The following is a 56921-nucleotide window of genomic DNA, read 5'->3' on the forward strand; positions in this document are numbered from 1 at the left end:
ATGGCTCACCATTCTTTCTCTGCTTTGTCTTGCCGGATGTTATACGATTGCGGCAACGGCCGGGATGATTGATATCGTCTTTCGGGTGTTTCCGATTTTGATTCTTGTGCTGGTCGGGACCTATTTCTTTTTTACGCAAAGCAGTGTGGCGATTTTTCGCGGACTGTATAAGCATAAAACAAGCTTTTACAATGGAACAAACATCATCACCCGCTCCAATATTATGTTTCGCTTGAAGGATTATGCGCGGATGCTGTTTTTGACATCGATCATTACGGCCGTGATTTTAACGGCGACGGGTGTCATTTATATGTTCTACGCCGACCTGAAAAGTCAGGGGGAAACCGGAATTCCGCAGGCCGTGTCATGGGCCGAACAAGATGCTACGGGTTACCATGTCATCAAGCCTGATGAGGTTGAAGCGGCTCTTCAAGATGCGGGAGCTTCCATTCAGTACCGGATCGAGGTGACGGGGATTCCCGTTTCGCTCAAAACAGACAATATGAGATGGAAGCAGCTCAATAATCAAGCGCTGATGATCTCTGAGAATGATTTTAATAAGGCTGCTGAAAAAAAACACCTTCCGCCGGCACAGTTGAAAAAAGGGGAGGCGTTTATCAACCTTTCCTACAGCTACAACAATGAGCCGTTTTTTCATCCCGGTGAGAGCGCGGAGGTCAAAACATCAACTGGGAAACACCTTACGTTAAAAATGGGGAAAGAGCGGGACAAAGGGGTCCTTTTCAGCATGGGCCGGATCAGCAAATTAGTTGTCGTCGATCAGGACACATATGAGAAAACGGCGGAAGCGGTGCCGCTGAACAAACAGACAAAAGTCATCGGCTATGAGCTTGCTGATTGGGAGAATCAAGTCGCTGTTGCTGAAAAGCTGGAACAAATGGTGCCGAAGGAGCAAAAAGACTTTTTTCAAGTCCGGGCGCCGGGCTATCAAGTGATGAAGCAGGCGACGGCGCTTACGCTGTTTATCGGTCTGTTTATCAGCATCGTGTTTTTCGTGGTCCAGGGGAGCATGATGTATTTGCGCCTTTTCACGGAAATCGAAGATACGCGGATTCAAGTATTCGCTTTAAGAAGAATCGGCGTGACAAAAAAGGAAATCAGGGCGATTCTCGGAAAACAAATGGGCTTTCTGTTTTTTATTCCGTTTGTCGTGGGATCGATACATGCGGCTTTTGCCTATAAAGCCCTCAGCAATATGCTCAAGTCCAACCTGTTTTTCAGCGCGGCAATCGTCATCGGCATCTATTTTATCTTCCAGGCCGTGTACTACTTGGTTACGCGAAAGGTTTATGAACGGGCCGTTTTAAAGAATATGAATCTATGAAAAAAGAACTGATTCGATTCTGAATCAGTTCTTTTCTATGGAAATATGGAACACTCGTTCAAGCTCTTTTTCACCTTTTGGTGTGATGGTGACAGCTCTTGAGAGCGGACGGCGCTCAATCCAGCCCATGCGGATAAAGCCGTCCAGCAACGCGGCGCCTAAAGCGCCGGCGAGATGGTAGCGTCTTTCGCTCCAGTCCAGACATCTATGGCAAAAGGAGCGGCGCTTTCTTTTGACTTCCTCCAGGTCGATGCCAAGCTGCTTAAAACATGATGCGCCTTTGTCAGTAACAGTGAATGCTTCTTCATTCTCTTGCAAAAAGTCAAGGTGCACCAGCTGTTCGGCAAGTTTTACGCCAAGCGCACCTGCCAGATGATCATAGCATGTCCGCGCTTTCCTGATGGCTTTAGCCTCCGCGGATTGCCGGAAAGACCTGATGTCAGCAGGGGGCGCTACCAGAAGAAGGCTTTCCAGCGCCCGGGCGGTTTCCGCATCTTTAAGACGGTAATAATGGTGCCTTCCTTGCTTCTGACAGATGACCATGTCCGCATCCGCCAGTTTCGCAAGATGAAAGCTTGCGGTTTGCTGTTTGACGCCTGCAAAGCCGGCGAGCTCTGAGGCTGTATAAAACCGGTCATCGAGCAATGCTGTTAAAATGGCCGCTCGCGACGGCTCGCTGACAAGCTTGGCAACCTCTGCTATATTCGGGCTGACGTTCATAGCGATACCTCCAGTCTGTAATCCATATTTCGATCATAATCGATATATGGATAGATTACAATGAAAGGAGCAAGGAGGAAAAAGGATGAACCAACAAATCAAAGAAATTCACCCAAGCATTTTGTACTACGGAACACCCGTTATTTTGCTGAGCACGCAAAATGAAGACGGCTCCACGAACCTCAGCCCCCTTTCCTCTTCTTGGGCGCTCGGGGATTGCATCGTGATCGGAGCCGCAACAGAAGGAAAAGCTTTTGAAAACATGAGGAGGCAGCAGCAGTGCGTGATCAATCTGCCTGATCCGTCATTGTGGAACCATGTAGAAAAACTGGCTGCTTATACGGGGAAGAATCCCGTTCCAGCGGCAAAAAAACAGCTCGGCTTCACATATAACAAAGAGAAGTTCGCAGCGAGCGGATTAACGCCGGCACGTTCCCAATCGGTCAAGCCGGACAGAATCGCAGAATGCCCCATCCAAATTGAAGCCGAGGTCAAACACATTCGTATTCCCGATGATTCGCCGTTCTTCGCCGTTATTGAAACGAAGGCGGTGCATGTGCATGTTCATGAGTCCATCATGAAAGGGACGAACCATATCGATCCCCAAAAATGGAGCCCTTTGATTTATAATTTCAGGCACTATTTCGGATTGGGGAAGGAACTCGGCAAAACATTTCGAGCCTGAGCCTTCCTCAGGCTTCTTGTTTTAATTCCTTCACGACATCCCGCGGCTGTTTGCCTTGAAGACCGTCAATCAGGTTTTTGGCGGCGCATTTCAGCATGTTGGTGTGGGTGACGCTGGTGGATGAACCAATATGGGGAACGATTGTCACATTGGGGAGGCTTAAGAGCGGATTGTCTTTTTCAATCGGCTCTTTTTCAAATACATCTAGCCCCGCCCCTTTAATCCACCCTTCTGTCAGCGCTTTGATCAACGCTTTTTCGTCGACCGTTTTGCCGCGGGATATATTGATGAAGATGGCGGAATGCTTCATTTGTTTCAATTCGCGTTCTCCAATGAGGTGGAACGTTTCCTTTGTAAGCGGCGTGATCATGACGATGAAGTCTGAGCGCTCTAAAAGTTCGTTGAATTCGGCGTATACGGCGCCGGTTTTTTTCTCGGCTTCCGGTTTACGGCTCCGGCTGTAATAGAGGACATTCATGTCAAAGCCCAATGCGGCCCGTTTGGCTACCTGTTCGCCGATCCGGCCCATTCCGATGATGCCAAGCGTCTGATGATGGACATCGCTTCCAAACAGGCTTTCCTCATCCTCAGATTTTGTCCATTTCCCATCGCGTACATAGCGGTCAAGCTCTGCGATCCGGCGCGCTGAAGACAAAATCAGCCCAAAGGCGAGATCCGCCACCGTATCGTCGAGGACATACGGCGTATGGGTGCCGATCACAGATTTTTCTTTCATGGCTTCAAGATCAAAATTATCGTAGCCTACTGAAAAATTGCTGACGATTTTTAATTTCGGCGCACTGTATAATAATTCCCGGTCGATTTTCGTTCCGGAGGTCAGAAGGCCATCTGCCTCCTTGATTTTTTCCAACAAAACTTGTCTCGGAATGCGTTCGCGGGACGTCCAAACTTCATATGTACAATGCTCGGCAAGCAGTTCTTCCACTTCTTCCGGAATCGGCTTTGTGACGTATACAAACGGCTTCATCTGCATTCTCCTTTGTAAATATGATCTACTGCCATTATAGAGGAAAAATCAATTTTACAAAAACCAAGGCTGGCGAAGAAATGCGGGACTATCAGATCATTTGTGCAACATCCCCATTTTGGAAATCATTAATAAAATTTTTTAATTAATTTTAATGCATTATTTTGACTATAAATTCACTTGTGCGTCTTGTGAGTTGATTTCCAATAATGTTTTTATAGGTGAACAAAAGTGTAGTTTTTATTATTTTAGAAAGATATAAACATCGTTCATTTTTATTTTCAGTACATTTTGATCGAATTTTTTGAATCAAATCAAAATTCAAAAATCATGTGCTATAATTCGTTCATGCAACAAGTTGAGTTCATATGACTATGAAAAGGAGTGAGAGAAAAATGGCTAACTTATCTTCCATTTTGAAGCACAATCAGTCTTTTGTAGAGGAAAAGAAATACGAGTTTTACGAAACGACCAAATTTCCCGAAAAAAAACTTGTGATTTTGACATGTATGGATACCCGGTTATTAGAACTGCTCCATCATGCCATGGGTTTAAAAAATGGAGATGCAAAAATTATTAAGAATGCAGGAGCCGTTGTTTCTCATCCTTTTGGCAGCGTGATGCGGAGCATCCTTGTAGCCGTCTATGAGCTGCAGGCGGAAGAAGTCTGTATCATCGGACATCACGAATGCGGCATGGCGAGTCTGGAGGTTTCATCTATTCTTGAAAAAGCCAAACAGCGCGGAGTAAAACATGATTGTCTGGAGCTGTTGACGAACGCCGGCATTGATTTGGATTCGTGGATGACAGGCTTTGAAAGTGTTGAAGACAGTGTCACCCATAGTGTGAAAATGGTGCGAAGCCATCCGCTTATGCCGGAAGACGTTCCGGTCCATGGATTGGTCATCGATTCCAAGACCGGGCGTCTGGATGTAGTGGCAGATGGTTATTCCGGGATGAATGTTTCGCTTTCGGAAAATAAGGGATGATCATAATGGGGAGGATTGAATGAATGCTACGTTTTTCCGGCAGATTTGAAGGGTACAACTTAAAGCGGTTTCAAAAAGACATTGTAGCTGGAATGGTGGTGGGGGTCGTCGCGATTCCGCTCGGAATGGCTTTTGCCATCGCCTCGGGTGTAAAACCTGAGCACGGTCTTTACACTGTGATCGTGGCCGGTATATTGATTTCGCTGCTTGGCGGGTCAAAATACCAGATTGGCGGGCCTACGGGCGCATTTGTGCCAATTTTGTTCGCGATCGTTTTGCAGTATGGCTTTGAAAATTTGTTGATCGCCGGCTTTATGGCCGGAGCGATATTGGTCATATTGGGGCTGCTGAAGCTCGGAAAGATTATGAAGTTTATTCCCCGGCCGGTAATTATCGGTTTTACCGCCGGAATCGCGATGATTATTTTCACCGGGGAAATCGCAAAATTTTTAGGTTTGAGAAATGTTGAAAAGCATGAAAGCTTCTATATGAATATGAGAGAGATTGTCATCAATTTGGATACACTCAGCTTTTACAGTGTGTTGACGGCTGTCGTATCGCTCTTCTTTGTGCTGTTCACGCCGAAGGTATTGCCCAAAGTTCCCGGTGCGCTGGCCGGTCTATTGGTATCGACGCTGATGGCGACAACGTTTTTTCCGGAGCACATCGTCACGATCGGCTCAGCATACGGAGAAATACCGCGCAATTTGCCGAGCTTTCAATTTCCGGAGCTTTCTTTGGAAAAGATCGTATACTTGCTGCCTCCGGCTTTGATGATCGCGATGTTAGGGGGAATCGAGTCTCTGCTTTCCGCGATGGTTGCGGATAACATGAAAGGGACAAGGCATGACAGCAATAAAGAGCTTGTCGGTCAGGGAATCGCCAACATGGCGGCTCCGCTTTTAGGCGGTATTCCGGCGACAGGAGCGATCGCCCGGACGGCGACAAATATTAGGACAGGCGCCGCTTCGCCGTTATCAGGAGTGGTTCACGGCGTATTCGTTCTGCTCGTCCTCCTGTTGTTTGCTCCATATGCATCCCTGATTCCGCTTGCAAGCATGGCGCCGATTTTGATGGTTGTCGCATGGAATATGAGTGAGCGGAAAGAGTTTGCCAACATTTTAAGGATTAAAAATTCGGATTCGGTTGTTCTCGTCGTCACGTTTTTACTGACAGTATGGCAAGATCTTGTTTTCGGGGTGGCCGCCGGCATTTTATTGGCGATTATCACCTTTATCGCAAGAATGAGCAAATCGTTTCGCATTCAGAATGATGCCTCAGAGGCGATCATTCAGGCTGCGGCTTCAGGGGAGGAAAAGAAGTTTCACAGATCAGTCAGCATCTATTCGGTTGAAGGGCCGCTGTTCTTCGGTTCGTCAAATTCGTTAGAGGATTCGATCCTGAATAAAAAGCACATGCCAAAACTGTTGATCCTTCTGATGAATAAAGTGGACTATATGGATTCTTCAGCAGAAGGAAGCCTGATGACGATCGTCAACAGAGTGCATCAGCAAAACGGAAAGGTGATGATTGTCGGACTTCAGCAGCAGCCGCGGGAGCTGCTTCATAAAACAGGGCTGTTTCATAAAATCGGCAAGCAGCACTTTGTAGACCGGCCTGAGCAAATATTTGATGTCACATAAACACAGCAAAGAAGCCTGTTCCGAAAAAGCGGAACAGGCTGTTGTTATTCCGTCACTTTGACAAAGGCTCCTTTTTTCATCTTATCGGCGGCTCTTTCCTTCATTCGGCGGACGTTTTCCGAAAGGGCGGAGGCCGGCGTTTTGTCTCCCTGGTGGATGACGCTTGGATCAATGTTCCTTGTTTTTAATGTTTTATGAAATGTGAAATCATCCGGATTCCCTTGTTTGACGTGCTGTTTTGCCGTGGTCAGCCTGTCCAATTGGCTATGCAGGCGGGAGTCTTGCTTTAACACAGCAAGCAGTTCATCATCTGTTTTGAGGACATCCTGTACGCTGATCAATTCCATCTCCAGCGCTTGCTTTAATACACTGCTTACGGTATCCAGCCCGTACAGATTTAATGGATTCATAAAAAAACCGATCACTTCTTTATAATAAAGGTCGGTAAACCATTCCGCAGCTTCAATGGATGTGCAGCATATTTCCCCTGCAAAAACCGTCAGCCCCGTCTGCAAAAATGTTGCGATTTCGTCTTTGTTTGCAAAGCCGTAGGCAAAGGAATCGCGCAGTGTATAATCGATGCGGTCCGCACACAAGGCGGGAGCGGGCCGCTCAAGAAGCGTCCATTTTCGATCGTCGTCAAGCAGCTCCTCATGATTGAATCCATATGTATGCAGAATCTCCGGTATAGCGGAATGACTGACCCATGTTGCAAAGATTTGCTCGTGGTAATCTTCATTCTCTATGTTGAATACATCGTCAACTACATGGGAAAAGGCAGTATGTGAGACATCATGAAGCAGGCCGGCTATTTGTTCCTCAAGGCTTCCGCCAAGCTGTCGAATCAATAGCATGACACCCAGGCTGTGTTCGAAGCGAGTGATATTCCATCCGGGATGTACGAGAAAGCTCGCCCCTCCCTGATGAACCCCCTTTAGCCGCTGAACGGCTTCTGAGCGGATCAAATCGCTTAGCACAGGCTCCACATCAGCTTCACCGTAGAGACGGTCATCAATCAGCATACCGTTTTTCCTCAAATCGTTCCGTCAGCTTTTTTCGGTGCGCTTCCATCATTTCTTCAAGAGAGACATCATATAGTCCCGCAAGCATGATCAGGTTTCCCATCACATCACCCATTTCCTCGATGAGTTCCCGTTTTAATTCAGCAGCGGGACGCTTGATTTCATCAGGGCGGTCTCTGCCGATTTCATAGGCTCTGACGGCTCTGGACAGCTCGCCTGCTTCCTCCACTAAAAATCCGATTCTGATGAAAGGGCCGTACTCGCTCCAGCCCCTTTTCTGATAAAATTCTTTTGTCCATCGTTCAGCTTCTGTGATCATATGAAGTCACTCCCATTCTAAACATTCCATTATATTATCGCACACGAAACAAACAATATATAGTACAATGTTAGTTGTTTCGATCAATATATTGAGTTGGAGTGAACAGGATGAAAACGGTATGCGTATATTCGGGATCAAATATGGGAGAAAATCCGGAATACAAAAGAAAAGCGGCAGAGCTAGGCGCTTTTATGGCTGAAAAAGGGCTCCGTCTCGTATACGGCGGTTCCAGGATGGGCCTGATGGGGGTGATTGCAGATACCGTGCTGGAAAACGGCGGTGAAGTGATCGGCGTGATGCCGAAAGGCCTTTTTAAAGGGGAGGTGGTCCATCAACAGTTGACAGAACTAATTGAAGTCAGCGGTATGCATGAACGCAAAGCGAAAATGATGGAACTCTCCGACGGGTTTATCGCCATGCCTGGCGGGTTCGGCACTTTTGAAGAGTTGTTTGAAGTGCTTTGCTGGGCGCAAATCGGCATTCATCAGAAGCCGATCGGACTCTATAATATAAGCGGGTATTTTGAACCGCTGCTTGAGATGCTCAAACACAGCGTGCAAGAAGGCTTTTCAAACGAGTCCCACCTGCAGCTGATTTACGCTTCATCAAAAGCGGAGGAACTGATTGGAAAGATGAGTGATTATCATTATCCGGTATTGGAGAAAAAGTGGAAGGATTTATAATAGAAAGAAGAAAAGGGAGATGGTGCGGATGAAAAAGAGATGGAAGGCCGGCTTGCTGCTGTTTGATGAAGTAGAGGTGCTGGATTTTGCGGGGCCGTTTGAAGTGTTTTCAGTGACGGCGGCTGAAGATGGAGGGGAAGAGCGGCCGTTCGAGGTCAAAACGATCTCTGAAACAGGTGAAGCTGTGACGGCAAGAAACGGCTTGACGGTCGTGCCTGATTTTTCAATCGAGAATGCGCCGCGTTTTGATATATTGATCATTCCGGGCGGACCGGGCGCCAGAAACCGAGAAGTACATAATGACCGGCTCATCGGCTGGATCAAAAAAGAAGCCGAACATACAGAGCTTTTGCTGTCCGTATGCACAGGAGCGCTCCTTTTGGCAAAAGCGGGATTATTACACGGAAAAAGCGCGACAACGCATTGGGCGAGCTATGACAGGCTCGAGCAGGAGTTTCCGGAAGTGAACGTGGTTCGGGGCGTGAAATTCGTTGATGAAGGAAATATCGTCACATCAGGCGGCATATCGGCAGGGATCAACATGTCTTTTCATATCGTCAAACGGCTTCTCGGTGAAGAAACGGCAAGGCAAACGGCAAAACGGATGGAGTATGACAGTCCGTTTGGTCCGTAAAAAAGAAAGAGCCGCCGGATCGCTCCGGCAGCTCTTGTTGCTGCTTACTTTTGCGCATCGATGTTGCGCGTCAGCACTTTATCGATTAAGCCATATTCTTTGGCTTCTTCAGCTGTTTTGAAGTTGTCGCGGTCCGTATCGCGCTCGATGATTTCGAGCGGCTGGCCGGTGCGTTCAGAAAGGATTTTGTTCAGTTTGTCGCGCAATGAAAGAATACGTTTTGCCGCGATTTCGATTTCAGTCGCCTGGCCTTGCGCTCCGCCCAGCGGCTGGTGAATCATCACTTCACTGTTTGGAAGGGCATAGCGTTTTCCTTTCTCACCGGCAGCAAGAAGGAATGCACCCATGGACGCCGCCATTCCCGTGCAAATTGTGGAAACTTGCGGTTTAATAAATTGCATCGTGTCATAGATCGCCATACCGGCAGTAATAGAACCGCCCGGGCTGTTAATGTAAATGCTGATATCTTTTTCAGGATCTTCAGCTTCAAGGAATAAAAGCTGTGATACAATGGAGTTCGCAACATTGTCATCGATAGCTGACCCCAGCATGATGATACGGTCTTTCAGCAGGCGTGAGTAGATGTCATAAGCTCTTTCCCCGCGATTCGTCTGTTCAATGACTGTAGGTATTAAATTCATAATGCTCCTCCTTCACCTTAAAAGGTAAGTATGTAGTTTAATCATACATTTTTGGTCAATAAAGGTCAAACAAAAAGCAGCCTTCATGAAAAAGACATACTGAGCATTATGTTTCCCACTTTTGAAGAAATTCAAACAGGCAGGGCAGACCGGTACTGTCATAAATATAAAGGCGATTTTAAATGATATTGTGATTGACTTCTTGTAGATAAGCCCTTATAATATAAATTGCTGACGTTAAAGAATATTATGCGCTCGTAGCTCAGCTGGATAGAGCGGTGGTTTCCGGTACCACGTCTGCCGGGGGTTCGAATCCCTCCGAGCGCGTCATATACAATCGAAAAAAGACAAGGATTAGGCGAAGTGCCGTCCTTGTCTTTTTTTTTAGCAATGAAGGCATCTCATATGTCAAACCAGTCATTGTCGATCGCGTTTTCAATTTCTTCCAGGATAAATTCGTAAAAATGATCGGCTGTATGGTAGATTCCTTCTTCATACGCGCTCCAATTGACAACGGGACACTCGCCATCCTTCATCTTTTCGGTATCAAGACAATAACAGTATTCGTCAACATCCTGGATGACGACGTACCCTTTTGGAATGTGAAAAGACTTAAAGGATTGGTGATCTGCCAATATGTCACTGCACCCGTTCAAGTCAATTCCATCGCCCCCGCCGCCGAATTCTTTTAAAAACCATTTGAAGCTCTGGGGAAATGTCACCTGAAGCTTTTTTTCCGTTTCTTGAATCACTTCTTCGCTTTGCTTCTCAAACGTGTGCTCACGCTGATGTTCTTTTAACAGCTGTTTGATTTTACTTTTGTACGTTTCCAATTGAATTCCCCTCCCAGGACCATTTTAACAGCTTTAATCATTCACACCCAATTCAAGCGCATACACTGAATCGGACCCAACGAAGACAAAGTTGGTGCAATACATAAAAAACACACCGCACTCGGATTCTAATTCATATATTTGCACATCATCGCTTAGAAATTGAAACAGGTGCTGAACGAATGCTTGAGTTTGATCGTCTTCGTCAATGGATTTTTCGCCTTTTGTTTCATTTTCTTTTTCAAAAAACCAGTAATTGATTGCTTTTATTAATGTTTCTTTTGAACAGGGTTTATACCCTAATACATCTGTCACACCTTGAAAGGTGAAAGCGTCTATAATGGAAGCGTGCAAATCGTGTTTGTCTTCCATTTTTCTCATTTCAAACGTGTACCCATGGTTTGTTCTATGATTTACTTCTTCCATTGCCTTCAAATATCCGTTTAAAAAATCAATTGTCATGTTTTAGGGCCCTTTCTAAACATATCATTTACTATTTACATCTCACGAGGTGCAAATTTGCATATTTCATCATATCATAGCCGGGCCCCTCTTTTTACTTGAATTGCCTGTGAAATCAAAACCGCTCTGGTCACCGGCGCCTCTTCAGGGATCGGTGAAGCCTTTGCCTGTGAGCTTGCCAAAAAAGGGAGTCATCTCATTGTAGCAGCCCGTTCGCACGATAAACTGGAGAAGCTTGCCGTCGAACTGGAAACAGCGCACAATATAAAAGCTGTGCCCATTCCGATTGATCTTTCGGCAGGCGACGCCCCTGGAAAACTCGAGGAGGAAGTAAAACGCCGGGGGCCTGCAGGTTGATATTTTGATTAATAATGCGGCTTCTGCATGCAAGGGGTGGTTAAACACAATTCACGCGCGCGTTTATTACAAGAAATCCAGCTGAATGTTGCGTCACTCACGGATTTGACGCATCAGCTGATCAGAGGCATGAGCGAGAGTAAAAACGGCATCATTGTGAATGTTGCTTCTCTTACCGCTTTTCAGCCTGCGCCTTATATGGCCGTCTATGCGGCAACAAAAGCGTATGTGCTGTCTTTTGCTGAAGCTTTATGGGCAGTAAACCAGTAAACCGAGGTAACGGCGTAAAAGTGCTGGCCTTATGTCCGGGGGAGACGGACACTGCGTTTTTCAGCGCATCTGGAGCAGATGAATCATTTACCCGCAAACGGATGTCGCCGATTGAGGTCGTCCATGCCGCGTTTAAAGGAATGGAACACGGAAAGAGTTCGGTAATTGCAGGCAGGGTGAACTACCGTCAGCACAGGGGCCCCGTTTGTTAACCCGTCCATGCGGTGCTGAATATTTCTGAACGTGTTTTTCGCGCGCCACTACTCATGCGGTGCAAAAAAACAGGTGCCTGTCTAAGCAGCACCTGTTTTTGTCATTCAAAATGTTTAACTGTTAAATGTTCAAAGACAGCCGTCCCGTTTTCGGTAAAAAGCGTGATCCCTTTATCATGTAACTTGGGAAAAGCCTGATTTGACTGAGTGATCCGGCCGTCGTCTATAAACAGTTCTACCGTCGTTTTATCAACGATGACCGTTATATGGGCCTTCTTTTTGCTTGCATCAAAGGGCGCTCTGCTTTCTAGATAAGTTCGGGTGCTGTCGGGCTGTCCTGTGAAACCTCTGTTGACATAAGAATATCCGCCTTGGACAAAAATGCCCGCATCAATGTGTCGTTTTTGATTTTCCGATTCCCTCAGTCTGATGCCAACGTTTTTGATATCAGACCATGAGATATCAGCATCGAGCCGGTAAGTATCGCCTTTGACGGGAAGCGTTTTTGATCCATTGACCTTAATTTTTTCATCATATTCGGTTGAAACGGTTAATTTGTCTAATTGGCTGATGGGCTGTGACGCCAGGCTGTATATATTATCTTCATAATGTTTTAATTGAAGCTGCCGCACGATCGAATCAGTTCCGTTAAACCCTTCTTGCTCTGTCGGCGTATCATTTGAATAATCCCAATTATTCATCCAGGCCAGTGCGTACCGTTTCGCATATTTATCGCTTGACTCACCGTCTTCAAACGTCACGCCTGCATACCAGTCGAATCCGTAATCAAGCCATTGCGGTTCTTCGTGATCTGCAGCAAAATCCTTTCCGTTATAGCTTCCGGTCCAATATGCAAATGTATTCGGTTTTCCGGAAGGCTTGGCATTGGCACTCGCGCCGAGCACCCACTTGTATGTCCCGTCATTTGCCCGCATCTTGAAGAGATCAGGACATTCCACAATGCCGATGTTGTTCGTCTGAAATCCGCCTGTGTAGCGCCATTCCTTTAAATTCCGAGATTCATAAAAACCGATTTTCGTTCCTTCCGCGAGCGCCATGACCCATTTTTGCTCCTGCTCGTCCCAGATCACTTTCGGATCTCTGAAATCAACCGAACCAGGGTTTGCCAATACCGGTTTTTCCCCGTAAGGAGCAAACGTTTTTCCTCCGTTTGTGCTGTACCATAAAAATTGTTCTTCTTTGCCGCTGTCCGCAGATGGCTGCGTCATAATGGCCACGATCGCTCCTTTTCCAAAACCGGCTGTGTTGTTCGAATCAACAACGACAGATCCGGACCATGGGTCACCATTTTTATTTGTATATTTAGGAATGGCAACCCCCTCATCCTCCCAGTGCACCAAATCGCTTGATGACGCATGGCGCCACTCCGTTCCATTTCCTTTCGGATAATCGCGGTTATAGAGATAATAGTAGTGGTACTTTCCATTAAAATAAACAGGCTTCTGGGGATCATTTTTCCATTTGTCGGGAGTGGTTAAATGAAATGCGGCACGATACGTAGATCCTGATTGAGTTTTTTGTGTTTTTTCCGTTTTTTCCGTTTGGCTGGCCGGCAACAGCATGGCCATGAAGATGCCGGCACAAATGCTTAAAACAAACATTTTTTGATTCAAACTCATTCCCCGCTTTAATTCTGAGATGACATACGAAAGAAAATGCCGGTCATAATCGGCATTTTCTTTTTTTGGTTATTCATTTATTGTTAATTGTCCTTGTTCAAGAATGCTGTTTTGAACAACGGATGTTTTTGATCCTTTGATGTTCAGCAAGAAGCTTGGCGCAAACGTCGCGTGATGCTCGTTCGAAATTCCTCTGTTTGTGATATAGCTTGTGATCACGACCTGGTTGCCTTTGGCTTGCGGCACCGCAAAGTGTGAATAAGTGAATGTGATGTCATTGTAATCCTGATCCATGTGTAAAACGAGTCCAGATTTGTTTAACGGCTTGAACGGTCCGGTTAGTGAATCTGATACATATCCGAGCATATAGATGTCCTTTGAACCGATGCCGTCGATCGTCATTTTTGAGCCTCTTGAATCTGTGAACAGATACCATTTGCCATTCATTTTAAATAGGTTGGCGCGTTCGATCTCATCTGTTACCGTATTGGAAGCAATCAATGGCTTTTTGACTTTTTTCAATGTGTAATCATCATTTAATTCAATGAATCCGAGTGCGCCATTGGCTAAGGAAGCATTCTTTTTATTCGCCCCTTGCAGGAGTTTGCTGCTTTCTTTTTTGAAGAAGGATTTACCTCCGCCGTAGTAAGCTCTGTTAAAAAGAGAATCCTCGCCTTGATACCCTGTTTTTGTTCCTGTATTGGCTTCAAACACAAGATATTTGTGGCCGCGGTCTTCCACATAATGAGGGTCTCTCAGCGTGTGGTTGTCGCCGGAGCTGTAGTTTCCTTCATCAATGAATTGTTGAACGTTTTGGTAGACTGTACCGTCAGCACCGTCAAATACTGATTTGTAATCTTCCACACCTTCAATTTTGAGAGTGTCGGAATCCGGCTGAGAAAAATTAACTTGCGCCGTTGTCAATGTTTGTTTGCCGTATTGCGTGCCTGAGAAAGCTGTGTAGAACAAGCGGACTTTTCCGTCTTTTGTTAATGTTGCAGAACCTGACCATTCTTGTGTTTGATGTTTAAGGTACGGATCGTCAGGAACGAATTTATCGCTGTCCTTAAACACTCTGCCGGCGTTTTTCCAGCTGTTGATGGATGTATCGCCTTTCTTTTGGTAGAATAGGTAGATAGACGTGTCATCGACGTCTTTCGGGTCTCCCGCCAAGGCGAAAACAAGGTGATAGCCATGGTAGGTTGCAACCGTTCCATCGGCATTTTGCAGCGGCCAGCTGTCCCACACGTCTAAATCAATTAAATTTCCCGAGCGGTCATACCCTTTTGCAGAAGGGATGTTTTTGATAGATTCCGGATCAAATTGAGGGACTTTAAATTGTTCGCTCTTTTGCTGCTCGGGAATTTTCAACATGTCATGTCTTGTAATATGAGAAAATCCGTAGCTTTTCTTGTAATCTTTTGTTCCGCTTTCTTTGGCAAAAGCTTGTGACGCGCCTCCTGTCAGCAGTGCGGTTGCAAAGGTTAAGGCTGCGGCTTGTTTTGCAATCTTTTTGATGTTCATCGAAATTCCTCCCTTTTTTTCATTTTCATGATGGTGTGCATGTCTAAAACATAACGTTGGCCCATTATCACCCCTATCCGCAGGATTGCTGCCGGTTTCTCCAAACCCTTAAGAGAACAGAAAAAAGACCTAAAATGTGTAAGGCTATGTACGGCAAAAAGATGGACTTTGCCCTTCACACATTTTAGGTCTTGCCTGTTTAAACAGTAACAATCCCGACGTTATTGAATTACCATCATTCTAATATAATCGGGTCATGGACTCAACTGGTCTAAGCTCCTCTTTTCCCATACATATTTTTGCAATTGACATTGGTTGTAAGCAAAAAGACTCTATTTTCATATGAATCTATAGTCTATATAAGGGGTCAAATCGTTAATCATTGAAATCAATGTACATCGGGATATTTTCCCAAAAGGCGTCTGGAATCACGAGCTTTCGCTGATCATGTCTTGACAGAGTTGTTTGAATATCGGCCTCTTTCCCGGCTTGGACTTTTTGAAGCCACTCCGGATCCATCAGGAGACCCCGTCCGATTCCGATGAGATCGGCTCCTGTTTTCAGCGCTTGAACGGCATCTTCCGGTATGCGTACTTGCCCGGCTCCGATCAGGGGAATGCGGTCTTGGACGGTTTCTTTGATCAGTTCCATCCGCGTGCGGGATCTGTCTGCACCCCGGCGCGGCAAAGACCGGAAATCAACAAGAGATACGTGCAGGTAATCCAATGCTTGTTTTTGCAGTACATTGACGAAATACAGCGTTTGATCCATCGTGATTCCGGGCGTTTCCGGCTCTTCGGGCGAAAATTTGTAGCCGATGATAAAGGATGGCTGATGACAGCTTTCCGCTACGCGTCTGATTTCTTCTATAATCTGAAGCGGGAATCTCATCCGTTTCTCTAAAGTGCCGCCCCAGCTGTCATTGCGCCGGTTGTAATAAGGAGAGAAGAACTGATGGACGAGAAACCCGTTTGCGCCGTGAATTTCGACTCCGTCAAACCCGGCTTCGATCGCTCTTCGCGCCGCCTGGCCGAAGGCATGGATAAGTTCTTGAATCTCTTGCTCAGATAGTGCCCTTGGCACCGGTGCATCCGGATTTGGAGCGACGGCGCTGGCGCTGACTGTCCGCTCTATACCTTTGGCTCCGGGATGGAAGAGCTGCAGGATCGCTTTTGCTCCATGTTTCTTTAAAGTGGCTGCAAGCCTGGTTAATCCCGGGATTTGATCATCGTGTTCAGCTCCGGGGATGCCGGGGAATCCGGTTCCGGGCTGTATCGTTGTCGCTGACGTGATGGCCATCCCGACATCTGTTGTCCGCGCGGCGTAATAGACCAGTTCGTCATCGGAAATCAATCCTCCCGGCAATGAGGATGAATGCCCCATTGGCGGCATGATGATTCTATTTTTCAATTGGATTCCGTTTTTGAAAGTAAACGGGGTAAATAAGGAAGCGTATTGTTTTTTCATGTTTTTTTCTCCTTTTTGATATAACAATAGCAACCACCGGGAGGCTTCACAAGAACGCAATTTTTTTATATATGCTTTATAAAAATAAACCGTAAGATCGTTCTCTTGAATGCTCTGGTGTCCATATGGTAGGATCAAGTCAAAATTGGCGAATGAAGCAATGGAGGAATTGCTATGAATTCAGCTGTTCAGCATAAAGAATGCTCTGCTTTAATTCATGATGTATTGAAAATTCTCTCGGGTAAATGGTCATTTTTGGTTCTCGCCGAACTCATCCGGGGCAAGCGGCGATTCAACGAGCTCAGAAGAAACTTGGGAAACGTCAACACCAAAGGCTTAACCGACACATTGAGACACCTTGAAGAAAACGGAATGATTTCCCGGCAGGTGTTCCCGACCGTTCCTGTTACTGTCGAATATGCCTTAACGGAAAAAGGTAAGGCTTTCCACAGCATTTTTAAGGAGATGGCCATGTGGGGGGAAAAGTGGATGGATGAACGTGAATGATAGCCGAAGAAATAACAAAACCCGACTTTCCAGAGTCGGGCTTTTTTCGATTTAAAATGACTTCAAAATATGTTCTCTGTACGTTTTTGCGCTTTCAGCCAGCGCGCTTTCACCGATTGAACCGGCCCCGTAAAAAACGTGCGGCGGAAGATAGGTTGCGCCGACAAAATTGCTTGTCGCCTGAAAAGGGCGTAACAGTTCACTAATGGAGTAATGGTTCGATCCTCCTGCCTGATAGGCTTCTTCAGGAGCTCCCGCGGAAACTGCGACCATGAATTCCTTGCCGCGAAGCGCAGTGCCGTTTGTTCCATAAGCCCAGCCGTAAAGCAGGACATGATCCAGCCATTTTTTCAAAAGCGGCGGTGAACTGTACCAATAAAGAGGAAATTGAAACACGATCCGGTCGTGTTCTTCCAGGAGCCGCTGCTCTTTTTCCACATCAATAACCTCATCAGGATATTCTTGATATAGTTCACGGACCGTGATATCGGGTTCGCCTTTCAGTTCTTCCACAAACGTCTTATTCACCACGGACTGTTCCATGTTTGGGTGAACCGCCAGTACTAATACTTTCATTTATTCATCACCTGCTTTCCATTTTATTCAGATTAATTCAAATATCGGGTTTGGTACAACAATTATGCTCAAGGCCTGTCCTTCATCCGGTTGCCGGTGACTAACATCACCCCGTTTAACGGGAATATCGGTTTTTGCTGTGTAAGGAGGATGCCCGAGTCGAGTTTCTTCATTTATAAATAAACATGAGTCAAAAGTCTTTTCACCATAATTGGCTAAAAGACCGTCATGAATAGCTGATTGTACATAAGGCAAACAGGTAAAAACAGAGCAAAAGACGCATGTCATTTTTGCTATTCCAATATTTCACTATTGCGAATTTTTGGTAGTTTCGAATTGGATGTTCACCGTCCAATGCTCTTCGTTATATAAAATCGGAATGAGTGCTGTACAGACTAATGGTTTCTCGTTCTCACCAAGAAGGCCTCTACCTCCTGAACCGTCAATCCCAATTCCTTCGCCTCCGCCATAAGCGCTCTCCATTCTTCGATGTTGGCCTGTGTAAGCTCTCTGCTTCGGAAAAAGGTCCGTTCTTTCTTTTTCTGCTTGAGGCGGTGCGTAAATTGAAACAGTTCTTCCTGATTCATCCCCGCCTGAACGGCCTCTACCAAATGGGTTCTCCATTCATCTTCATGTTCGGCCCGCCGGTAAAGCATTACTTCTGTATCAAACAGCTCTTTTAGTTCCACTTTCAGTGCACGCGAGACTTTTTTGAGAAATTCGACAGAAGGATTTCTGTGAACTCCGCGTTCGATTTTGCTTAAATACGATTTTGAGACGCCTGCAATATCTGCAAGTTGATTAATGGAATAGCCTTTTCTTTTACGGTACATCCGGATGACCTTCCCGATCATATTCATCCTCCCCTTTCCCGTGACCATTCAGTTAAAAACGCTTTCTTGTTCATTATAAGAAATAATTTGTTCTTTATAAAATTCAAAAATTTAAGATATCGACAGAAAACAAAAGAAAACGAACGGATTTGTTCTCTAAAGAGAACTATATAGCTAAATTCAGCATTTTTCAATTCAAATTTTTTCTTTTATAATCCAATCATTAACAAACGGTGTTCCTGAGGAGGCAGTCAAGCATGAAGGAAAACATGGATTTTAAAGAATTGATTGCAATATTGCGGAAAAGAACTGTTCTTATTCTTGTTTTGACAATCGGCGTAACACTGATCAGCGGCATCTTTCAATTCTTTGTGCTGACACCTGTCTATCAGGCTTCGACACAGGTTTTGGTTCATCAAGTCGGTGAGAAAAAAGGGAGTGCCACTTTCAGCGATATTCAAATCAACCTTCAATATACACGGACATTTCAAGCGCTTTTGAAAAATCCGGTGATTCTGGGGCAAGTAAAGGAAGAGCTTCATTTACAGGATTCTGTCGGCAGCTTGAAAGAAAAAATCGTGACGAGCAGTGAAAGTGAATCAGAGATTATCAACATCACGGTTCAGGACAAAAGCCAGGAAAGAGCGGCTAATATAGCGAACACGCTAACGGCTGTTCTCAAGAAAGAAATTAAAAAGATTATGAACACCGATCGTGTAACCGTTCTCTCAAAAGCGGACATCGTCGATTCGCCGACACCGGTCAAGCCGAACTACAAAATGAATATTTTGCTTTCATTTGGCGCGGCCTTAATGGCCGGAATCGCTTTAGCGTTTTTCCTTGATTTTCTCGATGATACGGTAACGCGGCCGTCACAGGTTGAGAAAGAGGCGGGATTCATTTACTTGGGAAGCATTGAACAAATGAAAAACAAAAAAATCAGCTACAGGGGAGACCACAATATGAACATTCGTGTGAAAACGGGAAGGAGTGAGCCGCTTGGGTATTAGAAAAAAACGCTCGAGAAAATACGAGTCGGCGCTAGTCGCTTTGCATCAGCCAAATACACCCATTGTCGAACAATATCGGACGATCCGGACGAACATCGAGTTTTCTTCTTTTGAAAAGCCGTTCAGATCATTATTGATCACGTCGGGTCTCCCGGGAGAAGGCAAGTCGTTCTCCGCCGCTAACCTGGCGGTCGTTTTTTCACAGCAGGAAAAAAAGGTTCTTCTCATAGACGCGGACATAAGAAAGCCGACGATCCACAAAATTTTTGAGCTTGATAACCATTGCGGCGTTACGAACGTGCTGATGAGAAAATCGTATCTGGAAAACGTTGTTCAGCAAAGCCAGGCGGAAAATCTCCATGTGCTGACAAGCGGACCGATCCCGCCGAACCCGGCTGAACTATTATCATCACAGGCGATGGAGGACCTGCTTGAAGAAGCGTACAAGCAATATGATCTTGTGATTCTCGATTCTCCTCCGCTTTTACCGGTTGCCGATGCGCAAATCCTGGCGAATCAGGTGGATGGGAGCATCCTTGTCATCTTGAGCGGAAAAACAAAGCTTGATAATGCGATTAAGGCAAGAGATGCGCTCAATTCCTCCAAAAGCGAGCTGCTTGGCGCCGTCTTAAACGGAAGGAAAGTAAAAAAAGCGCGTCAATATAACTATTAACGGTTCAGACCCGCCGCATATGGCCGGGAAAAGGTGATGTCTTCCTTACCTTTATCAATGGGGGCACTCGGCTCTACCGTGGGCAGCTTCTGCAGCTGCCTTAGATGCAAGTCATCGATGGCTGGGCGTGAGGGCGGGTTAAATGCCCATTTTATTGTATGTACTTTTGATTTCGATTCATTCGTTCGTATCTTTTTAGCTGATGGGATTTTGCCTGGAAAAATCCCGGCAGCTAGTAAGATACATGAGGAGGTAGGAAATTGACATACCGGAGAAGGCTTTCCATCATCACCGCACTAGATTCATACCTGGTTTTGCTGTCCATTTTTATCGGGTATCAGCTGATTTTGCCATCATATGAACTATACCCTTCAGAAATGCTGCTGATGACCTCGCTGATTCTGCTCGGCGCCCAGCATTTATTTGCCCATTGCTTTCATCTTTATAAAAAAGTTTGGGAATATGCGAGCGTTGGGGAGTTATGCGTCTTATTAAAATCAATTACACTATCCCATTTGGCGGCGGTGTTCATTGAATTGCTGTTCTTTCAAAACGTTCCGGTCCGTCTGCTGTGTTTAAGCTGGCTTTTTCAATTGCTTTTGATCGGCGGATCGCGAATGATGTGGCGGATTATCAGGGAGCAGGTGAACAAAGGAAGCAAGGAATCTGCCAGAGCCCTTATCATCGGCGCCGGCTCAGCCGGCAGTTTAATCGCGAAACAGCTTTTCCAGAAACACGAATTGAATATCGAACCCGTCGCTTTTATTGATGATGACAAAACGAAGCACAGGCTTGAAATCATGGGCCTCCCCGTTTTGGGAGGAAAAGATGAGATTGTTCACGCGGTCCGGCAAATGAATATTGACATGATCATCATCGCCATTCCGTCCTTAACGGTCTCCCAAATGCAGGAGATGTATAAAGCGTGCGCACAAACGGGCGTGAAAACGCAAATCATGCCGAAGATCGATGAGATTTTGCTTGGCAGACACCCTGTTGATCAGCTCCGTGAAGTCAAGGCAGAGGATCTCCTCGGAAGGGAGCCTGTTCAGCTTGATACGAGCGAAATCTCCAATACGGTGAAAGACCGCGTCGTTCTTGTCACAGGTGCGGGAGGATCGATCGGCTCGGAAATCTGCCGGCAGATCAGCAAATTTAAACCGAAATCGATTATTTTGGTCGGCCATGGAGAAAACAGCATCCACTCTATATTGCTTGAGTTAACAGAGAAATTCGGAACCAATGTCAGCTATTATCCCGAGATCGCCGACATTCAGGACAGAGAGAAAATGTTTTTGCTGATCGAGCGCTATAAGCCGAATGTCATTTACCATGCCGCTGCACACAAGCATGTCCCGCTGATGGAAAAATGTCCGAAAGAAGCGGTTAAAAACAATATTCTCGGCACTAAAAACGTTGCTGAAGCGGCTGATCAGGCAGGGGTGGAAACATTTGTCCTCATTTCGTCCGACAAAGCGGTCAATCCCGCCAATATCATGGGCGCGACAAAGCGGTTTGCGGAAATGCTGATTATGAATCTCGGCAAAACGAGCAAAACCAAATTCGTCGCCGTCCGCTTCGGCAATGTGCTCGGCAGCAGGGGAAGCGTCATCCCGATTTTCAAAAAGCAAATCGCGAAAGGCGGACCGGTAACCGTTACACACCAGGATATGACCCGGTATTTTATGACGATCCCGGAGGCTTCAAGGCTTGTCATTCAAGCGGGGGCGCTTGCCAAAGGAAGACAGATATTCGTGCTTGATATGGGAGATCCGGTGAAAATCGTCGATCTTGCCAAAAATCTGATTCAGCTGTCAGGCTACACGACAGACCAGATCAAAATCGAATTTACCGGCATACGCCCGGGCGAAAAAATGTATGAAGAGCTGCTCAACCAAAATGAAGTGCTGGCTGAACAGGTGTTTCCGAAAATTCATGTCGGCAAGGCGGTCGATGCTGAATGGACAGTACTTAAAACATTTATGGAAGAGTTCATGTATCTGTCGGACTGCGAGCTGAGAGACCGGTTGTTCAGCGCTATCGGACAGCATGAGAAAAAACTGGTGACAGCGCATTAGGAGGTTGGAGCATGACAGGAACGGTTTTGTTTTGCGCGACGGTAGATTATCACTTCAAAGCATTTCACCTTCCGTATTTTAAATGGTTCAAAGAACAGGGCTGGAATGTTCATACAGCGGCGAAAGGGAGCATGCAGCTTCCTTTTGCCGATCAACAATTCGATATCGGGATTGAGCGGTCGCCTTTTCGCTCGGGTAATTTGAAAGCCTGCCGGGAGCTTGGGCGCATCATCGATGAAAACGAATACAATATCATCCATTGCCACACTCCGATGGGCGGGGTTCTGGCCCGTCTGGCCGCCCGAAAGTGGAGAAAAAAAGGAACCGCAGTGATATATACCGCTCACGGTTTCCATTTTTGCCAAGGAGCGCCCCTTAAAAATTGGCTTTTATACTATCCGATTGAAAAGGGGCTTTCTTTTTTGACGGATTGCCTGATCACGATCAATCAGGAAGATTTTGAGCTTGCAAAAGGGTTCAGAAGGATGATGCGGACGGAAAAGATCCACGGAATCGGGGTGGACACCGGACGATTTCATCCCGTTGATGAAGAGGAAAAAAGGCGGCTCAGAACAAAATACGATCTGAATCAAGACGACTTTGTCCTCATTTATCCGGCCGAGCTGAACATCAATAAAAACCAGGCGCTGTTAATCGAAGCGGCTGCTCTCCTAAAGGACAGAATGCCAAACATGCGCCTTGTTTTTGCAGGGAAGGGGCAGATGGAAGAAGAGTACCGCCGCTTGGCCGAACAAAAAAGGGCCGCTTCCCATATTACGTTTGCGGGATTTCAAAAGGACATTCACGAATGGATCAAGCTTGCCGATGTATCTGTCGCTTCGAGCAGAAGGGAAGGACTCGGCATGAATCTGCTTGAAGGAATGGCAGCCGGTAAGCCGGCCGTTGCCACAGACAACCGCGGCCATCGCGAATTCATCAAAGACGGGGTGAACGGTTTTCTGATTCCGCAGGGAGACGCCCAAACCTTCAGCGAGCGCCTTTTGCAGCTTTACCATTCTGACCGCTTGCAAAAACAGATGGGGGAAGAGGGAAGAAAAACGGCTGCCGTTTATTCTCAGCAGCGCACGGTAAAGGAGATGGCCGGGATTTATTCTTCCTTTATGAAAAAACAAGCAGCTGAAAGGAGGCTGGAAGGATGACAAGCCGACAAAAGCCGAAAGTATCTGTCATTATGGGAGTCTACAATTGCGAAGACACGCTTGCTGAAAGCATTGAGTCAATTTTGAGCCAAACCTATAAAAATTGGGAGCTGATCATCTGCGATGATGCTTCATCAGATCGGACGTATGAGATCGCCAGACAGTATGCCGACCATTACAGCGATAAAATCAGGCTGATCAGAAATAAGAAAAACAAGCGGCTTGCCGCTTCATTAAACCACTGCCTCCAATATGCCGGGGGGAAATATATCGCGCGCCAGGACGGGGATGACATTTCTTTGCAGCGCCGCTTTGAAAAACAGGTCGCATTTTTAGAAACGCAGTCCCATTATCAGGTCGTCGGAAGCGGGATGATCGCTTTTGATGAAAACGGCGTCAGAGGCGTCAGAATGATGCCCCCTTCACCTGCCCCGAGAATCATGGCAAAAGGAACGCCGTTTTGCCATGCGACGATCATGATGAGGGCGGAAGCTTATCAGGCCTTGAAAGGCTACCGCGTCGGAAGACGGACGAGACGAATGGAAGACATCGATTTATGGCTCCGGTTTTTTGAAGCCGGATATAGAGGCTACAATCTTCAGGAGGCTTTGTACAAAGTCAGGGAAGACGAATCGGCGTTCAAAAGGAGAAAGCTCAGCTATTCCATCGATAATGCGTTTATCGTCTATGATGCGTGCAGACGGCTGAAGCTGCCGCTCTCCGATTATGCCTACATTTTGAAACCGATCATCAGGGGGCTCATGCCTCCGTTTATCATGAACAAATACCATAAAAAAAGATTGATGAATGAAGGCGGAGGGGTCGTAAAACATGAATGACAGAAGCGAGAGACCAAAACGGGTGCTTCACATCGTAAGCGGAATGAACCGCGGGGGTGCGGAGACGATGATTATGAACATGTACCGCCATACTGACAGGCGCCGCGTTCAATTTGATTTTATTTCCCACCGGGAGGAAACATGTGACTATGATCCGGAGATCATATCGCTTGGCGGGCGCGTGTTTTATGTGCCGAGCATCGGCAGCGCCGGCCTTCTTTCCTATCTCAAAAACATCAGGGAGATTTTGATCGAGAATGGACCGTTTGCAGCTGTTCACGCCCACACTGATTTTCAGACGGGTTTCGCCGCTCTGGCGGCTAAGCTTGCCGGTGTCCCGGTCCGCATCTGCCATTCTCACAATACGGCCTGGAAGCCGAATCCGCGCCTGTTGGACACATTGCAGCTTCATTTGTTCCGGCGGTTCATGTTCTCGTGCTCCACCGCTCTTTGTGCATGCGGCAAAGATGCCGGACGCTTTTTGTTCGGCGGAAATAAGATGCGCAAAAACGCGGTTCATCTTCTGCAAAACGGCATTGACCTTGACCGTTTTCAAGAGGCGAACAGCCGCTCAAAAGCCGTCATGAAACAAAGGTTCGGCATTCGGGAAAACGTGCTTGTGATCGGACATGTCGGACGGTTCTTCGAGCAAAAAAACCACCCTTTTTTGCTTGAGCTCGCCGTTCGGTTTAAAAAAGCGGAGACGCCCTTTCAGGCGGTGCTCGCGGGCGACGGGCCGCTGCGCAGACAAATGGAAGAACAGGCGGCTGAGCTGGGGTTGGAAAACGATATCTTATTTCTCGGCGTCGTTGAGGATATCCCTGCTCTGATGCGGACGTTTGACGTATTCGTAATGCCGTCCTTGTTTGAAGGACTGCCGCTCGTTCTAGTGGAAGCACAGGCTTCAGGCCTGCCCTGCGTCGTCTCGGACAGAATCACAGAGGAAACCGATATGGGGATCGGCTTATTGAAGCGGCTCAGTCTTGAAGCGGGGTTTGAACGGTGGACGGAGGAGATCAGCCGGGCGGCGCAGACGGAAAAGCCGTCATGGTCTGAGATTCAAAGCGGTCTGGCCGAAAGAGGGTATGATGCGAAGGCGAACCTGGCGAGATTAATGGATCTCTATTCGATTTCTGCTGCAGAAGGGCAATAACAATGGATATTTACTTGCTGAATGTGGGAATCGTTTTTGTCTGGTCATGGTTTGCGAAAATGTACGGCAAAGAAGATCATTCATTGCCGACCGGCTATCGTCCGAATGCGATTATTGCCATCGTCCCGCTTGTTTCGCTGGTCATCGTAGCCGGATTGAGATACAAGGTCGGAACAGATTACCAAACGTATATGCTGCTTTATGAGCTGGCAGGAAAGTATGACAGCCTAGCGGAGATTTTCGGTTTCGGCGGGGCAAAAGCTTCGACAGATCCCGGATTTACCGCGCTGTTATGGCTGCTGAACCATATTACAAGCGATCCGCAAATCATGTTTGTCACTGTGGCCGCCGTCACGTATCTATTCATCGTCAAGACGCTTTATATATATGGACGGCCGTTTGAATTAAGCATGTTTCTGTTTCTCGGCATGTTTTACTACTATGCGTCATTCAACGGGATTCGCCAGTATATGGTGGCGGGCATCCTGTTTTGGGCGGTCAAGTATGTGATCGGCGGAAACTGGGTCCGCTATGTGATTACCGTGCTGATCTGCTCGCTTTTTCATTCATCCGCTTTGATCATGATTCCCGTCTATTTCATTGTCAGACGAAAAGCGTGGTCGCCTCTGATGGGCTGTCTCACCCTTTTGTTTCTGGCGGGAACGTTCATGTATCAAAAGTTTCTTTCCGTATTTATCGTCATGCTTGAGAACAGCTCTTACGGACATTATGAAGAATGGCTGATGAAAAATTCAAACGGGATGAACTCGATTAAAATCATCGTTCTTCTTATTCCGCTCGTGCTTGCTTTTTGCTTCAGGGAGCAGCTCCGAAAGCGGTGGCCCGAGATCGATTATATCGTCAATTTTTGCCTGATTGGTTTTTTATTTGGCGTTTTGGCGACAAAGGATGTCATCTTTGCAAGATTTAACATCTATTTTGGACTTTATCAGCTGATTCTCGTTCCTTATTTTGTGCGGATTTTCGAACCGAAGTCGAATGCGCTTTTTTATATCATGATTTTGATCTGTTATTTTTTATACAGCTTTATGCTTATGCCGTTCGATTCCTCAGTGCTGCCGTACAGAACGATTTTTGAACGATAATCCATCTGAACAGGCAGGGCCGGCAGATCATCCCTGTCTTGTGAAAAATGTCGACAAAGGAGTAATCATATTGGAAAATCCAGCGGTGAGCTTACTGGTCGCAGTTTACAATACAGAAGCTTTTTTGCCGAATTGTTTACAATCGCTGCTCAGCCAGACCTTAAAAAATATTGAAATCATCATCGTCAATGACGGGTCGACGGATGGGAGCCAGAAAATCATTGATCATTTCGCCAGAAAAGACGGGCGGATCAAAGTAATCAAACAGGAGAATCAGGGACTCGGCGCCGTCCGCAATAAAGGAATAGATGAGGCGTCGGGAGAGTACCTGGGTTTCATCGATTCCGATGACTGGATTGAAGCGGACTATTGCCAGGCGATGTATGAAAAAGCAAAGGCCGAAGAAGCTGAACTCGTCATATGCGATTATGCCGTGGAGATGCAGGACACCGGCAAAACGATCTGTCCGGAAATAGGCAAAAACTATGCCGGAAAGCCGAAGAACGCCTATATCGCCGATCTGCTCAAAGGCAAGGTGAGCGGTTTTTCCTGGAATAAGCTTTATAAGCGGAGCCTGATCGAACAGCATCAGCTTACATTTCCGCTCAGGGGTGAATTGGAGAATATTGAAGATCAATATTTTAGTTTCAGGTGTCTGCTTTTTGCTGAAGCCGCGGCATTTGTGACAAAACCTCTTTACCACTACAGGGTCCACCTCGCCTCGATTGTGCAAAAATATCAGGCCGGGCTGTTCGAAGACGGACTGACCCTTTACGGGGCAAACCTGGACTGTTTGGCAAAGCACGGGAAGCTTCAGACGTTAGAAGATGCGCTTGATGTCTTTATCGTCAACCACGGCTTGAGCAGCATTTTGAATGAGTGCAAGAGCTTAAACAAAAAATCTGCGGCACAAAAATATAAAAATATCAGGCGGATTTGCGCGTCCCCCGAGTTTCGGAAGAACATCCCCGCCGTCGACCCGGAGGTTTTCGATTCGAAGCAAAAGCTATTGCTTTTATTGATTCGCTGCCGGCTCATGCCGGCCGTATACGGATTCGCAGCTCTATACCAGAAAATGATCGAGTACAGAATGAAGAAATAGGCGGTGAAGAAATGACCTTTCAGGAATGGAAAATCAATCTTGCGGAATGGCTGCTGCTGAAGGTGAAATATCCCTCAGAATACATAATGGGGACACCGGGTTTAAAGAGATTTGATCAATATAAAGAGAAGAAAAAGATCATTTTGACATTAATTCCTTCCCACGATAATTTGGGAGATCATGCGATTGCCCTGGCAAGCAAGACATTCATAGAAAATGAGTTTGCCGATTTTGAAGTGATCGAGATCGGCATCAATGATATTTATAAACACGCAAAAGCGCTGCGGCGCGCCCGCCATCCGGAGGATATGGTGTTTATCATCGGCGGCGGCAATATGGGGGATTTATACAGAAATGAAGAATGGACGAGACGCTTTATCATCAAGACATTTAAACAGTATAAAATCGTACAGCTTCCGGCCACTGCCCATTTTTCCAAGACGCCTTACGGCCAAAAAGAATTAACACGGGCAAAAAAAATCTACAATGCCCATCCCCGCCTGCTGATGATGGCGCGTGATGAGACAACCTACCAATTTATGAAACAGCATTTCCCAAACAAAACGATTATGAAACAGCCGGATATGGTGCTCTATTTAAAGAAAGAGCAGCAGGCTGAAAGAGACGGAATCCTGGTTTGTTTACGGAATGATAAAGAAAGCTTCCTCAAAACAGAAGAGCGGCAAGCGCTGCTGCAAGCAGTCCGGGATGAATACGGAGAGGTGAAAACCTTTACGACGACGATCGGCAAGAGAGTCAGCCGCACATCCCGCGAACAGGAGCTGAATAAGCTGTGGGATCAGCTGAGGGGGGCGGAGGTTGTCGTCACAGACAGGCTGCACGGCATGATCTTTTGCGCAATTACGGGAACGCCTTGTGTCGTGATTCGCTCCTTTGACCATAAGGTTGTTGAAGGGTTTCACTGGCTGAAAGACGTTCCGTCCATGAAGCTTGTAGAGAATCCGGAAATGAAAGAAGTGCTGCGTGCGATTGAAGAATTGATCAAGAGCGGTTCATCTTACAAAAACATGCCGCCAAGGGAGCATTATTTCACAGATTTAAGGCGGAAAATCAACGGTGATGCCTTATGAAGCCGTTCGTCAGCATCATTGTTCCCATGTACAATGTCGAGAATTATATTGAAGAATGTGTCAGCTCTTTGCTCAGCCAGACATTGAGAAATATCGAAATTATTCTTGTCGATGATGGGTCTCCGGACAGATCGGCAGACATCGCCAGACGGTACTGTGACCGGGATGCGAGGGTGAAAGTGATCCACAAAAAGAACGGGGGCCTGAGCTCGGCCAGAAACGCGGGGCTTCATGCGGCGACAGGGGAGTATGTCGGCTTTGTCGACGGGGACGACTTTGTTTCGCCTTCAATGTTTGAAAATATGTATGCCGCCGCAAAAGAAGACGATCTTGATATCGTGATGTGCGGCTATTACAAGCATTCTGAAAAGGGGAACCAGTATGTCCCGCCATCTCTGCCGGCAGGGCGCCTGCTGTTGAGCTGGGATATGAAGCATGAGCTGAGAAGGGCGCATGAAACGCGGCTTATCTGGTATGTATGGCGGAACTTGTACAGGCGCGAACTGTTGAAACAAAACGAGCTTTATTTTTACGAAGATATCCGGTTTGCGGAAGATTCGCCGTTTAACTTGTACGCTTTTTATGCGGCCAAGCGCGTGAAAGCGCTCGATGAAGGCTATTACATGTACAGATGGAACCCGCAAAGCCTGACAGAGCTGCCCTTTAAACCGTATATGGATGACAGTCTGATCAGGCAGTATCGTGCGAAAAAGAGGTTTTATGAGACGTTTCAGATGTTTGAGGATTGTGCAGAGGATCTGCAAACATATATGTGCAAACATCAAATACCGATGCTTCTGGCCAATGCTTGTGCCGAACGGAAGCCTTCAAAACAGGTGAGGCGGCACATTAGAGACATTTTGTCTTACCGGATGGTGCGGTCATCTGTGAAAAAAACGTCGATTCGCAATGAAAAGCTGTTAATCGGCCAGCGGCTGGTGCTATTGCTATGCAAATTAAATGTTCCGATCCTGCTTGAATTGTTTTTTAAACGAAATCTGCCCAGTAAGGGATGAGCCTTTTGAATAAGACATTTATTCTGAATCTGGGCGCCAATATGGCGTCCTTTTTATTATCCGTGCTGTTTTCGATGTGGCTGACTCCGTTTGTCATACAAACGCTCGGAGTTGAGGCCTTCGGCTTCGTTCATTTAACGCAAAATATGATTAATTATTTCTCGATCATTACAGTTGCTTTGAGCGCGGTCGTTGTCAGGTTTTTTTCCGTTTCCGCCCATAGAGGGGCGCTTGATGAGGCGAGAGGTTATATGAATACGTACATTGTTTCATCTATTATCCTTTCGTTCATTTTGTTTTTTCCGCTGGCTGGAACGTCGTTTTTTATCGATCGGATCATCCGCGTGCCCGCAGCACTCTTGAGCGATGTGCAAATGGCGCTGTTCATCGGCGGCCTGCTTTTTTTATTAACCTTTTTTATGTCGGGATTTGCAGCAGGTCCGTTTTATGCCAATAAAATCTATATCACAAGCACGATTCAGGCGGTGCAGATGCTGATTCGCGTGTTATCGGTCCTATGCATTTTTTCCTGGTTTGCACCGAAGATTTGGCACATTCAGCTTGCAGCTTTCATTGCCACTGCCGCGGCCTGTATGCTGTCGATCATATTCTTTAAAAAATTGATTCCATGGTTTGCGTTTCGCATCAGGGATATGTCGCTTCAAAAGTGCAAAAAACTGCTTCAGTCAGGGGGATGGAGCTCAGTCAGCCAGATCGGCGTGCTTTTGTTTCTGCAAATCGATTTGATGGTGGCCAATATCATGCTGGGGGTTTCCGAATCCGGAATGTATGCGGCGATTATCCAGTTTCCGCTTTTGCTGCGGACGCTGTCGGGTACGCTTGCCGCCGTCTTCTCACCGACGATTACACTTTACTATTCAAAAGGGGACAAAGAAGGGCTTGTCCGCTATGCCAATCGGGCCGTCCGGTTCAACGGCATGATTCTTGCGCTGCCGGCGGCATTGCTCGGCGGCCTGGCCGGCCCGTTTTTGACGCTTTGGCTCGGCCCTTCTTTCGAACACTTAAAATGGCTGCTATTGATACATGCCGGATATTTGGTTGTTTCGTTAAGTCCGGCGCCGCTGTTTTATATTTTTACAGCCTACAACAAGCTGAGAACACCGGCGCTGACGACGGTGGCCTTCGGGGCCGTCAACTTGCTGCTCGCTGTCGTATTGAGCGGTCCAGCGGGACTCGGCCTTTATGGTATCGCGCTTTCGGGGGCTGTCGCATTAATGCTGAAAAACGTCGTTTTTACCCCGATCTATGCGTCAAAGATTACGGGGGAAACAAAACGGGTCTTTTATAAAGGCGTGTATGCTCCGCTAGCCGGCGCTTCGTTCACTTTGACCGTCTGCTGCGCGATTCAGCTCCTGTTTGCGGTCGACAGTCTGCCGTCCCTCATCATGACGGCGCTGACAGCGTCAGGCGCCTATACGTTGTTTGCGTATTTCGTGATGTGCACAAAGGAAGAGCGGCTTGCCGTCCACGCTTGGCTGCATAAGTTTCGGACTTCAGCATTACTTCCTTTTCAAAAGGGATTTTTCAAATAGAAAGGGTGCGGTTTTTGTGAAAGTGAAACGGGTTTTTGATCTTGTGTCAGCGATTGTTTTGCTTCTCGTTCTCAGTCCTGCCATGATCGTAACGGCTTGTGTTATCAGGTGGAAAATCGGCTCCCCTGTACTATTCCGCCAGACCCGCCCAGGTCTGAATGGCAAGCCGTTCACATTGTACAAGTTCAGAACGATGACAGATGAAAGGGATGGGGCCGGAAACCTGCTCAGCGACGAAAAACGGCTGACAAAGACGGGCAGGCTGATCAGAAAAACGAGTCTTGATGAATTACCGCAGCTGATCAATGTCATCAAAGGCGACCTCAGCCTCGTCGGTCCGCGGCCGCTTTTGATGGAATATGTGCCCCTTTACACAAAACGGCAGTGGAGACGGCATGAAGTCAGACCCGGTATAACGGGCTGGGCGCAAATCAACGGCAGGAATAAAGTGAAGTGGGAAGAGAAATTCGAACTTGATGTCTGGTATGTCGATCACAGATCTTTCTTGCTTGATCTGAAAATCATTTTGCTGACGGTCGGCAAGGTGCTGAAGTCAGAGGGCGTCAGCCAGGATCACCATGTCACAGCCGAAAAATTCACAGGGAGAAGGAATGCGTGATGCAGAGCGTGATCATCATCGGCGCCGGCGGCCACGGCAAAGTCATTCGGGAGATCATCGAGGAGCTGCCGGATCAAGTGCTGGCCGGGATTCTTGATGACCGGTTTTCTGAGCTTCATGTTGAAAACGGCCTTTATAAAGGTCCCTCACATGCGGTGAAAGAGCTTGTCAAGCTGATTCCTGGCGTGACATTTATCCTCGGCGTCGGAAAAAACGCCGTCAGAAAACGGCTGTTTGAGAGTCTCGGTCTCCCTCTTGAATGTTATGCAGTGCTCATCCACCCGTCGGCCGTGGTCAGCAAAACGGCGCAGATACTAAACGGGACGGTTGTGATGGCGGGGAGCATCATTCAGGCCGATGCTTATATCGGCGCTCACAGCATCGTCAACACAGGTGCGATCGTTGAGCATGACAACACGATCGGCGACTATGTCCATCTGTCGCCAGGAACGATTTTGACAGGAGGCGTGACTGTCAAAGAAGAGGCGCATGTCGGTGCGGGAACCGCTGTCATCCCGGGGAAAACGATCGGAAAGAGAAGCGTGACCGGCGCCGGTTCGGTGGTGATTGAAGACATCCCGGACGATTCGACCGCTGTCGGAATACCTGCAAGAACAATCAAATAATCGCATAAAAAGGGTGAAAACAATGAGTCAGAAAAAGCGAATTTATTTATCGCCGCCGCACATGAGCGGCGAGGAGGAACGCTATGTAGCCGAAGCTTTCCGAACCAACTGGATCGCTCCCCTCGGCCCGCTTGTCGACGCGTTTGAAGAAAAGCTTGCCGCCTATGTAGGAGCGGCCGGCGGGGCGGCCGTCAGCTCGGGAACCGCGGCGATTCACCTCGCACTTAAATTGCTCGGAGTCGGAAAGGGCGATACGGTATTTTGCTCTTCCTTTACATTTGTCGCCAGCGCCAATCCCGTATTGTACGAGCAGGCTGAACCTGTTTTTATCGATTCGGAAAGGGATACATGGAACATGTCTCCCCGGGCGCTTGAGCGGGCGCTGGATGAAGCGGAGCGCGCCAGGAACCTTCCGAAAGCCGTCATCGTCGTCAATTTGTACGGACAAAGCGCCAAAATGGACGAGATCACTGAAATCTGCGACAAATACGCGGTTCCCGTCATTGAAGATGCGGCGGAATCGCTCGGATCTGAATACAAAGGGAGAAAAAGCGGAACCTTTGGCCGCTTTGGCATTTATTCATTTAACGGCAATAAAATCATCACCACCTCAGGCGGAGGTATGCTTGTCAGCGATGATGAGGAGGCCTTGAAAAAAGCGAGGTTTCTAGCCTCCCAGGCGCGGGAGCCGGCCGTTCACTACCAGCATCAGAAAGCGGGCTTCAATTACCGGATGAGCAATGTGCTGGCCGGAATCGGCATCGCCCAGCTCGCCGTTTTGGATGACAGGGTCAAAGCGCGCCGCACCGTTTTTAAGCGGTATCAAGAGGCGCTTTCCGACATCGGCGGCATCAGCTTCATGCCTGAACTCGGCATGTCAAACAGATGGCTGACGACGTTGACGTTTGACCATGAAAAGATACAAACATCACCCCGGGACATCATTGAACAGCTCGCGCGCGAAAATATTGAAGCGCGCCCGCTATGGAAACCCCTTCACAGGCAGCCGCTCTTCGAAGGCGCCGCCTTTTATCCGCACGATGAAAGCGGCCCGGTTGCCGATGACCTTTTTCAGCGGGGGCTATGCCTGCCGTCCGGATCAAGCTTGACGCGCGAGGAACAAGACCGGATCATTCAGGTGATTGCCGACCGGATCAACTATAAATGAGGTGTAATACAATGACCAAAACCTATTCCATGGACAGCTTGAAAGAAAAGCTGGCGGAATTATCGGATGTCATTCCAACGCATTCGTCAGTCGTTTACTTGGATTATCCCCTTTATGGGAATGTGGGCGATTTATTGATTATGAAAGGAACAGAGGCCTTTTTTAACGCCTACGGGATTCATGTCCGTGAAAGGTGGAATGCGGAAAATTTCATACCGGGCCGCAAAATGCCGAAAGATGCGATTTTCGTCTGCCAGGGAGGCGGCAATTTCGGAGATTTATACCCTCACTTTCAGCAATTCAGGGAGCGGGTGATCGAGCATTATCCGAATAACCGGATCGTGATCCTTCCCCAGTCCATCTACTATGAAAATGAAGAAAACATCAAGCGGACGAAAGATATATTGACAGCACACCCCGATCTGCACTTGTTTACGAGGGAAAAAGCATCCTTTCAATTTGCAAAACGCCATTTTCAAGGAATGAAAAACATCAGGATGATGCCGGACATGGCTCATCAGCTCTGGCCGCTCGAGCCGGCAGAGAAGCCATCGGAGCCGGTGCTGCGCTTCATCAGAACGGATAAAGAAGCCAACGAAAGCCTCCAGGAAGCGGGAGAACCGGATACATACGATTGGCCGGTGATGTTGTCTGACAGCGACAAACGCGGAATTAAACGGCTTCAAACATTAAACGCTCTTAATAAAAAAGCGGGGAATCTCCTGCCGATCGCCCATTATTGGAAGCGATATTCAGATCGCCTTGTCAACAAGTCGGTCCGTTTTTTCAGCCGGTATGAATCGGTCGTCACCTCAAGGCTCCACGGCCATATTTTATCGTGCCTGCTGCAAAAGGAAAACGTTGTGATCGACAACTCCTACGGAAAAAACGCGAACTATTACAATACATGGATGAAAGATATTCCGAACACAAAGCTCATTCAGGAAAACGGAGCGAAAACAGAAGAGCCGCCTGTTCTTGTGTAACAGCCGGCTTTTTTCCTTCTATCATTGTCCTCGTTTTACTTGGTTATAAGCTTCATCCAAATGCTGAATCCGCTTTAAGACAACGGCGTTCTTTGTCAGCTGATCCTGTACAAGCGTTGACACGACAGAACGGTAATAGCTGTTCATTGCATGAATTTTCTCCTCGTTTGGATTCATGTCAATATGGGTTTTAAAATTTTCTATGAAATATGGCACTGAAAATAACTCTGTCATATAGAAAACACTCCTTTTTATGTCTATACGGTAAACAACCGATCGTGTAAACTAATAATGGGAGGGGAGAAATGATGAAATTGCATGTGCAACAGCAGCAAACGGTAAAACTTCACTTGACGCAGGGGCTTACACAAGCAATCAGCATGCTTCAGTACACCTCGGCCGAGCTCAACAGCCGGATTGATGAGCTCTCAATGGAAAACCCTCTTATCGAACGGAAAGAACCCGACGTCCCCCGATCATTTTACCATAAAACAAAGCATCATTCGTACAGAGAACAAACGATTGTTCCAGAGGCCGCGGATCACCGCGAAACCTTAAAAAGCGCGCTGAAGCGGCAGGCGCTTGACCTGCATTTGTCAAGCCGCGAAAAGAGAATTTTCAGCTACTTGACTGAATCGCTTGATTCGAACGGCTATGTGACCGAAAAGCTGTCCTTTATCGCTTCCGAACTGTCTGTATCTTGTAAGGAGATAGAAGAAGTCCTGGCTAAGCTTCAGTCTCTTGAACCGGCCGGCGTCGGTGCGCGCTCTCTTCAGGAGTGCATTCTCATCCAGCTGCGGCGGCTGCCGGCACAGACGGATCAGGCGGAATTAGTCATTTCGCGCTATTTTGAGCTATTCGCAAAAAAGGCGTGGAAAGAACTTTCTGCGATAACGGACCTGTCTCTTGCAGAGCTTCAGAATGTTCAGGATATTGTCGCCGGATTGTCGCCGAGACCGGGGGCAGCGTATGACCATGATGAGCGTGATGTTTATGCCGAGCCTGATTTGATCATAGCCGCTGAGAACGGAAAATTGACCTTGGAGCTTAACACCCGTTCGTTTCCGGACATTCAGCTCAATGCGTACTACGAACCGTTTCTCTACAGGCGGACGAAGGATGAGGCGTCATCGTTTTTATCCGAGAAATACAGGCAGTGGAAATGGCTCGATCAAGCCCTCAGACAGAGAAGGGAAACGATGACAAGAGTGATGAACGAGATCATGATTCGCCAAAAGGACTATTTTCTCAACGGACGAAACGATATTCAGCCGCTGACATTAAAAGAGGTGGCCGAGGCCCTCGGCATCCATGAATCCACGGTAAGCCGGGCGGTGAAGGGAAAAATGGTGCAAACCCCTTATGAACTATGCGAACTAAAACGATTTTTTTCGGCAAAAGTAAAGGATGAAAGCGCCGGCCATACGTCAAGCCATACAGTGAAAGCCCATCTTCGCCGGATGATAGAAGAAGAAAATAAAATGAAACCGCTTTCAGACCAAAAGCTTGCTGATTTATTGAAAGAAGCACACGGCATCGTCATTTCCAGACGAACCGTCGCCAAATACCGCGATCAAATGAACATATTGCCGTCTTCCGTCAGGAAACGGTATGAATAAAAGCCTGCGGCACAGCCGCAGGCCCTTTTTTACGGAATCATCCATGACAAAGCGTGATGCTGTAAAAATGTGATGATACATACGAGGAACAAAAGGAATAAACTGTGCTTCAGTGTAAAGCGGAGCAGATCAGATTCTTTCCCAGCGAGTCCAACTGCCGCGCAGGCGACAGCGATCGATTGCGGCGAGATCATTTTTCCTGTGACACCGCCTGAAGAATTGGCTGCGACCGCAAGCACAGGCTCCATCCCAACCGATCCCGCCGTCACTTTTTGCAGGCTGCCAAACAGCAGGTTGGCTGAGGTATCAGACCCTGTAATAAAGACGCCGAGCCAGCCGAGCACAGGAGAAAAAAATGAAAACATCGCACCTGTCATGGCCAGCGACATGCCGAGTGTCGTGCTCATGCCGGAAGAGTTGGTCACATACGCAAAGCCGACGACGAAAGCGATCGTCAACACGGGCTTTCTCAGTTCCTGCAGCGTTTCGATAAAAACGGCGCCCCACTCTTTCCATGAAACAGCCGTGACAAACTTTGTCAGGACAGCGGCAAGCAAAATCGCCGTTCCCGCTGACCCGAGCAGATCTAATTTATAAAGGGCTTCGAGCGGCTTTCCTGACCCATCAAGGATCTCGTTGTTCAAAAAAGGCACACCTGGAGCAAATGACAGGCGGCCGCCGATTTCGCTGATGAAAAGCAAGAACGGGTTTGCCCCTTGATAATGGCCTGTCAGCGCTTCTTTCACAGCGGGAATTCCCCATATGGAGACCATTGCGGTCAGCAATAAAAACGGGGTCCATGCTTTAAAAATCCGGCCCGCCGAATGCGCGCGCTCTTGTGTTTCCGGCTGCCCCGCTTGCACGGCTGCCGCCGCTTCCTTTTCGCCGGGAAATCTGAATGTCGTTTTCGGCTTCCAGAATTTCAAGAATACGGCGAGCGCAACAAGCGAAACGATGGCCGACAAAATATCGGGAAGCTCAGGCCCCAGGAAATTTGAGCTTACATATTGTGTGGCGGCAAAGGAAACACCCGATACCAAAATGGCCGGCAGCACTTCCAAAGACCTTTTGAAGCCGCTCATGATCACGACCAAATAAAACGGAATAAATACGGATAAAAACGGGAGCTGACGGCCGACCATTTTCGAAATGTCCATCGCGGGTATCCCTGTCGGACCTTCGACCGCGATAATCGGTATTCCGATCGCGCCGAAGGCGACAGGCGCCGTATTGGCAATTAAACAAATGCCGGCCGCATATAAAGGATTGAATCCGAGTCCGGCAAGCAATGCGGCGGATATAGCGACCGGAGCTCCAAATCCGGCCGCCCCCTCTAAAAACGCCCCGAATGAAAACGCTATCAAAAGTGCCTGCAGGCGGCGGTCATCAGTGATCGACAGCACAGAGCTGCGAATGATTTCAAACTGGCCGGTTTTAACCGTAAGCTTGTACAAAAAAACCGATGTCACGATGATCCAGCCGATCGGCAAAAGACCGTACACCGCGCCTTGCGAGGCGGACATGACGGCTTTTTCGGCAGGCATGCCGTAAACGAAAACAGCCAGAACAAGCGCGATCAGCAAGGTTGTCAAACCGGCTGTATGCCCTTTCATTCGTTTGATGGCCAAAGCCCAGAAAAAATACAAAATCGGTATGAGCGCTGCAATTGAAGAGAGCAGCAAATTGTTCCCCAGCGGAGTGTAATCTTGAGTCCATCCCATCTCCTAAAATCCCCCTTTGTTCTTCAAACAGGCCTGTCCAAATCCAGAATAAGACATCTGATGACATGATGACAGGACCAATTATTTAGCATTATATTTCTGAATGTTACAAATTACAATCATTTTTTTGCATGACGTCCCGGCTATATGTTCAATCTGAAAAGAACGGTATAATAAGAAAAATAAGCACCATGCCCAGTCTGTTGATGAGGTGAAAAAATTGAAATATAAGCAAATCAAAACGAAAAAAATATATGAAGAAGTAGCTGAAGCACTGCTTGAAACCATCAAAAACGGAGAGCTTCAGCCGGGGGATAAACTGGATTCCGTCCAAGCGCTGGCCGACAGCTTTCAAGTCAGCCGCTCCGCAGTCAGAGAAGCCCTTTCCGCCTTAAAAGCGATGGGAATTGTCGAGATGAAGCAGGGGGAAGGCACTTATGTGAAAACATTCGAGCCTGAACAAATCTCAGTTCCTCTTTCCGCCGCCCTGCTGATGAAAAAGCAGGATGTCGCTGAGCTGCTCGAAGTACGCAAGATTCTCGAGATCGGCGCAGTAGCGGGGGCTGCGCAAAAACGGACAGAAGATGACTTGGAGCACATGCGAGCGGCGCTTGAAGACATGAATCTCGCCGACGGGAACGGCGAGCTCGGCGAAAAAGCCGATCTTGCGTTTCATTTGGCGCTGGCCGGGGCTTCTCAAAACGATTTGTTAAAAGGCCTGATGAACCATGTCTCATCCCTCCTGATCGAAACGATGAGAGAAACGCGGAAAATCTGGCTGTTTTCTAAAAAAACCACAGTAAAGCGGCTTTACGAAGAGCATGAAGCGATCTACCGGGCCGTGAAAGAGCAAAACGGGAAAAAAGCCGAACAGGTGATGCTTGAGCACCTGACAAACGTGGAAACGGTGCTGGCTTCATATTTTGAAGAAACAGGCGTTGACTGAGGGAATATCGATTGAAAAGCAGACGATTGTCTGCTTTTTTACATAGGACTCAGGCTGAAAACTGAGGAGAAACCCCTTTCAAAAAATGTTCACAAGGTGTAAGATGAAAAAAGAGATTTTTTTACATCCAAGTCATCAGATGACCTGACTATTCAGGTTGGGGAGAGGGGATCAAGATGAAAGTTTCATTGTTTATCACGTGTTTGGTTGACATGTTTCAGACAAATGTCGGAAAAGCAACCGTTGAGCTGCTGGAACGGCTGGGATGTGAAGTGGATTTTCCCGAAGGCCAGGTTTGCTGCGGCCAGCCGGCATACAACAGCGGGTATGTCAAAGACTCCAAAAAAGCGATGAGACGGATGATTGAAACGTTTGAATCGGCTGAATACGTCGTCAGCCCTTCCGGATCATGCGCTTTTATGTTTAAAGAGTATCCGCACGTATTTCAGGATGAGCCTGCATGGGCGGAAAAGGCGCAGCGTCTTGCCGACAAAACGTATGAATTGACGGACTTCATCGTCAATGTCCTGAAAGTGGAGGACGTGGGGGCAAGACTTGAGAAAAAGGCGACTTATCATACTTCCTGCCATATGACAAGGCTTCTGGGCGTAACCGACGCGCCGATGAAGCTGCTGCAGAATGTGAAGGGGCTTGAATTCACACCGCTGCCGCGCAAGCATGACTGCTGCGGATTCGGAGGAACGTTTTCGGTGAAAATGTCGCAAATCTCGGAGCAGATGGTCGATGAAAAAGTGGCTTGTGTTGAAGAAACGGCCGCAGATGTGCTAATCGGGGCTGACTGCGGCTGCTTGATGAATATCGGGGGGCGGATCGGCAGAAAGGAAAAACCGATCCAGGTCATGCACATTGCTGAGGTTTTAAACAGCAGATAACACATCCGGTCATTTCACAGATAGAGGGGGACGATGGTCATGGCAATGAAGATCGGAACACAAAATTTTAAAGATCGCGTGTCAAAAGGGCTTGAAAATGATTTTATGAGGGGGGCCGTTTCAGGCGCCCAAGAACGGTTGAGAGCCCGGCGGCTTGAGGCGGCGGAGGAGCTTGGCAACTGGGAAGAATGGCGCTCGCTCGCCGAAGAAATCAGGCAGCACGTTTTGGAAAACCTTGATTATTACCTTGAGCAGCTTGCCGAAAATGTCGCCAAAAGAGGCGGACACGTATTCTTCGCGGAAACCGCCGAGGAAGCGTCAAGTTACATACGCGATGTCGTCAAAAAGAAAAACGGCAAAAAGATCGTCAAATCAAAATCAATGGTAACGGAAGAAATCAATATGAACGAAGTGCTCGAACAAGAAGGCTGCGAGGTCGTTGAAACTGATTTGGGGGAATACATCCTGCAAATCGATGACCATGATCCGCCGTCACATATCGTGGCGCCGGCGCTTCATAAAAACAAAGAACAAATCCGCGACGTTTTTAAAGAACGGCTTGATTATCGCCGCACGGAAAAGCCGGAGGAGCTTGTCATGCACGCCAGAGCCGTGCTCAGGAAGAAGTTTTTGGAGGCGGATATCGGCATTACAGGCTGTAATTTCGCGATTGCTGATACAGGCTCCGTCAGCCTTGTCACAAACGAAGGGAACGGGCGCCTTGTCACGACGATTCCGAACACGCAGATTACCGTCATGGGGATGGAGCGGATCGTCCCGTCCCTCGACGAATTTGAAGTGCTTGTCGGAATGCTGACCAGAAGCGCCGTCGGCCAGCGGCTGACAAGCTATATTACGGCGTTGACAGGGCCGAGGCTGCCTGATGAAGCGGACGGGCCGGAAGAATTTCATCTCGTAATCGTGGATAACGGCCGTTCGAAGATTCTCGGAACAGAATTTCAATCCGTCCTTCAATGCATCAGATGTGCGGCCTGCATCAACGTCTGTCCGGTTTACCGCCATGTCGGCGGTCATTCCTACGGTTCGATCTATTCGGGTCCGATCGGGGCGGTACTATCTCCGCTGCTCGGCGGATATGACGACTACAAAGAGCTGCCTTACGCATCATCATTATGCGGGGCTTGCACGGAAGCCTGTCCGGTGAAAATTCCTCTTCATGAACTGCTCTTAAAGCACCGCCAGCGCATCGTTGAACAAGAAGGCCGCGCTCCGGTTTCCGAAAAGCTGGCGATGAAAGCCTTCGGTCTGGGAGCATCGACACCGGCGCTTTATAAAATGGGCTCAAAATGGGCGCCTGCGGCTATGAAGCCGTTTCAGCAGGGCGAAAAAATTACGAAGGGTCCGGGGCCGCTCAAACAGTGGACGCAAATCCGTGATTTTCCGGCACCAAACCGCTCCAGATTCCGCGACTGGTTCCATGACAGACAAAAGGGGGAAGACAGATGACAAACGGAACGATCCAAAACAAGGAGAGCTTTTTAAACCGGATTGCAGAAAGACTCGGCCGTTCGAGAAGAACATCGGGCGTCACCGCTCCCGATTACACATATCAGCCGCAGCACAGGGTGTACCAGGGATATACGCCCGATCAGCTGCTTGCCGTATTGAAAGAGCACTGCCTGAAGATTCACACGGAATTGATTGAAACGGAAGCAGTCGGCCTGCACGAAGCCCTTGCTGCTCAAGTAGCGCGATTTGGAGGAGGTCCTGTCATCATTCCGAAAGATAAGCGTTTTAAAGAATTCGGACTGTCCGGCCTTTTGACAGATGCATGGGCGAAAGAGGGCACACAAGTATGGGAATGGGATGCAGTTCGCGGAGAGGACAATATCAGACGGGCCGAACAGGCGAACGTCGGCATTACATTCAGTGACATCACCCTTGCGGAATCCGGTACTGCCGTCCTATTCAGCTCAAAAGATAGAGGGCGCTCCGTCAGCCTGCTGCCGACGACATATATTGCCATTGTGCCAAAAAGCTCAATCGTTCCGAGAATGACGCAGGCCAGCCGGATCATTAAGCAAAAAACAGCGGAAGGCAGTGTCATTCCGTCCTGCATCAACTATGTGACGGGTCCGAGCAATTCGGCGGATATTGAAATGGATCTGGTTGTCGGCGTGCATGGACCGGTAAAAGCGGCTTACATTGTCGTAACCGACCGGTAGAAAAATACCTTCAGCGCGGATTGGAACGCTGAAGGTCATATAGGCGCAGTCAGTTTCTAGGTATGATCGGCAGAATGACCGAAGATGGATGCTCCCGGTCATGAAGGATGGTCTGCCGCGCCTTTACGGCATCTTCCGTTTGGCCGCTGCCAATCTCAAGTCCGTTATTGAGATTGCGGTCCCAGCGCGGGAAATTGCTGCTGGTGATATCCAGGCGGATGCGGTGCCCTTTTTTGAATACGATGCTCGTTGACCAGAGGTCGATGTCATAGAGATACGCTTTTCCCGGTTCGATCAGACTTGGCTTTCCTTCTTTGGGGCTGTTCCTGAACCGGGCCCGGATGATTCCGTCGGTTACATTGTATGCCGAACCGCCGGGATGCACATCGATAAGACGGGCGACAAAATCCGTATCAGGCGCACTGGAAACAGCCCACAGCCTGACTTTCACCGGGCCTGTCACTTCCGTGTCTTCTTCAAGAATCGGGGTGGTGTACACCAATACATCATCCCGTTCTTCAATTTCCCTGTGGTCAAAAGCGCCGCTTGCGAAATCAGGCGGCATCATAATCGCTCCGCCTTTTGTCGGAACGGGATCCAGAGGATCATAGACAAAATGATCGGGTTCTTCCGCTTCAGGCGGTATCATGCTGAGCGTTCCGTCTCCATGCCATGTATTCGCACGGCCGCCGCTATGCAAATAATACGCCGTAAACCGGGTGCGGGCCAGCGGCCATTCATATTCATCGCGCCATACATTTTCACCCATCACGAACAGTTTGATGGGTGCTTCATTTACCATTCCGGTATCGATTCCTTTTAAGAAATGATCAAACCACCGCAAATGGATGCCGTTCAAGTCTATCGAAGCCGAATGAGCGGCCAGACTGAAGTTTTTTTCACCTGATTGATGGCTGTGATCCAAATGCTGCCACGGTCCGATGATCAATTTGCTTTGACGGGCTTCCGCCGTTCCGCCAATTTCCGCCATGTGCAAAAAGTTTTCAATTGTTCCCTGCAAAAAGATATCGTACCAGCCGGCGATATTCAAAGCAGGCACTGTGAATCCGCCATATTTCCCTTCTAAAGATAAATGCCCGCTGAATTCCCGATCCATCCCCCGCCTGATTTGCTCAAGGATGGAAGGTGCGACATTATTTCGCTGAAATGGCGCAAAATCTTTCAAAGGGAGTGAGTAAATTTTGAGTTTGAGCTGATCAATGTCTGAGATGATTTGTTTTCTCGCAGCCATGAGTTCGCCCTCATCAGAATAAAGCCTTGGCAGAGTATCGAGATACATGCCCATTTGCCAATAAGCTAAAAAACCTAATTCCAATGCGCCTCCCCTGAATATCAGACCATCAAAGGGATGGCTCCAGGAAAATGCCGGAGCCGCCGCCTTGAATGGTTTGGGTGCCTTCACCATCCCTGCCCATTGGGTAAAAGCGTAGTAAGATACGCCGAACATTCCGACCTGCCCGGTGCTATAAGGAAGTTTTGCCGCCCAATCAATGGTTTCATGCGTATCACTTTCTTCATAGGCGCTTGTTGCAATAGGGTCCCATTGTCCTTCAGATGAAAAACGTCCTCTTGTATCTTGAACAATGACGACATATCCTCTTTGAACCGCCCGAAACACATCATGAAAGCCTAACAGTACTTGGGGAATGTCTTTTCCGTAGGGGAGCCGCGCCAATAGAACCGGCCATGGTCCCGCGCCTTTCGGACGATAGATGTTGGCGCGAAGGGCTGTTCCGTCACTCATGGTCACCGGGATGTTCAATTCTGTTATGATTTGCTTCGATAAATCGGTCATGTTTGTCCGCCTTTCTTGATTCCACTCAATGTTTCGTGCACTTTTTCGATCGGAATTTGAATCTCCGCAATATAATCACTTGAATGATTATGTTCAGGATGTAAAAATACTTCGCGGCGCGGTTCATTTTCCTTCATACGATACCCTTTTTGTTCAAGCCACAGGCCCAGATGAGCACTTGCTGTGCACGGGCTTGTCGGTCGGCAGCGGTGCAGAAGCGTCGCCATCATCGGAACTTCCGGCAGCCGGCGCACGACGGCGTCCGAGCCCTCCGGAGGAAATGGCCGCTGGACGAGATAACCCGCCTCTAAATCGACTTCGTCTTCACACTCTTCACAGCCATGCCAAAGAACCATTTTGGGAAGCGAAGCCGTTAATGATTTCCCGAATCGCGCATCGAGCTCCCCAAAAAGAGCGGGGATTTGTTGAATTGAAGTCTTTCGCCGCACGGAAAGAAGCTGCCGGCTTTCTATTTTTTTCAACACAATATCGTTCTCCGGTTCAAAACAATCTTCTTTTTCGACCTGTTCCAGCCGTTCTTCAATTTTTTGCAGGCGTGCCCGTTCTTCCGCCAGCAGTGTCTCAATCTCCGCTTTTTTCAGCCGGAACATTCCGCGGATCTGTTCGCCGGACACATTCTCTTCCATAAGCTCTATTATCTGCTGGAGTGTGAAACCAAGTTCCTTAAAAACCAAAATGCGATTCAGCGGAAAGAGCTGGTTTGCCGTATAGTAGCGGTAGCCTGTTTCTGCATCTATATGAGCCGGCTTCAGTAAACCGATTTGATCATAATACCGCAGGGCTTTCACCGAAACTTGGCTCAGGTTGGAAAACTCACTGATTTTAAACAAAAAAATCCTCCTTTTACATCCTTCTAAAATGAATATAAACCCTCCAGTTTAGGGGAAAGTCAAGCAGCCCGATTTGCGATTTAAGGTAATGTTAAGGATAAAATTATTTCTGGATAATCTTCAGTCACTATAATAAAGGGATGAAGGAGTGACTGAAGATGCAAGCTATCTGCCTGAATGAATTTAAACGCCTTTTTAAAAGCATCAAATCGATGATTGTCATCGCCATGATTTTTTTCGTGAGCTTTAAGGTTGCGGAGGTCATCGAGCATGCGCCGGCCGATATGGTTCGGGAATTGGATTTGGGGGTTGATTCCACCGCAATCGGGACAACCCTTATCGTTTTTATGCTCGGTTTTTTAATCATCACGGGGCTGTCCCATGATATGATCAACCGGGAAGTCAACGAGCGGACGATGAGGTTTCTTGTGACCAAAACCTCGCGCCATCAAATTATATTGGGGAAATATTTAGGGGTCTGGCTGTTTTGGCTCGTCTGTATGTTGGCATCATACATATTGGTAATGATCGTTTCTAAAACATTTTTATGGCAGAGCGCCGCTGACAGCATGGCGTTTCTTACAGCGGCAATCGCTTTAAATCTCTTATTCTCCATTATCTTTCCCAAGCCCGCCATGTCAATGTTTTTCGGAATCGTGTTTGCCTTGTTCTTTCCCGCGGTCAGTTTGTGGGCCATCTACTCGGACAATATCATGATCAGCTGGTTTAAATATTTGACTCCCTACTATTATTCTTCTCTTGGGAACTATTTTGTCCTGATCAACATTGTTTACGCGGCCGTGGTGCTCGCCGGGGCAATCGCTTTATTTAACAGGAGGGATTTATAATGAATGCTGTGATCGAGGCTAAGGGCTTGATGAAGATATACGGATCAAGAACGGTTGTAAACCAAGTCGATCTCCAGGTGAAAAAAGGGGAGATTTACGGTTTCCTGGGCCGCAATGGCGCCGGAAAATCGACGTTCATCAATATGCTCACCGGAATTGTTCAGCCGTCTGCCGGAAGCTTTCAACTATTGAACGAACCCTCCATTGAAAAAATAAAGCACCGCATCGGCGTGTTGCCCGATTATTCAACCTTTTATAATTCGATGACGGCGGCCGGTCATTTAAAATATTTCGCGGCATTACAGGGCCGAAACGTGTCAAGAGAGCAGTGCGAAGCCGTTTTGGCAAGGGTCGGTCTGCTTGAACACGCCGACAAAAAGGCCGGGACATTCTCATTCGGCATGAAGAAAAAGCTTGGCATCGCCCAAGCGATCATTCATGATCCGGAGCTGCTCTTCTTGGACGAGCCGACGTCCGGGGTCGATGCGGAATCAGGCTTGAATATACAAAAGCTGATCACGGAGCTGCAAACAGAAGGGAAAACCATATTTATGACGTCCCACAATCTACATGAAATTGAAAAGATTTGTACAAGGATCGCAATCATGAAGGACGGCAGCATTTTACGAGAAGGGACGCTGGATGAATTAAGAAGGCATTTCATGTCCGCCATGACGGTTTCCATCAGGCATTCGCAAATTCCTGAACAGCATCGCGGCCTGATCGGCAATTTTCTCGAATCAGCCGGCGATGACATCGAATACCGGGGAAATGAGCTCTCGCTTGTGGTCAATTCGGAAGAAAAAATCCCCGCCATTATCAGGGTTTTGACCAACTGCAAAGTGAACATTTACCGAGTTCATGTCGATGAACCATCATTGGAAGACATCTTTTTGGAGAATGAAGAGAAAAGCACCGCATCATAAGGAGGGCGGAAAAAGACATCTGCGCAAACAGTTTCTGTCTTTGATTCCCGTAATCGTTTTGCGGATCAAGCGTTACGATCAATGTACGGAAAGGGACAGGATAAAAAATAATAGTTTCTATTACCTTGATTGGCTATTTGCTTTTCAAGGTTTTTTGTTCGGAAGAACATGCGGGCCCAAAACTTTTGCATCCTGGTATTGTGCAGGTGATTGTCGGGCGGCTATTGATTGCAAGTAATTTGATGGGCAGTATGTACGGTCCGCTCCCGATACATCGAAAAGGGCAAGAGCCACCCAATATATGGATCCATTGTCGTATTGATCAAATCCGCTCTGCCGCGAGTATAGCGGACGCTGGAAAGGAAATCGCCAATCGATTTTTGCAGGAACGGGATAGAAGGCGTTCGAAACCAAAAAACGCCCTGTTAAAGGGCGTTATAAAAGGGGGCAGGTATTCACGAATCTAGTATTTCCACAAAATCGAAATGTCTCCGCTTGTTTTCTCATCGATGACATTTCCTTCTTTATCAAGTTTGACAACATACTTGCCGCCGGTTGTTACATTTTGGTATTCACTTTCTGATGTGCCGTCAGCATTCTGTTTAAACTCAAATCGTATCTCTGCAATGAGTGTATCGCTGTTGAGGTCGACATAGTATGAATTGAAACTGACATGGCTCCAGTCGTCTCTTTTGTCAGGGATGTCCGAAATGATGCCGACTTTTTCGGAAGGTTCATTTACGATCACCCCGTAATCCTTTTGCAGGTTGTCGGTCTGAATGCCGGTGTCTTTTAAGATTTGTTGAATCTGGCTAAATTCGGCGTCTGTCGGCGTCGTATACTTATCCTCAGGTGCGTCTTTCGCAAAGCTGGCCGGCGATGCACTGAATACGAGAGTCAATGCGGACAAAATCACCATCAACGACAGTTTTTTCATGTTTCTTCCTCCTTTAGCTGATCAAATGATTCGGGTCCCACTCTATCATCGTTTAAATATTTTGTAAAGTTCGAATAATATATCAATTCAACTAATTTTTTCGGGGGATTTCAGACGATTTTTTGCAGGCGCGTTTTAATTGAAAAGGCCGGCCATTTGAAAACTCGTGCACTAAACCTATTGAATTTGCAAAAAGAAAAGCCGATTTTCCTTGAAAATAGGGGAATATTCTGTTTTTTAAAATTTGCCACTCTATTTGTTATTGACAAAGGGGTCAGAAGAACGTATATTATATGAATATATTTTCAGGTTGAAAACACGATGAATGGGAGCAGTAGAAGATCCATCATTAGCTAAGAGAGCTGCGGGTCGGTGTGACGCAGCCTAATGAATCTTTGAACTCGCCCGGGAGTGGACTCGCTAAAAGGAAAAGACATCAATTCCTGAAGGCTATTACGATTAACCCCCGTTATTGGGTTTTGCACAGCAGATCTGTTGCATATTAAGCTGGATTCTATTTATGGAATCAAAAAGAGTGGTACCGCGGTTGGCTTCAAAGGCTCGTCGTCTCTTTATCTTCAAAAGGAAGAAAAAGAGACGACGGGCTTTTTTATTTTATATAGAGGAAGTGAATAAGATGGAGAAAAAAACGCAGACACTTGAGAGAACGATGACATCACGGCACATTATGATGATGGCCTTGGGCGGTGCGATCGGCGCCGGATTATTTAAAGGAAGCAGCAATGCGATTGATTTAGCGGGGCCATCGGTTCTGATCGCTTATTTGATCGGCGGGATCATCCTGCTGTTCATTATGCAGGGTCTCGCTGAGATGGCCGTCAAAAACAGTGAAGCCCGAACATTCAGGGATCTTGTTCAATCTATTTTAGGTCCCTATGCGGCATATTTTTTAGACTGGATTTATTGGAAAATGTGGGTGCTGAATATTGCGGCCGAAGCTGTAGTGGCGGCGACCTTTTTGCAGTATTGGCTTCCCGGACTGCCGGTTTGGGTGCTGGCGCTGTTTGTTGCCCTCGCCGTTACAAGCGTCAATTTGCTTTCCGTCAAGAGTTTTGCAGAGACAGAGTATTGGCTTGCTTTGATTAAAATCACCGTGATTGTCGTTTTTATTATAGCTGGATTTATTTTATTATTTTTCTCATTCGGCGGTCATTCAGCAGCTGGCGTTTCTCATCTGACTGATCATGGCGGGTTTTTTCCGAACGGAGCCGGCGGGCTGATCACGGCGATGCTTGTTGTGATTTATTCTTACGGGGGAACTGAAATCATCGGCGTGACATTGGCGGAGACAAAAAATCCGGAGAAAGTTGTGCCAAAAGCCGTCCGGGGGACGCTGACGCGGATCATTGCTTTTTACATCATGCCGTTTTTCATTATTGTCAGTCTGATTCCGTGGAATCAGGTGAATGAAGTGTCGGAAAGCCCGTTTGTCATGGTCTTTCAAATGATCGGAATTCCCGGAGCGGATCATGTGATGAATGCCGTGATCTTATTAGCGGTCATCTCATCGATGAACTCGGGTCTTTACGGATCTTCGCGGATTTTATATACGCAGGCCGCCGACGGCCGGGTGCCGAAGATCTTTTCAAAGCTGTCGCGCAAAAAAGTGCCGGTATATGCCATTCTTTTGTGCACTTCTTTCTTATATTTAGGTGTATTATTTTCGATATTTGCGGGCAGTCAAACATTCGAGTATTTGATGGGATCTCTCGGCTACACGGTGCTGATGATTTGGCTTGTCATCGCAACCGCCCATCTGAAATCGAGAAAACGGAATGAGACTGCAGATGGCGGCTACTATGTCAAATGGTTTCCTTATACGACCTGGCTGGCGATTCTGTCGCTTTTGGCGATATTAATCGGCGTTATTCTGACAACTTCGATTGTCATTACTTTGGTAACGGCGGGTATATACATGCTGATTACCATCGCTTATGTGTTGAAGGGACGGCATCAGGTAACCGGCCAAGGCGCGAATTCCTAGGGTGTAACCGCCTCCTGTATAAGGAGGCGGTTTTTTTAAAACCAACAGTTCGAAATTGATCGAACTAATTTCTTTAAATGTACGCCTCCATTATGGTATCGTTCTAATGACAATAACCATCAGGAAGAAGGAGAAAAAATGGCAAAGCATTTAAAAGACACCAAATACTCCGTATTGAATTTGTCTCCCGTCGTCCAAGGCGGCACGGTTGAAGAATCATTCCGCAATTCCATAGATTTGGCCCGCCATGCCGAAAAATGGGGGTACAACAGATTCTGGCTGGCAGAGCATCATAATATTGAAGGCGTGGCGAGCTCGGCCACGGCCGTTTTGATCGGCTATATCGCCGGGGGAACAAAAACGATTCGCGTCGGGTCAGGCGGCATTATGCTGCCGAACCACTCCTCTCTTGTGATTGCGGAACAATTTGGAACGCTGGAGTCTCTCTACCCGGGGAGAATCGATTTGGGGCTTGGCCGCGCTCCGGGCACTGATCAATTGACAGCAAGGGCATTGAGAAGAAACATCAGCAGCGGCGAGGATTTCCCTGAGCAATTGGCAGAACTGCGCAACTACTTCAAGCCTTCCGGAAATGTCCGGAATCATGTGCGCGCCATCCCGGGAGAGGGGCTGGACGTGCCGATATGGCTTCTTGGTTCGAGCGGTTTCAGCGCCCGCCTCGCTGGAGAGCTTGGCTTGCCGTTTGCGTTTGCTGCGCATTTTTCGCCTGCGAATACGATCCCGGCTTTAGAGCTGTACCGCAGCTCTTTCAAACCCGGCGTGCTTGATGAACCTTATGCGATGGTCGGGGTGACGGTGATCGCGGCTGACACCGATCAAAAAGCGCAGCGCCTTGCGACATCACACTATCAGAAATTTTTGGACCTTGTCCGCGGAGCTCCGACGAAGCTTAAGCCTCCTGTCGATGATATGGAGCAGATCTGGACGCCGCGCGAAAAGGCGATGGTCAATGAACAGCTCAGCTCAACCATCATCGGCGGGCCGGCCGAAGTCAAGGCAAAGCTTGAAGACTTTGTCAAAACCACTCAGGCGGACGAAATAATGGTGAACGGTGAAACATTTGAGCATGCAGACAGACTGCGTTCTTTCGAAATAATCGCCGACATATGGAACAATTGAAAAACAACAAAGTAAGCAATGGAAGGGGAGACCCTATCCATTGCTTTTTAGTTGCCCCGCAATCACAGCCGATCAATTCCGGCAAATGGCGTCCGCACAAAATATTCGTTTGCAGCTGCAGGCAGGCGGACATTGCCTTGTTTTGCGCCGGTTCATATGAGCGTATTTTGCTAATATATCAATTTGTTCACAAATATGCAGATGAATTTCACATTGGGTCCAATCAAATATTGACAGAAAATACAATTATTAAAATCTCGAGAGGACGGACGAATGAAGAATAACCCAGCTCAGTTAGAACCAAATGTAGCAGTTGCCAGACGCCATTCAATGGGATTTGTGATTTTGATTTCATGCGCGGCAGGGCTCGGCGGCCTATTGTACGGCTGCGATACGGCAGTCATATTCGGCGCAATCGGTTTTCTGAAAAATCTGTATCGACTGAGTCCATTTATGGAAGGGCTTTTTCTAATGGTTCACCTTTTGGCGAGATTTGTATATGATAGATATTAATAGGAAACAATCATAAGGATCGAACAGAATGTGTCAAAACGGTTCGAATATTGTCGAGGAATTGGTTCCTAAACAGTTGAATAAACATTTTAACCCTGTTACAATATTAGATGAAAGCAGGAGTAATTTTTTTTGGCTGAGGTGGGACGTTTTCAGTCATAGCGGGACATTATTTGTCCAGGACGAGATGAAAGGAACGTTTTGGCATGAATCAATTAATACAGGCTCAAAAAAAATTATTGCCGGATCTTCTCGATGTCATGCAAAAAAGGTATGAAATTTTGCAGTACATAAGGCTGACTGAACCGATCGGCAGAAGAAGCCTTGCCGCGAGTCTCGGATTAAGCGAACGCATTTTAAGGGCGGAGGTTCAGTTTTTAAAAGAGCAAAATCTTCTGGAGATCAAGACGACCGGCATGACATTGACATCTGAAGGATCTGACCTGCTGAAAATTCTCGAAGATACGATGAAGGACGTTTTAGGTTTAACCCATTTGGAAAATACATTAAAAGAGCGGTTGAATCTTGAACAGGTCATCATTGTGTCCGGAGACAGCGATCATTCCCCATGGGTCAAAAAAGAAATGGGGAGAGCGGCCGTCGCATGCATGAAAAGCAGGTTTCAAGGGGAAAATATCGTCGCCGTAACCGGAGGTACGACCCTCGAAGCCGTGGCTGAAATGATGACGCCCGACTCGAAAAATCGCAAACTGCTTTTTGTGCCCGCAAGAGGCGGACTCGGCGAAAACGTCAGGAACCAGGCGAATACGATTTGTGCCCATATGGCTGAAAAAGCTTCCGGTACATACAGATTGTTATTCGTGCCGGGTCAGTTAAGCAAAGAAGCCTATTCTTCTATTATCGAAGAGCCTTCCATAAAGGAAGTGCTGCAGACGATTCAATCATCGAGTATGGTCATTCACGGTATCGGAGATGCTAAAACAATGGCTGAACGAAGAAACACACCAGAGAAAGATTTGAAGAAGATAGAAGAAAATGAAGCTGTAGCAGAGGCGTTCGGCTATTATTTCGACCGCCATGGAGAAGTTATTCACAAGGTGCACAGCGTAGGCATACAGCTTGAGGACCTTGAATCGATTCCGAACATCATTGCGGTGGCGGGAGGCTCATCAAAGGCTGAAGCCATTGAGGCGTATTTTAAAAAGCCGCGCAATACGGTTCTGATTACTGATGAAGGAGCCGCAAAACAGTTATTAAGGGAAGTTTCTTCCCTCAATATAAATTAAATATCTCTTATTTACTTAAAGGAGGAAATCATCATGGCAGTAAAAGTCGGTATTAATGGTTTTGGTCGTATTGGACGCGTAGTATTCCGTGCAGCGTTAAATAATCCTGAAGTTGAGGTTGTGGCAGTTAACGATTTGACAGACGCTAACATGCTTGCTCACCTATTACAATATGATTCAGTACACGGCAAACTAGACGCAGAAGTTTCTGTTGACGGAAACAACCTTGTTGTCAACGGTCATACAATCAAAGTGACAGCTGAACGCGATCCTGCTAAATTAAACTGGGGAGAACAAGGCGTTGAAATCGTTGTTGAATCAACCGGCTTCTTCACAAAACGCGCAGATGCGGCTAAACACTTGGAAGCTGGCGCGAAAAAAGTTATCATCTCAGCTCCTGCAAGTGAAGAAGATATCACAATCGTTATGGGTGTTAACGAAGATAAATATGATGCGGCTAACCACCATGTCATCTCTAACGCATCTTGTACAACAAACTGCCTTGCACCGTTTGCAAAAGTGCTTAACGACAAATTCGGCATCAAACGCGGTATGATGACAACTGTTCACTCTTACACAAACGATCAGCAAATCCTTGATCTTCCGCACAAAGACTACCGTCGTGCGCGTGCGGCAGCAGAAAGCATCATTCCGACAACAACTGGTGCAGCGAAAGCCGTTTCCCTTGTACTGCCTGAACTGAAAGGCAAACTGAACGGCGGAGCAATGCGTGTTCCGACACCAAACGTATCACTAGTTGACCTTGTTGCTGAACTTGATAAAGAAGTAACAGTAGAAGAAGTAAACGCAGCGCTTAAAGAAGCAGCAGAAGGCGAACTGAACGGCGTTCTTGGCTACAGCGAAGAGCCGCTTGTTTCTAGAGACTACAACGGAAACACAAACTCTTCTACAATCGATGCCCTTTCTACAATGGTTATGGAAGGCAACATGGTGAAAGTCATTTCTTGGTATGACAACGAAAGCGGATATTCTAACCGCGTTGTAGATCTTGCAGCTTACATCGCAAAACAAGGTCTTTAATTCGGAAGGTTTCAAAAAAGAATCAGACTTGGTTCTTTAAGAGAGAAGCGCTATAATGAAAGCGGACAAGGGAAGGGGACACACTCCCTTTCCCTTTTTCCATATGCGGCGCCCTGCAGTTGAACTGCCGCGCTTGGGGATTTCCGTTTTCAGGCTTGCAAATCAATTAAAGGAGGATCTCCTAGAAGCCATGAACAAAAAATCAGTAAAAGACATTGATGTAAAAGGCCGTGTTGTTTTTTGCCGCGTTGATTTCAACGTTCCGATGAAAGACGGAAAAGTTACGGATGATACAAGAATCCGCGCTGCACTTCCGACGATCCAATACTTGACAGAGCAAGGAGCGAAAGTTCTTCTTGCAAGCCACCTTGGACGTCCAAAAGGACAAGTTTCTGAAGAGCTTCGTTTAACTCCAGTGGCTGCGCGCCTCGGAGAGCTGCTTGGCAAAGAAGTGAAAAAAGCGGATGAAGCATATGGCGACGCCGTTAAAGCGCAAATTTCCGAAATGAAAGACGGAGACATTCTTGTTTTGGAAAATGTACGCTTCTACCCAGGCGAAGAAAAAAATGATCCTAAGCTTGCAAAAGCGTTTGCCGACCTTGCGGATGTATATGTCAATGACGCATTCGGAGCGGCTCACCGCGCTCATGCTTCAACTGCAGGCATCGCCGAACACCTTCCGGCTGTCGCAGGCTTCCTGATGGAAAAAGAGCTTGAAGTGCTCGGCAAAGCCCTTTCCAATCCTGAACGTCCGTTTACAGCGATTATCGGCGGAGCGAAAGTAAAAGACAAAATCGGCGTGATCGAAAGTCTTCTTGAGAAAGTCGACAATCTGATCATCGGCGGAGGTCTTGCTTATACGTTTGTCAAAGCGCTCGGCTATGAAGTCGGAAAGTCTCTTCTTGAAGAAGACAAAATTGAACTGGCCAAGTCTTTCATGGACCGCGCCAAAGAAAAAGGCGTGAATTTCTACATGCCTACAGATGTGCTTGTGGCCGATGACTTCTCTAATGACGCCAATAAGAAAATCGTTCCGGTGAGCGAAATCCCAAGCGACTGGGAAGCGCTTGACATCGGTACGGAAACACAAAAAACGTATGCCGACGTCATTAAAAACAGCAAGCTTGTCGTTTGGAACGGACCAATGGGTGTCTTCGAACTCGACGCGTTCGCTAAAGGAACAAAAGCTGTCGCTGAAGCCTTAGCAGAGGCAAAAGATACATACTCTGTCATCGGCGGCGGAGACTCTGCGGCTGCTGTTGAAAAGTTCGGCCTGGCCGACAAAATGAGCCATATTTCAACAGGCGGCGGAGCTTCTCTTGAATTCATGGAAGGCAAAGTACTTCCTGGCGTAAAAGCATTGAACGATAAGTAAGCACTATACACAGCATAAGGAGTGGAGCACATGAGAAAACCAATTATTGCCGGTAACTGGAAGATGAACAAAGTGCTTTCAGAAGCTGTAAGCTTCGTTGAAGAAGTGAAATCTTCCATTCCAGCAGCAGATAAAGCAGAAGCTGTTGTCTGCGCGCCAGCGCTGTTCCTTGAAAAGCTGACTTCAGCTGTCAAAGGCACTGATCTTAAAGTCGGCGCGCAAAACATGCACTTTGAAGAAAGCGGCGCTTTCACTGGAGAAATCAGCCCTGCCGCTCTGAAAGATCTAGGGGTTGAATATTGCGTGATTGGCCACTCTGAGCGCCGCGAAATGTTTGCCGAAACGGACGAGACCGTAAACAAAAAAGCGCATGCCGCTTTCAAATACGGGATTGTGCCGATCATCTGCGTAGGTGAAACGCTTGAAGAACGTGAAGCAAACAAAACAAATGAGCTTGTAGCCGATCAGGTGAAAAAAGCTCTTGCAGGCCTGACAGCAGAGCAAGTATCTGCTTCTGTCATCGCCTATGAGCCAATCTGGGCGATCGGAACAGGCAAATCTTCAACAGCTCAAGATGCAAATGAAGTGTGCGCACACATCCGCCAAACTGTCTCCGCTGAATTCGGACAAGCGGCTGCGGACAGCATCCGCATCCAGTACGGCGGCAGCGTAAAACCTGCGAACATTAAAGAATACATGGCTGAGTCTGATATCGACGGCGCCCTCGTAGGCGGCGCAAGCCTTGAGCCACAGTCTTTCGTACAATTATTGGAGGCAGGTCAATATGAGTAAAAAGTTAGCCGCACTCATCATTTTAGATGGGTTTGGACTAAGAGACGAAACAGTCGGTAACGCAGTAGCCCAAGCGAACAAACCGAATTTTGACCGCTATTGGAACAAGTATCCGCATCAGACGCTGACGGCTTCAGGCGAGGCAGTCGGACTTCCCGAAGGACAGATGGGAAACTCTGAAGTCGGACACTTGAATATCGGCGCCGGACGGATCGTCTATCAAAGCTTGACTCGCGTCAATGTTGCGATTCGCGAAGGCGAATTTGAACGCAATGAAACATTTCTTGACGCGATGAAGCATGTGAAAGAAAAAGGCACTAACCTTCACCTGTTCGGACTGCTGTCTGACGGCGGGGTTCACAGCCATATCAATCATTTATACGCGCTATTGAAGCTCGCGAAAAAAGAGGGCGTTCAAAACGTCTATATTCACGGCTTCCTTGACGGACGCGATGTAGGTCCGCAAACGGCCGAGAAGTATCTCAAAGAGCTTGAAGAACAAATCGCGGAAATCGGAGTCGGTGAAATCGCAACATTGTCCGGCCGCTACTACTCAATGGACCGCGACAAACGCTGGGACCGCGTCGAAAAAGCGTATCGCGCCATGGTATACGGCGAAGGCCCTGCCTACAAAAATCCGTTTGATGTCGTGAAGGATTCCTATGAAAAAGGAATTTATGATGAATTTGTCATCCCTTCCGTCATCACAAAGGAAAATGGCGAGCCTGTTGCGACCATTAAAGACAATGACGCAGTGATTTTCTATAATTTCAGACCTGACCGTGCGATCCAAATTTCCAACACGTTCACAAATGACGATTTCCGCGACTTTGATCGCGGAGACAAGCATCCGAAAAACCTTCATTTCGTCTGCTTGACTCATTTCAGTGAAACGGTTGACGGATACGTGGCATTCAAACCGGTCAATCTCGACAATACGGTCGGTGAAGTTTTATCCCAAAAAGGACTGAAACAGCTCCGTATTGCCGAAACTGAAAAATATCCGCACGTCACATTCTTTATGAGCGGCGGACGTGAAGAGAAATTCCCTGGCGAAGAACGGATTCTCATCAATTCGCCGAAAGTCGCGACATATGACTTGAAACCTGAAATGAGCGCTTATGAAGTGAAAGATGCTCTCCTCAAAGAAATCGAGGCTGACAAGCATAACGCGATCATCCTCAATTTCGCCAACCCGGATATGGTTGGACATTCAGGGAAAGTCGAGCCGACGATCAAAGCAATTGAAGCGGTTGATGAATGTCTTGGTGAAATCGTTGACGCGATTCTTGCAAAAGGCGGGCATGCGATCATTACGGCGGACCACGGCAACGCGGACGTGCTGATTACCGAAGAAGGCAAACCGCACACCGCCCATACGACAAATCCGGTTCCTGTGATCGTCACAAAAGAAGGCGTGACACTCCGGGAAGGCGGAATTCTCGGCGATCTTGCACCAACCCTTCTGGACTTGCTTGATGTCGAACTGCCGAAAGAAATGACAGGAACGTCGTTAATTCAAAAATAAGATT

Annotated in this window: 54 protein-coding genes, 1 tRNA gene, 2 pseudogenes and 1 other annotated feature (1 of these 58 only partly in view); of the genes and pseudogenes, 40 read left to right on the forward strand and 17 right to left on the reverse strand. The window is 47.4% G+C overall.

All coding sequences use genetic code 11. The features are described from left to right. Nucleotides 1-1345, forward strand: the 3' portion of a protein-coding gene (locus tag BTR1S_RS09685; RefSeq protein WP_006639194.1) for an ABC transporter permease. It extends 599 nt beyond the left edge of the window; 1345 of the gene's 1944 nt are visible here — the last part of the coding sequence; the start codon falls outside the window, past its left edge; it ends in the stop codon at nucleotides 1343-1345. Between the two features lie 24 nt (nucleotides 1346-1369). Here the strand turns inward: BTR1S_RS09685 and BTR1S_RS09690 are convergent, their stop codons facing one another. Beyond that, nucleotides 1370-2065 carry an ArsR/SmtB family transcription factor gene (locus tag BTR1S_RS09690; RefSeq protein ID WP_006639193.1) on the reverse strand — a complete coding sequence of 232 codons (696 nt, stop codon included), beginning with the start codon at nucleotides 2063-2065 and terminating at the stop codon, nucleotides 1370-1372. Nucleotides 2066-2150: 85 nt separating this feature from the next. Here BTR1S_RS09690 and BTR1S_RS09695 point away from each other — a divergent pair, with 85 nt between their 5' ends. Next, nucleotides 2151-2750: a flavin reductase family protein gene (locus BTR1S_RS09695; protein ID WP_006639192.1), complete on the forward strand. Its 600-nt coding sequence runs from the start codon at nucleotides 2151-2153 to the stop codon at nucleotides 2748-2750. Between the two features lie 7 nt (nucleotides 2751-2757). Here the strand turns inward: BTR1S_RS09695 and BTR1S_RS09700 are convergent, their stop codons facing one another. After that, a complete protein-coding gene (locus BTR1S_RS09700; RefSeq protein WP_006639191.1) occupies nucleotides 2758-3738 on the reverse strand; it encodes a 2-hydroxyacid dehydrogenase in 981 nt (326 codons plus the stop codon). A 395-nt stretch (nucleotides 3739-4133) separates the two neighbouring features. On the opposite strand from BTR1S_RS09700, the gene BTR1S_RS09705 reads away from it, so the two are divergent. Further along, nucleotides 4134-4727 carry a beta-class carbonic anhydrase gene (locus tag BTR1S_RS09705; RefSeq protein WP_006639190.1) on the forward strand — a complete coding sequence of 198 codons (594 nt, stop codon included), beginning with the start codon at nucleotides 4134-4136 and terminating at the stop codon, nucleotides 4725-4727. Between the two features lie 23 nt (nucleotides 4728-4750). Next, on the forward strand, nucleotides 4751-6370 hold the full coding sequence (locus BTR1S_RS09710; protein WP_029419565.1) for a SulP family inorganic anion transporter: 1620 nt from the start codon (nucleotides 4751-4753) through the stop codon (nucleotides 6368-6370). A 44-nt stretch (nucleotides 6371-6414) separates the two neighbouring features. Here BTR1S_RS09710 and BTR1S_RS09715 read toward each other — a convergent pair whose 3' ends face one another. Then, nucleotides 6415-7392 carry an HD domain-containing protein gene (locus BTR1S_RS09715; RefSeq protein ID WP_006639188.1) on the reverse strand — a complete coding sequence of 326 codons (978 nt, stop codon included), beginning with the start codon at nucleotides 7390-7392 and terminating at the stop codon, nucleotides 6415-6417. Continuing rightward, nucleotides 7382-7711: a MazG nucleotide pyrophosphohydrolase domain-containing protein gene (locus BTR1S_RS09720; protein ID WP_029419564.1), complete on the reverse strand. Its 330-nt coding sequence runs from the start codon at nucleotides 7709-7711 to the stop codon at nucleotides 7382-7384. Before BTR1S_RS09720 ends, BTR1S_RS09715 begins: the two co-directional genes overlap by 11 nt. A gap of 110 nt (nucleotides 7712-7821) precedes the next feature. Between BTR1S_RS09720 and BTR1S_RS09725 the strand changes: the two genes are divergently transcribed. Together BTR1S_RS09725 and BTR1S_RS09730 are read left to right on the forward strand one after the other, a co-directional pair. Beyond that, nucleotides 7822-8397 carry an LOG family protein gene (locus BTR1S_RS09725; protein ID WP_006639186.1) on the forward strand — a complete coding sequence of 192 codons (576 nt, stop codon included), beginning with the start codon at nucleotides 7822-7824 and terminating at the stop codon, nucleotides 8395-8397. A gap of 28 nt (nucleotides 8398-8425) precedes the next feature. Then, nucleotides 8426-9031 carry a DJ-1/PfpI family protein gene (locus tag BTR1S_RS09730; RefSeq protein WP_029419563.1) on the forward strand — a complete coding sequence of 202 codons (606 nt, stop codon included), beginning with the start codon at nucleotides 8426-8428 and terminating at the stop codon, nucleotides 9029-9031. A 44-nt stretch (nucleotides 9032-9075) separates the two neighbouring features. Here the strand turns inward: BTR1S_RS09730 and clpP are convergent, their stop codons facing one another. Beyond that, entirely contained in the window at nucleotides 9076-9672 is a 597-nt protein-coding gene (gene clpP / locus BTR1S_RS09735) for an ATP-dependent Clp endopeptidase proteolytic subunit ClpP (protein ID WP_006639184.1), read from the reverse strand. A 251-nt stretch (nucleotides 9673-9923) separates the two neighbouring features. Here clpP and BTR1S_RS09740 point away from each other — a divergent pair. Further along, nucleotides 9924-9999 (forward strand) — tRNA-Arg (locus BTR1S_RS09740). Nucleotides 10000-10073: 74 nt separating this feature from the next. Here BTR1S_RS09740 and BTR1S_RS09745 read toward each other — a convergent pair. Next, nucleotides 10074-10505: an SMI1/KNR4 family protein gene (locus BTR1S_RS09745; RefSeq protein ID WP_006639183.1), complete on the reverse strand. Its 432-nt coding sequence runs from the start codon at nucleotides 10503-10505 to the stop codon at nucleotides 10074-10076. 33 nt (nucleotides 10506-10538) lie between these two features. After that, on the reverse strand, nucleotides 10539-10967 hold the full coding sequence (locus tag BTR1S_RS09750; protein ID WP_029419562.1) for a hypothetical protein: 429 nt from the start codon (nucleotides 10965-10967) through the stop codon (nucleotides 10539-10541). Between the two features lie 150 nt (nucleotides 10968-11117). On the opposite strand from BTR1S_RS09750, the pseudogene BTR1S_RS23210 reads away from it, so the two are divergent. Together BTR1S_RS23210 and BTR1S_RS22485 are read left to right on the forward strand one after the other, a co-directional pair. Continuing rightward, nucleotides 11118-11594: pseudogene (locus tag BTR1S_RS23210) on the forward strand (SDR family NAD(P)-dependent oxidoreductase). Then, nucleotides 11576-11806: an SDR family oxidoreductase gene (locus BTR1S_RS22485; RefSeq protein ID WP_006639180.1), complete on the forward strand. Its 231-nt coding sequence runs from the start codon at nucleotides 11576-11578 to the stop codon at nucleotides 11804-11806. The pseudogene BTR1S_RS23210 and the gene BTR1S_RS22485 overlap by 19 nt, the downstream one beginning before the upstream one ends. Nucleotides 11807-11907: 101 nt before the next feature. On the opposite strand, the gene levB is transcribed toward BTR1S_RS22485, so the two are convergent. From levB to BTR1S_RS09770, 3 genes are all read right to left on the reverse strand, one after another. Next, entirely contained in the window at nucleotides 11908-13446 is a 1539-nt protein-coding gene (gene levB / locus BTR1S_RS09760; protein ID WP_051056695.1) for a glycoside hydrolase family 32 protein, read from the reverse strand. 69 nt (nucleotides 13447-13515) lie between these two features. Then, on the reverse strand, nucleotides 13516-14970 hold the full coding sequence (gene sacB, locus BTR1S_RS09765) for a levansucrase (RefSeq protein ID WP_006639178.1): 1455 nt from the start codon (nucleotides 14968-14970) through the stop codon (nucleotides 13516-13518). A 375-nt stretch (nucleotides 14971-15345) separates the two neighbouring features. Continuing rightward, nucleotides 15346-16437, reverse strand: coding sequence for an NADH-dependent flavin oxidoreductase (locus BTR1S_RS09770; protein ID WP_029419560.1), 1092 nt, complete (start codon nucleotides 16435-16437; stop codon nucleotides 15346-15348). Nucleotides 16438-16611: 174 nt separating this feature from the next. Between BTR1S_RS09770 and BTR1S_RS09775 the strand changes: the two genes are divergently transcribed. Next, a complete protein-coding gene (locus BTR1S_RS09775; RefSeq protein WP_006639176.1) occupies nucleotides 16612-16944 on the forward strand; it encodes a winged helix-turn-helix transcriptional regulator in 333 nt (110 codons plus the stop codon). A gap of 51 nt (nucleotides 16945-16995) precedes the next feature. Here BTR1S_RS09775 and BTR1S_RS09780 read toward each other — a convergent pair whose 3' ends face one another. Together BTR1S_RS09780 and slrR are read right to left on the reverse strand one after the other, a co-directional pair. After that, nucleotides 16996-17520: an NAD(P)H-dependent oxidoreductase gene (locus BTR1S_RS09780; RefSeq protein ID WP_006639175.1), complete on the reverse strand. Its 525-nt coding sequence runs from the start codon at nucleotides 17518-17520 to the stop codon at nucleotides 16996-16998. Between the two features lie 395 nt (nucleotides 17521-17915). Then, a complete protein-coding gene (slrR, locus tag BTR1S_RS09785; RefSeq protein ID WP_006639174.1) occupies nucleotides 17916-18374 on the reverse strand; it encodes an HTH-type transcriptional regulator SlrR in 459 nt (152 codons plus the stop codon). Between the two features lie 236 nt (nucleotides 18375-18610). Between slrR and BTR1S_RS09790 the strand changes: the two genes are divergently transcribed. The 15 genes from BTR1S_RS09790 (at nucleotide 18611) to BTR1S_RS09860 (ending at nucleotide 34533) form a co-directional block, all read left to right on the forward strand. Next, nucleotides 18611-19363, forward strand: coding sequence for a YveK family protein (locus tag BTR1S_RS09790; RefSeq protein ID WP_029419559.1), 753 nt, complete (start codon nucleotides 18611-18613; stop codon nucleotides 19361-19363). Next, nucleotides 19353-20036, forward strand: coding sequence for a CpsD/CapB family tyrosine-protein kinase (locus BTR1S_RS09795; RefSeq protein ID WP_006639172.1), 684 nt, complete (start codon nucleotides 19353-19355; stop codon nucleotides 20034-20036). The genes BTR1S_RS09790 and BTR1S_RS09795 overlap by 11 nt, the downstream gene beginning before the upstream one ends. 260 nt (nucleotides 20037-20296) lie before the next feature. Further along, the gene (locus BTR1S_RS09800; RefSeq protein ID WP_034326684.1) at nucleotides 20297-22114 is read left to right on the forward strand and encodes a polysaccharide biosynthesis protein; all 1818 of its coding nucleotides are present in this window, start codon (nucleotides 20297-20299) and stop codon (nucleotides 22112-22114) included. An 11-nt stretch (nucleotides 22115-22125) separates the two neighbouring features. Then, nucleotides 22126-23274: a glycosyltransferase family 4 protein gene (locus tag BTR1S_RS09805; protein WP_029419557.1), complete on the forward strand. Its 1149-nt coding sequence runs from the start codon at nucleotides 22126-22128 to the stop codon at nucleotides 23272-23274. Beyond that, nucleotides 23271-24113 (forward strand): glycosyltransferase EpsE, encoded by an 843-nt coding sequence (epsE, locus tag BTR1S_RS09810; protein ID WP_029419556.1) that lies wholly within the window; start codon nucleotides 23271-23273, stop codon nucleotides 24111-24113. Before BTR1S_RS09805 ends, epsE begins: the two co-directional genes overlap by 4 nt. Further along, nucleotides 24106-25266, forward strand: a complete 1161-nt coding sequence (locus BTR1S_RS09815) for a glycosyltransferase family 1 protein (protein ID WP_029419555.1) — start codon at nucleotides 24106-24108, stop codon at nucleotides 25264-25266. Before epsE ends, BTR1S_RS09815 begins: the two co-directional genes overlap by 8 nt. 2 nt (nucleotides 25267-25268) lie before the next feature. After that, nucleotides 25269-26372 (forward strand): biofilm exopolysaccharide biosynthesis protein EpsG, encoded by a 1104-nt coding sequence (epsG, locus tag BTR1S_RS09820; protein ID WP_006639167.1) that lies wholly within the window; start codon nucleotides 25269-25271, stop codon nucleotides 26370-26372. A gap of 70 nt (nucleotides 26373-26442) precedes the next feature. Continuing rightward, nucleotides 26443-27474 carry a glycosyltransferase family 2 protein gene (locus tag BTR1S_RS09825; protein WP_029419554.1) on the forward strand — a complete coding sequence of 344 codons (1032 nt, stop codon included), beginning with the start codon at nucleotides 26443-26445 and terminating at the stop codon, nucleotides 27472-27474. Between the two features lie 11 nt (nucleotides 27475-27485). After that, the gene (locus BTR1S_RS09830; RefSeq protein WP_006639165.1) at nucleotides 27486-28565 is read left to right on the forward strand and encodes a polysaccharide pyruvyl transferase family protein; all 1080 of its coding nucleotides are present in this window, start codon (nucleotides 27486-27488) and stop codon (nucleotides 28563-28565) included. Continuing rightward, the gene (locus tag BTR1S_RS09835) at nucleotides 28562-29581 is read left to right on the forward strand and encodes a glycosyltransferase (protein WP_006639164.1); all 1020 of its coding nucleotides are present in this window, start codon (nucleotides 28562-28564) and stop codon (nucleotides 29579-29581) included. Before BTR1S_RS09830 ends, BTR1S_RS09835 begins: the two co-directional genes overlap by 4 nt. Further along, nucleotides 29578-31134 carry an MATE family efflux transporter gene (locus BTR1S_RS09840; protein WP_224254440.1) on the forward strand — a complete coding sequence of 519 codons (1557 nt, stop codon included), beginning with the start codon at nucleotides 29578-29580 and terminating at the stop codon, nucleotides 31132-31134. The genes BTR1S_RS09835 and BTR1S_RS09840 overlap by 4 nt, the downstream gene beginning before the upstream one ends. Nucleotides 31135-31150: 16 nt before the next feature. Beyond that, nucleotides 31151-31753, forward strand: a complete 603-nt coding sequence (locus BTR1S_RS09845) for a sugar transferase (protein WP_006639162.1) — start codon at nucleotides 31151-31153, stop codon at nucleotides 31751-31753. Further along, on the forward strand, nucleotides 31753-32379 hold the full coding sequence (locus tag BTR1S_RS09850; protein WP_006639161.1) for an acetyltransferase: 627 nt from the start codon (nucleotides 31753-31755) through the stop codon (nucleotides 32377-32379). Before BTR1S_RS09845 ends, BTR1S_RS09850 begins: the two co-directional genes overlap by 1 nt. Nucleotides 32380-32401: 22 nt before the next feature. Continuing rightward, the gene (locus BTR1S_RS09855; protein WP_006639160.1) at nucleotides 32402-33547 is read left to right on the forward strand and encodes a DegT/DnrJ/EryC1/StrS family aminotransferase; all 1146 of its coding nucleotides are present in this window, start codon (nucleotides 32402-32404) and stop codon (nucleotides 33545-33547) included. A gap of 11 nt (nucleotides 33548-33558) precedes the next feature. Next, nucleotides 33559-34533, forward strand: a complete 975-nt coding sequence (locus tag BTR1S_RS09860; RefSeq protein ID WP_006639159.1) for a polysaccharide pyruvyl transferase family protein — start codon at nucleotides 33559-33561, stop codon at nucleotides 34531-34533. Between the two features lie 21 nt (nucleotides 34534-34554). On the opposite strand, the gene yvfG is transcribed toward BTR1S_RS09860, so the two are convergent. Beyond that, nucleotides 34555-34767 (reverse strand): protein YvfG, encoded by a 213-nt coding sequence (gene yvfG, locus BTR1S_RS09865; RefSeq protein ID WP_006639158.1) that lies wholly within the window; start codon nucleotides 34765-34767, stop codon nucleotides 34555-34557. 74 nt (nucleotides 34768-34841) lie between these two features. On the opposite strand from yvfG, the gene rpoN reads away from it, so the two are divergent. Then, nucleotides 34842-36152: an RNA polymerase factor sigma-54 gene (rpoN, locus tag BTR1S_RS09870; RefSeq protein WP_029419553.1), complete on the forward strand. Its 1311-nt coding sequence runs from the start codon at nucleotides 34842-34844 to the stop codon at nucleotides 36150-36152. Between the two features lie 29 nt (nucleotides 36153-36181). Here the strand turns inward: rpoN and BTR1S_RS09875 are convergent, their stop codons facing one another. Continuing rightward, nucleotides 36182-37873, reverse strand: a complete 1692-nt coding sequence (locus BTR1S_RS09875; protein ID WP_006639156.1) for an L-lactate permease — start codon at nucleotides 37871-37873, stop codon at nucleotides 36182-36184. Between the two features lie 220 nt (nucleotides 37874-38093). Between BTR1S_RS09875 and lutR the strand changes: the two genes are divergently transcribed. From lutR to BTR1S_RS09895, 4 genes are all read left to right on the forward strand, one after another. Next, nucleotides 38094-38819, forward strand: coding sequence for an L-lactate utilization/bacilysin biosynthesis transcriptional regulator LutR (gene lutR / locus BTR1S_RS09880; RefSeq protein ID WP_029419552.1), 726 nt, complete (start codon nucleotides 38094-38096; stop codon nucleotides 38817-38819). A gap of 176 nt (nucleotides 38820-38995) precedes the next feature. Continuing rightward, nucleotides 38996-39712 (forward strand): (Fe-S)-binding protein, encoded by a 717-nt coding sequence (locus BTR1S_RS09885; protein ID WP_006639154.1) that lies wholly within the window; start codon nucleotides 38996-38998, stop codon nucleotides 39710-39712. Nucleotides 39713-39751: 39 nt separating this feature from the next. Further along, a complete protein-coding gene (lutB, locus tag BTR1S_RS09890) occupies nucleotides 39752-41179 on the forward strand; it encodes a lactate utilization iron-sulfur protein LutB (protein WP_006639153.1) in 1428 nt (475 codons plus the stop codon). Further along, entirely contained in the window at nucleotides 41176-41898 is a 723-nt protein-coding gene (locus BTR1S_RS09895) for a LutC/YkgG family protein (RefSeq protein ID WP_029419551.1), read from the forward strand. The genes lutB and BTR1S_RS09895 overlap by 4 nt, the downstream gene beginning before the upstream one ends. Before the next feature lie 49 nt (nucleotides 41899-41947). Here the strand turns inward: BTR1S_RS09895 and BTR1S_RS09900 are convergent, their stop codons facing one another. Then, nucleotides 41948-43714, reverse strand: a complete 1767-nt coding sequence (locus BTR1S_RS09900) for a CocE/NonD family hydrolase (protein ID WP_034326676.1) — start codon at nucleotides 43712-43714, stop codon at nucleotides 41948-41950. After that, the gene (locus tag BTR1S_RS09905; protein ID WP_029419549.1) at nucleotides 43711-44565 is read right to left on the reverse strand and encodes a MerR family transcriptional regulator; all 855 of its coding nucleotides are present in this window, start codon (nucleotides 44563-44565) and stop codon (nucleotides 43711-43713) included. Before BTR1S_RS09905 ends, BTR1S_RS09900 begins: the two co-directional genes overlap by 4 nt. A 158-nt stretch (nucleotides 44566-44723) precedes the next feature. Between BTR1S_RS09905 and BTR1S_RS09910 the strand changes: the two genes are divergently transcribed. Continuing rightward, nucleotides 44724-45413, forward strand: a complete 690-nt coding sequence (locus tag BTR1S_RS09910) for an ABC transporter permease (RefSeq protein ID WP_006639148.1) — start codon at nucleotides 44724-44726, stop codon at nucleotides 45411-45413. After that, nucleotides 45413-46339 carry an ABC transporter ATP-binding protein gene (locus BTR1S_RS09915; protein WP_029419548.1) on the forward strand — a complete coding sequence of 309 codons (927 nt, stop codon included), beginning with the start codon at nucleotides 45413-45415 and terminating at the stop codon, nucleotides 46337-46339. The genes BTR1S_RS09910 and BTR1S_RS09915 overlap by 1 nt, the downstream gene beginning before the upstream one ends. 463 nt (nucleotides 46340-46802) lie before the next feature. On the opposite strand, the gene BTR1S_RS09925 is transcribed toward BTR1S_RS09915, so the two are convergent. After that, nucleotides 46803-47276, reverse strand: coding sequence for a hypothetical protein (locus BTR1S_RS09925; RefSeq protein ID WP_006639145.1), 474 nt, complete (start codon nucleotides 47274-47276; stop codon nucleotides 46803-46805). A gap of 312 nt (nucleotides 47277-47588) precedes the next feature. Continuing rightward, nucleotides 47589-47851 (forward strand) — a binding site (T-box leader). Between the two features lie 62 nt (nucleotides 47852-47913). Here BTR1S_RS09925 and BTR1S_RS09930 point away from each other — a divergent pair. From BTR1S_RS09930 to gpmI, 8 genes and pseudogenes are all read left to right on the forward strand, one after another. Next, nucleotides 47914-49281 carry an amino acid permease gene (locus BTR1S_RS09930; protein ID WP_006639144.1) on the forward strand — a complete coding sequence of 456 codons (1368 nt, stop codon included), beginning with the start codon at nucleotides 47914-47916 and terminating at the stop codon, nucleotides 49279-49281. Between the two features lie 138 nt (nucleotides 49282-49419). After that, on the forward strand, nucleotides 49420-50421 hold the full coding sequence (locus BTR1S_RS09935; protein WP_006639143.1) for an LLM class flavin-dependent oxidoreductase: 1002 nt from the start codon (nucleotides 49420-49422) through the stop codon (nucleotides 50419-50421). A 273-nt stretch (nucleotides 50422-50694) separates the two neighbouring features. Next, nucleotides 50695-50892 (forward strand): annotated as a pseudogene (locus BTR1S_RS09945) (arabinose-proton symporter); the annotation flags it as partial. A gap of 248 nt (nucleotides 50893-51140) precedes the next feature. Further along, nucleotides 51141-52181: a sugar-binding transcriptional regulator gene (locus BTR1S_RS09950; protein ID WP_006639140.1), complete on the forward strand. Its 1041-nt coding sequence runs from the start codon at nucleotides 51141-51143 to the stop codon at nucleotides 52179-52181. A gap of 33 nt (nucleotides 52182-52214) precedes the next feature. Beyond that, nucleotides 52215-53222 (forward strand): type I glyceraldehyde-3-phosphate dehydrogenase, encoded by a 1008-nt coding sequence (gap, locus tag BTR1S_RS09955; protein ID WP_006639139.1) that lies wholly within the window; start codon nucleotides 52215-52217, stop codon nucleotides 53220-53222. A 190-nt stretch (nucleotides 53223-53412) separates the two neighbouring features. Beyond that, nucleotides 53413-54597 (forward strand): phosphoglycerate kinase, encoded by a 1185-nt coding sequence (locus BTR1S_RS09960; protein ID WP_029419546.1) that lies wholly within the window; start codon nucleotides 53413-53415, stop codon nucleotides 54595-54597. Between the two features lie 30 nt (nucleotides 54598-54627). Then, nucleotides 54628-55389 (forward strand): triose-phosphate isomerase, encoded by a 762-nt coding sequence (gene tpiA / locus BTR1S_RS09965; protein ID WP_006639137.1) that lies wholly within the window; start codon nucleotides 54628-54630, stop codon nucleotides 55387-55389. Next, nucleotides 55382-56917: a 2,3-bisphosphoglycerate-independent phosphoglycerate mutase gene (gene gpmI / locus BTR1S_RS09970; protein WP_029419545.1), complete on the forward strand. Its 1536-nt coding sequence runs from the start codon at nucleotides 55382-55384 to the stop codon at nucleotides 56915-56917. The genes tpiA and gpmI overlap by 8 nt, the downstream gene beginning before the upstream one ends. Nucleotides 56918-56921 lie beyond the last annotated feature (4 nt).

Origin of the sequence: Bacillus sonorensis NBRC 101234 = KCTC 13918, assembly GCF_001592005.1 — a bacterium.
Lineage (GTDB): Bacteria > Bacillota > Bacilli > Bacillales > Bacillaceae > Bacillus > Bacillus sonorensis.

Bases quoted from the DNA above. Each gene is read 5' to 3' on its own strand.
- BTR1S_RS09690 (WP_006639193.1), bottom strand. From the start codon at position 2,065: ATGAACGTCAGCCCGAATATAGCAGAGGTTGCCAAGCTTGTCAGCGAG.
- BTR1S_RS09695 (WP_006639192.1), top strand. From the start codon at position 2,151: ATGAACCAACAAATCAAAGAAATTCACCCAAGCATTTTGTACTACGGA.
- BTR1S_RS09700 (WP_006639191.1), bottom strand. From the start codon at position 3,738: ATGAAGCCGTTTGTATACGTCACAAAGCCGATTCCGGAAGAAGTGGAA.
- BTR1S_RS09705 (WP_006639190.1), top strand. From the start codon at position 4,134: ATGGCTAACTTATCTTCCATTTTGAAGCACAATCAGTCTTTTGTAGAG.
- BTR1S_RS09710 (WP_029419565.1), top strand. From the start codon at position 4,751: ATGCTACGTTTTTCCGGCAGATTTGAAGGGTACAACTTAAAGCGGTTT.
- BTR1S_RS09715 (WP_006639188.1), bottom strand. From the start codon at position 7,392: ATGCTGATTGATGACCGTCTCTACGGTGAAGCTGATGTGGAGCCTGTG.
- BTR1S_RS09720 (WP_029419564.1), bottom strand. From the start codon at position 7,711: ATGATCACAGAAGCTGAACGATGGACAAAAGAATTTTATCAGAAAAGG.
- BTR1S_RS09725 (WP_006639186.1), top strand. From the start codon at position 7,822: ATGAAAACGGTATGCGTATATTCGGGATCAAATATGGGAGAAAATCCG.
- BTR1S_RS09730 (WP_029419563.1), top strand. From the start codon at position 8,426: ATGAAAAAGAGATGGAAGGCCGGCTTGCTGCTGTTTGATGAAGTAGAG.
- clpP (WP_006639184.1), bottom strand. From the start codon at position 9,672: ATGAATTTAATACCTACAGTCATTGAACAGACGAATCGCGGGGAAAGA.
- BTR1S_RS09750 (WP_029419562.1), bottom strand. From the start codon at position 10,967: ATGACAATTGATTTTTTAAACGGATATTTGAAGGCAATGGAAGAAGTA.
- BTR1S_RS22485 (WP_006639180.1), top strand. From the start codon at position 11,576: ATGGGCAGTAAACCAGTAAACCGAGGTAACGGCGTAAAAGTGCTGGCC.
- levB (WP_051056695.1), bottom strand. From the start codon at position 13,446: ATGAGTTTGAATCAAAAAATGTTTGTTTTAAGCATTTGTGCCGGCATC.
- sacB (WP_006639178.1), bottom strand. From the start codon at position 14,970: ATGAACATCAAAAAGATTGCAAAACAAGCCGCAGCCTTAACCTTTGCA.
- BTR1S_RS09770 (WP_029419560.1), bottom strand. From the start codon at position 16,437: ATGAAAAAACAATACGCTTCCTTATTTACCCCGTTTACTTTCAAAAAC.
- BTR1S_RS09775 (WP_006639176.1), top strand. From the start codon at position 16,612: ATGAATTCAGCTGTTCAGCATAAAGAATGCTCTGCTTTAATTCATGAT.
- BTR1S_RS09780 (WP_006639175.1), bottom strand. From the start codon at position 17,520: ATGAAAGTATTAGTACTGGCGGTTCACCCAAACATGGAACAGTCCGTG.
- slrR (WP_006639174.1), bottom strand. From the start codon at position 18,374: ATGATCGGGAAGGTCATCCGGATGTACCGTAAAAGAAAAGGCTATTCC.
- BTR1S_RS09790 (WP_029419559.1), top strand. From the start codon at position 18,611: ATGAAGGAAAACATGGATTTTAAAGAATTGATTGCAATATTGCGGAAA.
- BTR1S_RS09805 (WP_029419557.1), top strand. From the start codon at position 22,126: ATGACAGGAACGGTTTTGTTTTGCGCGACGGTAGATTATCACTTCAAA.
- epsE (WP_029419556.1), top strand. From the start codon at position 23,271: ATGACAAGCCGACAAAAGCCGAAAGTATCTGTCATTATGGGAGTCTAC.
- BTR1S_RS09815 (WP_029419555.1), top strand. From the start codon at position 24,106: ATGAATGACAGAAGCGAGAGACCAAAACGGGTGCTTCACATCGTAAGC.
- epsG (WP_006639167.1), top strand. From the start codon at position 25,269: ATGGATATTTACTTGCTGAATGTGGGAATCGTTTTTGTCTGGTCATGG.
- BTR1S_RS09830 (WP_006639165.1), top strand. From the start codon at position 27,486: ATGACCTTTCAGGAATGGAAAATCAATCTTGCGGAATGGCTGCTGCTG.
- BTR1S_RS09835 (WP_006639164.1), top strand. From the start codon at position 28,562: ATGAAGCCGTTCGTCAGCATCATTGTTCCCATGTACAATGTCGAGAAT.
- BTR1S_RS09840 (WP_224254440.1), top strand. From the start codon at position 29,578: ATGAGCCTTTTGAATAAGACATTTATTCTGAATCTGGGCGCCAATATG.
- BTR1S_RS09850 (WP_006639161.1), top strand. From the start codon at position 31,753: ATGCAGAGCGTGATCATCATCGGCGCCGGCGGCCACGGCAAAGTCATT.
- BTR1S_RS09855 (WP_006639160.1), top strand. From the start codon at position 32,402: ATGAGTCAGAAAAAGCGAATTTATTTATCGCCGCCGCACATGAGCGGC.
- BTR1S_RS09860 (WP_006639159.1), top strand. From the start codon at position 33,559: ATGACCAAAACCTATTCCATGGACAGCTTGAAAGAAAAGCTGGCGGAA.
- yvfG (WP_006639158.1), bottom strand. From the start codon at position 34,767: ATGACAGAGTTATTTTCAGTGCCATATTTCATAGAAAATTTTAAAACC.
- rpoN (WP_029419553.1), top strand. From the start codon at position 34,842: ATGAAATTGCATGTGCAACAGCAGCAAACGGTAAAACTTCACTTGACG.
- BTR1S_RS09875 (WP_006639156.1), bottom strand. From the start codon at position 37,873: ATGGGATGGACTCAAGATTACACTCCGCTGGGGAACAATTTGCTGCTC.
- BTR1S_RS09885 (WP_006639154.1), top strand. From the start codon at position 38,996: ATGAAAGTTTCATTGTTTATCACGTGTTTGGTTGACATGTTTCAGACA.
- lutB (WP_006639153.1), top strand. From the start codon at position 39,752: ATGGCAATGAAGATCGGAACACAAAATTTTAAAGATCGCGTGTCAAAA.
- BTR1S_RS09895 (WP_029419551.1), top strand. From the start codon at position 41,176: ATGACAAACGGAACGATCCAAAACAAGGAGAGCTTTTTAAACCGGATT.
- BTR1S_RS09900 (WP_034326676.1), bottom strand. From the start codon at position 43,714: ATGACCGATTTATCGAAGCAAATCATAACAGAATTGAACATCCCGGTG.
- BTR1S_RS09910 (WP_006639148.1), top strand. From the start codon at position 44,724: ATGCAAGCTATCTGCCTGAATGAATTTAAACGCCTTTTTAAAAGCATC.
- BTR1S_RS09915 (WP_029419548.1), top strand. From the start codon at position 45,413: ATGAATGCTGTGATCGAGGCTAAGGGCTTGATGAAGATATACGGATCA.
- BTR1S_RS09925 (WP_006639145.1), bottom strand. From the start codon at position 47,276: ATGAAAAAACTGTCGTTGATGGTGATTTTGTCCGCATTGACTCTCGTA.
- BTR1S_RS09930 (WP_006639144.1), top strand. From the start codon at position 47,914: ATGGAGAAAAAAACGCAGACACTTGAGAGAACGATGACATCACGGCAC.
- BTR1S_RS09935 (WP_006639143.1), top strand. From the start codon at position 49,420: ATGGCAAAGCATTTAAAAGACACCAAATACTCCGTATTGAATTTGTCT.
- BTR1S_RS09950 (WP_006639140.1), top strand. From the start codon at position 51,141: ATGAATCAATTAATACAGGCTCAAAAAAAATTATTGCCGGATCTTCTC.
- gap (WP_006639139.1), top strand. From the start codon at position 52,215: ATGGCAGTAAAAGTCGGTATTAATGGTTTTGGTCGTATTGGACGCGTA.
- BTR1S_RS09960 (WP_029419546.1), top strand. From the start codon at position 53,413: ATGAACAAAAAATCAGTAAAAGACATTGATGTAAAAGGCCGTGTTGTT.
- tpiA (WP_006639137.1), top strand. From the start codon at position 54,628: ATGAGAAAACCAATTATTGCCGGTAACTGGAAGATGAACAAAGTGCTT.
- gpmI (WP_029419545.1), top strand. From the start codon at position 55,382: ATGAGTAAAAAGTTAGCCGCACTCATCATTTTAGATGGGTTTGGACTA.